Raw genomic sequence first — 57,671 nt, forward strand, 5'->3', positions numbered from 1 at the left:
CAAGGTAAAGATTTTAAGGATTTTTCTCTTTGTGTGTTTAATTCATCTTCACAATTGGATGTTAGCTTTTCTACTATAAACAAAATAGGAGATGTGATAGTAGATATCAATGAAAAAAAAGATAGGATGCGGGTTTATTTACCGCCTTTAGGAATAGGAATAGCTACTATAAAAGTATCCTCGGAAGCAAGAACTAAAAATTTAACATCCAAAGTAAACTTAATGAATAGAGAGGAAGGCTGGGCAAAATACTCTAAAACTATAAATGTGACGAATGGGTAATAGATAAAGAAATAAAAATTAAGTATGATTACTAAAAAAATATACCCTTTAGCAGGGCACTCAAACACTGATCCCGGAGCAATAGCTAACGGATACAGAGAAGCTGATTTAACGAAAGAGTTACGTAATATAATTGTTAATGAGCTTAAAAAAAGAAATTACTTAAAATTTCAAATTGATGATGATAAAGACGGACTTTCAACGGTTTTAAAAAAAATCAATCCAGGTAAAAAAGATATTTTACTGGATATTCATTTTAATTCTGCAAGTCCGACTGCAACAGGAACCGAAGTTTTTTTATCAAACTATGCCGGTGATACATCAAAAAACTTTGCTAAAGAACTGGTTGACGGTACATCAAAAATAATAGGAATTACTAACAGAGGCGTTAAGCCGGAGACTTTATCGGCACGTAAAAGATTAGCAGTTTTAAATAAAAATGGCGCTGCTGCACTTATAGAAGTTTGTTTTATAACCAATGCAAATGATATGGCTAAATATCAAGCTAATAAAATTAAACTAGCCGCTTTTATTGCTGAATTATTAATTAAATATGATACATTATGAGAAATATTTTATCATTATTTGTATGCTTTATATTCCTTTGTTGTGGTTCCAGGAAAGCAGATAATCAAAAAACAAAGGAAACTACTAAAATAGATACACAGGAAGTTAAAAAGGAAAATGTCCAAGAGGCTGAGTTTTCTGAAAAGGAAATTACAACTACTATGGTTGAACTTAATACTTCCAAATTAGCAGAGATAACCATTGATTATAAGGGTAAAGAAGGAGATCAAATAGAGATCACTAAAGAGCGTGGAAAGCTTATAATTAAAGGCTCCGGAGAAATAGGTATTAAGTCTAAGAAAGAAGATGCTCGCAAGGATAAAGTAAATACTAAAATTGAAGCTGAAAATGCTACTAAAAATAAAGAAACCACCCTGGATAGCAAAATAAATATCAAACAAAGCAATGAAAACAAAAACCAAACAAAACAAGTTAAACAAAGCAATTATAGTATCTTTTACTTTATTAGTGTTTTACTAGTTATTGCTGGCATAGTTTATCTATTGAAGCGTTTTAAGGTGTTTTAAAAACCATTTAAAGGGTATTTAAAAGCCCTCAGTATCCTTTTAAGTTTCTACGAAAAAATATAAAATTAAAATGAAAAAAACATCGAAAACATTATTAAAAATAGCCTTTAATATTTAGGCTTTTTTGTGTGTTTTTATGTACAATTCATTTTTAAAAATTGTACAATTCATTTTTCCGATTATATATAAAAAAATATATGATATTTTTATTTACATTAAATAAATTAAAGGGAATATATATACATATTATCTTTATAAGATAAACAAATTCGTATATAATGGTACACAATATGCTAAAAATGCAAAAATGTCAGCATATAGTAGACTTATTCCATGTCAAAATTATTTTTAGAAAATGTTAAAATTAAATTTTTAATTTTTTTTTTAAAATATGCTACAAGCCTTTATTTTAGCCTACCTTGTGCTAATATCACGTTTTTTATCTATTGTTAAAAAAATACTGAATATTTTTGTTTATAAAATAATGGCATGATTTTTTCCTAACTTATACCATATTAACACTAAATAGTATAACAATATGTTTGAAATTTTCAAAGACAAAGAAGGAGCTTTTTTCTTTAGATTAAAAGAAAAAAATGGTCAAATTATTCTTGAAAGTGATGGGTATACACAAAAAACAAATTGTCAAAAAGGAATCAGTTCTGTGAAAAGAAATTCCAAAAATGAAGATCGTTTTGAAGTGAAACAAGCATCTAATAAAAAATGGATGTTCAGTTTAAAATCTGGAAACGGACAATTAGTAGGTACAAGTTCTTATTTTGATTCTGAAACTGATGCTAAGAATGGAGTAAGAACAGTAATGAAAACTGCACCTGTATCCGAAACAGTTGACTTGTCAAAATAATAGATTCCATAAATTGTTATCAAAAAATAAAAACCATCCTAAGGGTGGTTTTTTATTTATAATTACAGGTTTATAATTTCATTTTAAGGATCTATTTATTTCCATACCTTTGTATTCTATACTATATTTTTAGAAAAATAGCATTACTTTTCAATTTAGCTAATTCAAATACATACTTTTGAAAACAAATAATAAAACAAAACCACATCAAGATAAAGAAGTGGTTTTTATCAAAAATGCACATCTTCATAATCTTAGAAATATAGATGTTTCTATTCCAAAAAATAAATTAACCATAATAACGGGAGTATCCGGAAGTGGAAAATCAACTTTGGCTTTTGATACTTTGTATGCAGAAGGACAAAGACGGTATATTGAGAGTCTGAGCTCCTATGCACGTCAATTCTTAGGAAAATTAGAGAAACCTCAAGTCGATGATATCAAAGGCCTTGCTCCCGCGATAGCAATTCAACAAAAAGTTATTTCAGGAAATCCTAGATCAACAGTAGGTACTTCTACTGAAATTTATGATTACTTAAGACTATTGTTTTCACGAGTAGGTAAAACTTATTCGCCCAAATCAGGACAAGAAGTAAAAAAAGATGAGGTATCAGATGTAATAGATTATGTACTGTCTTTACCGGAAGGCGGTAAATATATTTTATCAACTCCTATCACAATAGTGGATAAAGACTTTAAAACATTTTTAAATACCTTGAAAGGCCAAGGCTATGTAAGGCTTGAGGTTGGCGGAAATATTGCAACTATTGAGGATTTAGAAAGTTTCGGTTTTATTCCAGAGAGCCATACCAAGATAAATTTAATTATTGAACGATTTTCTGTTGAGCATAACGAAGAATTCCTACAAAGACTTGCTGATAGCGTACAAATTGCTTTTTATGAAGGCAAAGGTTCCTGCTTTATTAAAAATATAGATAATCAAGAAATTAAAACTTTTTCTAATGCTTTTGAGCTTGATGGGATTAAGTTTATGGAGCCTACCATTCATTTTTTTAGTTTTAATAATCCCTACGGAGCTTGCCCAACTTGTGAAGGATACGGAAAAATCTTAGGTATTGATGAAGATCTTGTTATTCCCAATAAAAATCTTTCTGTTTATGAAGATACCGTTGTTGCATGGAAAGGAGAAAAAATGAGTGAATGGAAAAACGAATTTATAAAAAAAGCATCTAAACTTAATTTTCCCATTCATAAGCCGTATTTTGAATTAACAGATAAACAAAAAGAAATTTTATGGCAGGGTACAGGAGAAAATCTGTTTCCGAGCCTTAATAATTTCTTTAAGATGGTAGAAGAAAACACGTATAAAATACAGTACAGGGTGATGCTTTCCAGATACAGAGGTAAAACCATTTGCCCAGAATGTAGAGGAAAACGGTTAAGACCTGAAACCAATTATGTAAAAATTAACGATTATTCTATTAACGATTGGATAGATTTACCCATAGATCAGTTACATAGTAAAATTAAAAATTTAAAGTTTAACGAATATCAGCAAAAAATTGCTAAAAGATTATTATTTGAAATAAATAGCAGAATCGAATTTCTTTTAGACGTCGGTTTGGGATATTTAACTTTAAACCGCGCCTCTAATACACTATCCGGCGGTGAATCTCAACGAATTAATTTAGCAACTTCTTTAGGCAGCAGCTTAGTGGGGTCAATTTATATTTTAGATGAGCCCAGTATTGGTTTACATGGAAGAGATACCGACCGCTTAATTACTGTATTAGAAAAATTAAGAGATTTAGGTAATACCGTAGTTGTCGTCGAACATGATGAAGATATAATGAAAGCAGCCGATTATTTGATTGATATAGGTCCTAAAGCCGGTAGTTTGGGAGGAGATGTAGTTTTTTCCGGTACCTATTCTGAAATGATGCAAACCCATACATTAACCGCCGAATATTTAAATGGAGAAAAAAAGATTGAAATACCTAAAACCAGAAGAAAAACAAAAGAATTTATTGAAATAACAGGTGCCAGGGAAAATAATTTAAAAAATATTACCGTAAAATTACCACTGCATTGCTTAACGGTGATAACCGGAGTAAGTGGTTCCGGGAAAAGTACTCTAATGAAAAACATATTAACACCGGCATTACAAAGAAAATTAGGAATAAAAGGAGATAAACCGGGTAATTTTTCAGAATTAAAGGGAAATTGGAATGAAATCAAACACCTTGAACTGATCGATCAAAATCCAATTGGAAAATCATCCAGATCCAATCCTGCCACCTATGTAAAAGCCTATGATGATATACGCGATTTGTTTTCTAAGCAAAATTTAAGTAAGCTTAACCATTTAAAACCGAAACATTTCTCATTCAATGTAGAAGGTGGTCGTTGTGAAACTTGTTTGGGAGAAGGTTTTATAACAGTGGAAATGCAATTTATGGCAGATATAGAGTTAGAGTGTGAAACATGTCATGGAAAGAGATTTAAACAAGATATTTTGGAAATAAAATATGAAGGTAAAAATATTGCTGATGTCTTAGAAATGACTATCGATGAGGCTATTAGTTTTTTCAAAGAACATAAGCAGGATAAAATAGCAAATAAATTGCAATCTTTACAAGATGTGGGCTTAGGTTATTTACAATTAGGACAATCATCCGATACATTATCAGGAGGAGAAGCCCAACGGATTAAATTAGCTTCCTTTTTGGTAAAAGGAAATTCTTCAGAGAATACTTTATTCATTTTTGATGAACCGAGTACCGGTTTACATTTTGATGACATTAATAAATTACTTAAATCATTTAATGCATTAATAGAGAAAGGCCACAGCGTGATGGTTATTGAACACCATCCTGATATTATTAAGTGCGCTGATTATTTAGTAGATATTGGTCCCGATGCTGGAATTAACGGAGGAAATGTAATTTTTCACGGAACTCCTGAAGAAATTATTAAATGTAAAGAATCTTTTACCGGTCAATTTTTAAAAGTTAAGTTTAATGAATAACAATAAATTAGCTTTGTTTATACGTTTAAATAACGATTCAAAAATGACAAAATTTTAGAAAAATAAATCTTTTTTAATAAAAAAACACCGATAAATACCGGTGTTTTTTTATTAATATTTTTAATTATTTAATCCTTATCCTCATTCATTTTAATTAAATTTAAAGCTGAACCCGCTTTAAACCACTCAATTTGTCCACTATTATAAGTATGATTTGCGATGATATTTTCTTTACTTGCATCTGCATGAACTAATTCTATAGTAATAGATTTACCGGGAGCAAATTGATCTAAGTCTAAAAAATTAAATATATCGCCTTCCTGAATCTTATTATAATCATCCGGGTTAGCAAAGGTTAACGCTAACATCCCTTGTTTTTTTAAATTCGTTTCATGTATTCTTGCAAAAGATTTAACCAAAACAGCTCTGACGCCTAAATGACGGGGCTGCATAGCTGCATGTTCTCTTGATGATCCTTCTCCATAATTATAATCTCCTATAACAATAGTGGGAACTCCGTCTGCTTTATATTTCCTTGCTGAATCAGGAACGGCCATATATTCGCCCGTATCTTCATTTTTCACCTTATTGGTTTCCATATTGAAAGCATTCACAGCGCCAATTAAAGTATTATTAGAAATATGATCTAAGTGACCTCTGAATTTTAACCAAGGCCCTGCCATTGAAATATGGTCTGTAGTACATTTTCCATATGCTTTAATCAGCAATCTCATTCCGGTAATATTTTTACCGTCCCATGCCGGAAAACTTTCTAATAATTGCAACCTTTCCGATGTGGGAGAAACTTTAATATTTATTTCGGAACCATCCTCGGCCGGCTTCTGATATCCCGGATCATCTACCTCGAAACCTCCAGGAGGAAGTTCATAACCTTGGGGCTCATCCAACATTATCTCTTCACCTTTATCATTCTTCAATTTATCTTTTCTAGGATCAAAACTAAGATCTCCTGCAATTGCCAATGCAGTAACTAATTCCGGCGAAGCTACAAAAGCATATGTGTTCGGGTTTCCATCGGCTCTTTTAGCGAAATTTCTATTGAAGGAATGGACAATAGTATTTTTCTGTTGCTTTTCTGCTCCTTCCCTCGCCCATTGTCCAATACATGGACCGCAAGCATTGGCAAAAACTTTACCTCCAATTTGTTCGAAAATAGTTAAAAATCCATCTCTTTCCACTGTGTAACGTACTAATTCAGAACCTGGAGTAATGGTATATTCTGCTTTGGGACTAATATTTTTATCAGCAGCTTGTTTAGCTATTGATGCTGCTCTTGAAATATCTTCGTAAGAAGAATTCGTACAAGAACCAATCAATCCAACATCTACCCTTAAAGGCCATCCATTTTTTTCAGCAACTTCTTTTATACTTGATATAGGAGTTGCAATATCAGGTGAAAACGGCCCATTTAAATGAGGCTCTAAAGTATTTAAATCAATTTCAATTAACTGATCGTAATAATTATTCGGGTTTTCATAAACCTCCGGGTCAGAACGAAGCTCCTCTTTAATTTTATCTGCCATAGTAGCAATTTCTTCACGGCCGGTAGCTTTCAGATATTTTGACATACTTTCGTCATATGCAAATATAGAAGTGGTAGCTCCTACTTCAGCTCCCATATTACAAATAGTTCCTTTTCCGGTAGCCGATAAAGATTCAGCTCCTTCACCGAAATATTCTATTATGTATCCGGTGCCGCCTTTCACGGTCAAAAGTCCTGTAACTTCCAATATAATGTCTTTAGGGGCTGCCCAACCATTTAACTTGCCTTTTAAATGTATTCCTATTAATTTGGGGAATTTTAATTCCCAAGACATGCCAGCCATAACATCTACCGCATCTGCACCGCCAACTCCAATAGCAATCATTCCTAAGCCACCTGCATTGGGTGTATGAGAGTCCGTTCCTATCATCATTCCTCCCGGAAATGCATAATTTTCAAGAATTACCTGATGTATAATTCCTGCTCCGGGTTTCCAAAATCCTATACCGTATTTATTGGAAACCGATGATAAAAAATTATATACTTCATTATTTTTATTGATCGCATCTTGTAAGTCTTTATCTGCTCCAACTCTAGCTTGTATTAAATGATCGGCATGAACGGTAGAAGGAACTGCTACCTTTTTCTTACCTGCTTGCATAAATTGTAATAAAGCCATTTGCGCAGTAGCATCTTGCATTGCCACTCTATCAGGTGCAAAATCCACATAAGATTCTCCCCTAATAAATGGTTCGGATAGATTATTATCAAACAAATGTGAATATAATATTTTTTCAGAATATGTTAGAGGCCTTCCCACTACTTTTCGCGCCATTCTAACCTTTAACTGATAACGGTCATATACCGCTTTTATCATATCTAAATCAAAAATCATATAGTAAATTTATTTTTTGCTTTATTGGTAACTTAACATTTAAATTTAACTTTTTCCCATGCTATTATATACAATTAAATATTAACGATACTAGCTATTTTATCTTAGGTATTTTTAAAAAAGAAAATTTATCTGCTTTGTTTTTAAATATACAATTTTAAAATTAATATGTACGACATTTTAATTTTTTGACAAATATTTATATAGATTCTAAATAATAGATAGTACATTTAAAATTTTATCTTAAAAAACTCTATGCTTTATATCAAATTATTTGATATAATAATTTATTTTTTTTATATAATAAAATTATATTTAATAATTATTAAATAAACATTTAGTACTGAACATTTATAATTAAAAAAAACTTATTATAATTGGCATTTATTCAAATTATTCTGAAATAATGAGCGAATATAGGCACATTTAGTTTAAAGCTTTAAACAGAAACGAAAATATATATTTAATCGATTAAATTTTATTCATAAAACAACAATCAAAAGCTCTCTTTTTAGAAAAAAAGAGAGCTTTAACTACACTAATTAGTTGTTTTACATATAACAATAGGTGCTTAATAATATTATAAAATTTGTACGCAGCAAAGATATTCTATTATTACAACATTAAATTGAGGAATCCCGTAATTATAATTTTTTTTGCAAATAAAATTTTTAGATTCAAAATCGATGTTTTTTATTAATTAGATAAAAAAATATTTTTTTATCCTAAAACACTTGATAATTTATGAAATAATTCATCAGAAATTTATTTTGTAATTATACATTTAAAAATAAAAAACACAAAATTATGAAATATATCATATCAAAAAACTTATTAAAAACACAAATAGTTATAAATTATAAGATCATCCACATTTCTATGAAAATATATGATTTTAATAAGTTTATTGTTAAAAATCAATTCTAAAATAATGATATTATAATTAGATCAATTTATTGTTTTAAAAAAAATAGGATTACTATAGAATTTACTTACAAGCACATACATTAATAAACCTATTGATTTTATTGAATATTCCAATAAATGCAACATTGGATCTATATTCCTATTTAAACGGTTAAACGGATATCATTTTTTTTCATTGTCAAATTTTCTGCTATACCTACATTTATTCCATATTAAGGTTTATTTCTTTTTTCGTTTATAAAGGTTTTTATATTTTATGACTTATAGTTTAGTTAATTATAAGCTAAATTTGATTTTACATTATTCTCAACCGTTCTATACAACTTTACAAAAAATAAAGTCTTAAATTTGTCATTTCTACCGTTTTCTACCAATACATCGTATGTTTGATTAATTTTTCATAACCATTTAAATATTGGTAAATAACTCTTCTCCTGCTAGTCTTTTATCTTTTCTTTGAATAAATTAAATTGCAGCAGTAAAACGTACAATCCTTAAATATTTCATTAAGTTTAAACCCTAGAAAGTCTTTCTATTATGCACTGGGGGGAAGGTATTCTTATTACACTAATTCCAAGTTTGACAGCAATGTGCACTAAAGTGTAGAATCTCTGCACTGTATATTTTTATATTTCTGATTTTTTAATATATTAAATAGTTGTAAATGAAGCCAAATATTCTTTAGCTCTTTCAGATTATTAACCTTTATTCGCCTGACGTTTTTTACCATGATCTCGCACATATCATCTTAAAATTGCATTATATAAAAATTACAATTTCTTAATTATTAGGAATTCGTATAAGAATCCTGATTCCTCTGTTATAGGTTTCTCTTATAAAACAATCCGACATTTTCATCTTTTAAGCTTTTTTAGATTCTATTTATCTAATAGAATTATCTTGTTCTTTCAGTATAAAATAATTTTTTTACTTATATCACAAGAAGCGGAGTATCTTTTGAAAGTTATAGAATATTTAGTCCTGCTTTGTTTTATTTATTACCTGATTCGAATTTGTGAAAATTTATGAAATAAAGTCTTTATAAGAAATCTTAGGTTTACTGTCTTTCTTCATGCCTCATGATTTTCTCTATGTCCTTTATCTACAACTTTGATACTACCTCCCTTTGCACAAGGACAAATTGAATTATCTAATAAAATTTTAAAGCCGTTTATTTCATCTTTTTTAGTCGTTTGGAGCCAGGAAAGAGGTGCCGGTGTGCAGGGACCATATCCTCCAAGTATAGGCTTTAATTTGCATAATCCAAATGGATTTATATTGACATTGGGTTGCTTATCTTGCTCTGTAGCAATGGCTTTATTTTCTATAAAGAAAAAATTTTGACTTGTTACTTTTAATGGGGTCTCTGACGTCCCTTGGCTGCATTGTAAGATAGACTTCTCTGTTATTTTTTGTGGCATTTTTTTTTAATTTTAGTCATTCGGTAAAAATCGTGAAGTAAATCCTTTGTTGTTTGTATGGTCATTTTTAGTTAAGGAAATGTTATGTTTTCCGGCATATTCTTCAAATAATTTTTGTTCAAATTCTTCCCACTCTTGTTGGGTATAGGATTTTCCTTTATAAGTTTTGTAAACTCCGGAAGTTTTTTTATCCTCTTCTCCCTCTATTGTTACTTCTCCGGTTTCTCCATCCATTACATAATGTAACGGTAAATAAGCCGGTGGTTCTCCGAATTCCGGAAAATTTCGAGGGTCCGTATTAGGAATTCCTTTTACTATGGTAATAATCCAATATTTCTCTTTATTCTGTTCTCCGAAACGTAGATTAAACACTGAATGTCCTTCTTTATCTATCAGTCCTTCTCCGGTTTTTAAATTAATATAACCTTTTTCTTGTAAAAATTCTAACACCTGTTGGGGTTTGATTTTTCCGAATTTTTGGTCTTCATCTGCTTCTTTTATAAGATTCCCTTGTTCATCATAATAGCGGGGAATTCCTACTTTCACATATCCCCCTATATAAGTTTCTTTCTTTTTCAAATAACCATTAGGATAAAATTCTTTGTATATGGTTAAAAAAGATGGGGCTGGAAGCCTTTCTCTTTGGAAACCTACTTTATCTTTAAAAAAAACCATAGAGAATATTGTATTACCATTAGGTAAAATATATTTATCAGATCCTTTATGGGTTTTTTCATAAATATCAAAATCAAATTTTTCTATCATGGTGGTGTCTTTTTTTGGGGTTACTGATTGGGTAAAAATCGTTTTCTTTTGTTCCTGTCCTTGGCAAGTGGTAAACATACCTAGAGCCAATAAAAATAATATTTTCTTCATTTTTTAGCGTATTTTAGGATTAAGGATTTTCCATTGCCATAAAAATAAACAATGTCTTTCAATACCTATGTGGTGACTGTAATCTAACAGATTGTTTGTTTTATAGACTTCATAAGTATAGAGGGCTGAAGAAGATTTACCATCAAAGGTATGTGGAAGGTTCATGGCATGCATAGTCTCATGGGCAACCGTGCCTTTATTATGCCCTTCAAAATAAACTCCGAATTTGGAATTAAAATACGAAAAACCGTTCCAGCTAGCTTCTTCACCTATAAAATACATACGATAGTAAGATGGATGATTCTTTTTTAATAGGTTATATCTTATGTGTTACTTAGATATATTCCTTAATTTTAATCCGTTACTTCTCTCTCTCCTAAGAAAAATCCCCCGCCTTTTTTATTTCTTTCTTTTTCTATATCTATAGCACTTCTCAAATTATTCTTTCCGGCATATTCTTCAAATAATTTTTGTTCAAATTCTTCCCACTCTTGTTGGGTATAGGATTTTCCTTTATAGGTTTTGTAAACTCCGGAAGTTTTTTTATCCTGCATCATTTCTTTTCCTTTATATAGATGACTTAATATATCTCCTGTTTGAGCATCTATATAATAAATATTTTCAAATGTAGGTGGAGAAATAAAATTCTTTATAATCCAAACATCTTTATTTTGTAGTTGTTTTATTTCTTGATTATTTTTTTCTTTTTTTATAAAAGTAGCAGACAACTCGCCTTTTATCTCTTTAGTGCTATCATTATATAAATTTTCTTTTATCAAAAATGAAATTATATCTCTATGTCTTATATTATTATACTTTTTATCTTCGTTTATTTCTCTAATCATTTTCCCATTTCTATCAAATTCTTGAGTAACACCTATAGAATTATTATCTAAAAAATATAGCGACTTTCTTTTTATTATACAATTTGGATAAAATTCTTTATATAATGAAAGTAAAGGATTCTCTCTTAAAATAGTTACTTGTATATATTCAGATTCATCTTCTCCAATTGATTTAAAATACTCCCCACTCGATTCTATTACTTTATTTCCCAAATTGTCTGTATAAATGTACTTTCCAAATTCTGCATCTTTATCAAACTGTTTTTTATTAAAAGTATCCGGTTTAAAATTTAATATCTTTATATATTCATAATATTGTGTAGTATCCATATATTGTATCTTATTTATAGAGGTCATTTTTACTGTTTTCTCGTTCCCCTGCCCTTGACATGAGTAGCATAAAAAATTAAAAAATAATAGTAAATAAATATAATTCATTTCAATGAGTATATTTTAAATTATAATTTAATTTAATCATTTGCCACCTAAATAGTGTTCTTCCTTCTACAGGAGTCCTAACGTTACCCTCAATATCTTGGCTCCAATGACAATAATCCATGAAGTTATCGGTTTGCTGCGCTTTATATGTAAATTCTCCTCTTAGTCCATCAAACGTATGTGGTAATCTCATTGCATGCATAGTCTCATGGGCAACCGTGCCTTTATTATGCCCTTCAAAATAAACTCCGAATTTGGAATTAAAATACGAAAAACCGTTCCAGCTAGCTTCTTCACCTATAAAATACATACGATAGTAAGATGGATGATTCTTTTTTAATAGGTTATATCTTATGTGTTACTTAGATATATTCCTTAATTTTAATCCGTTACTTCTCTCTCTCCTAAGAAAAATCCCCCGCCTTTTTTATATCTTTCTTTTTCTATATCTATAGCAGTTCTCAAATTATGCTTTCCGGCATATTCTTCAAATAATTTTTGTTCAAATTCTTCCCACTCTTGTTGGGTATAGGATTTTCCTTTATAGGTTTTGTAAACTTCGGAAGTTTCTTGATTATTTTTTTTTACTCTATCTGATTTATCTTTGTATTCTTCCGGTATATATTCTCCAAATGTATGGGTAGTTTCTTTAAGCACTTCTCCTGTTTTCCCATCTAATTCTACATCTTGAATAATCTGATTCCCATATTTATCATGTTCTTTTGTATCCCAACTCAGATACCAAATAGGACGATTATTAAAGTCATCTCTATCTATTTGAGTTAAAGGATCATGCAAATCAACCTTACGGGTTTCCAACCAAAATTTTACTTTCTCCCAGGGAAAATTCTTGTAGGGAGCATCATAATTCGTTTGTTTAATAATATTTCCTTTTTCATCGTAGTCTATCCATATACCTTTATTAAAACCATTTCCAGAAAAATATAATCCTTTTTTACTTATTTTACCACTTAAAAAATAATTATATCTTAAAATAAAAGGATTATCTTTTGTTGAAATTTCTAACCAATATTCATCTTTTACCTTTCTTAAAAAATATTCTTCATTATTTTTTTTATATATCCAACTACCATTTTTTTGGTGTTTATTAAATTCTTTTATATTAAATTTTTCCATGATGGTATCTTTAGATTCTGTAAATAATTGTTTATTTATTTTCTTTTCTTGTCTCTCTTGCTTCTTTTGTCCTTGGCAGGAAATAACAAGTAAGGAAATTGAAATTAATAATATTTTTTTCATGAGTTATTCTTTTTTCATTAATGAATTTTCTCTTATAATATCCCATTGCCATTTCCAAAGCGCGTAGCGGTTGGTAGTATAATCTTCTATATTTTCTGTAATTTTAGGAAATGTAAACATACTATTATTATCAAAAGTGTGGTATAATCCCATACCGTGTAAGAATTCATGTACCAAACAAGTAGGCTTTCTGGTATTATATCCAAAAACTAAAGCATTATTGGAAGGGATATTAAATGCCTCTCCTGCAATACCTGGACAGGCCAAATCAAAAATATAAATTACAAATGCTTCCGGGTATTTCCCATGTAAATTGTAATTGTTCATCATATATGTATGAAGTATTCCCTGATCTTTACTATCACGTCCGTAAATGATTTTTTTATTTTTTATAAAATTATTCATAAATATAGTATCTTTAGAAAGATCAATACTATTATCTATAATTATATTAGGCGTAATTAATGCTTGACTTAAGTATTTTTTTAATTTGTCTTCTTCACCTGTAATATTTCCTTCTTCCCCTTTTCCAGTTATATTAGTTTTAATTGGAGCCAGCACAATATCAACCTTCCTTCGGTAACCCTTTCCATTCTTATGTACCTTTAATCTTCCTGCAAGTTTATTATCTGCATATACATCAATAAACTGGTCATTATTAAAAGTTTTAATACATTTAATAGTTAAATAATCTGGCAAAGTATGTTTTCCTTTCATTGTAGTTGTTATTTCGGTTTTGTTTAGCTCAAATAAACTTTTATCATATTTAAATTCTAGCTTTTTGGGTGATTCTTCTATATGAAGTTTTAAACTCAATTTAGCTGTTTTATCTTTAAATAAAGAAAGCCAAGGAACAATATAAAAGTCTTTGGTAAATGGAACGGATAACACCTTATATTGCTTCAAAAGTTTAGTATATTCTTTTATATCTGGAACTATATTATTCCCATAATTTTCATTCGAAATATTTCCTAATGAATCTCTATTTTTCCCTATAATATCTTTATAGGCACGCGTGTCTCCAGGATCTCTTCCTGTATCTCCTGTTCTAACCCAGTCAAAACCAAATTCTCCGCTCCAGTTATTATGGGGACGGAATTGTACCATACATTTAGCTTCAATTTTGAATTGTTTCGGTTCATAAATGTCACTTTTATTACTCAATGAATTTTTGGTTTCTCCTTTCATTTCAGCGATTCCTTGTGAGTTTAAGGTTGCCAACTCATCGGAATGGAGCATTAATCGCTCTGCTCCTTGTACATAGGTTTTCGGGCTTTCTATTTTTATTTGATTTTCTGAATTTATGAGGGCTTTTCCTGCTTGGGTATGGAAATAGGTACTTATCAACTGTTGCATAAATGGTGCATTTATCAGCAATTTTTCCATAATATCCCAGGTTGCTTCATTTCCTACCGTAAAATTCAGGTTTTTTCCTACTTTTATATTCATATTTTCACCGGCGGTCATTTCCATATTTTTGGGGGCATGGGTTTTCATGTTCCCTTTTCCATCCATGAAGACTCTGTTTCCGCTGGGATCTTCTATTAACAGGGTGCCCTGTTCTTCTGCATCGTTAAATACGATTTTGATTCCGCTTCGCGTTTGCATTACTTTTATATCATTCCCTTCGGTGTAGTAGGCAGCAATTTCTCCTCCGTTATAGGCTGTGCCCAATACTATGGGCGCTTCGGCATTCCCTCCTTGAAAGGCACACAAAACGGTTTCGCCTATCTCCGGATTGAAATATGTTCCTTTGCCTGCTCCGCTATGCAGTTGTATGACCTGCACCCAAGGTGTTTGGCTGTTCGTAGCGCGTTGCCAGGTAAATTGTACTCGAACTCTTCCCATTTTCAATGGGTCTTTATTATCGGTTACCACGGCATGTTGTATGTGGGCCTTAGGCGATTCGGTTCTTTCATAGTAAGGCGGAACGGGTAAATCTTTAGGTAGACCAAGGAAGGTATTTCTATAGCCTTCTCCGTCTGCAAAGGTATGGACAATCTCTGTTATTTTATACGATTCTATGGGAACGCGTCCGTTTTTAAATATCTCATGTTTCGGCATCCACGCCATCATCTTGGCTACATCTCCTACTCGTAAGTGGGGATTGTTTCCGCTGGCTTTTATATATACTAAATTTTGCCGTTTTTTCTTTTCTTTTTCTATTGAGTGTTCTATTTCCAGGGGGCCTTGGTGCAGTAAACTTTGGTCGTAATGGGCTGTTGGAGATACGTTATATAAGTTTTCTGAAACATGGTGAGCATGTTGTTGAAAAGGGTTTTGAGAGGTCTGTACTTTCCGGATTTCTGAATCCAACAGATAGTCTGTTCCCTGCTTGGCATCATAGGCGGTATAGGAAAAAGCCTGTGGCTGCACTTCCATACTAAGCTCATACTCGTATATATCTTCTCCTTCCATTAATTCTATAATTTTGCCTCCCCAAGCTGAAAAGCAAAACTGTTCTCCGTTATAGTAAAAATATTCCCCAAAACGCCTGCTTATTTGCTGTAAAAACTGTAAATCGGAACTGTTATATTGTACAATATAGTCCAATCTTTCTTTATTATTGGGATTGACATGAAAATTTATCAGGTTGGGCGGGTAGTCTTTGCTTATTTCTTTAATAATCTCCTCAAAGGTTTTATTTTCAAAGCTGCGACATTGAGGCCCGTTTTCCATTAGAATGCTAGGAGAATTGCCTGTAAGAATGATTTGACGGATGCCACCTTTAGTGGAGGTAGAAATCCGGGTAATGATTCCGGTGAAGGTTGAAGTGATCTTTCCAAACTGTCGAAATTGAAAGGTAATTCTTTTGCCTAAATATTCTCCGGTGTTTTGAAGTAAATATGTTGTATTATTTTCTCCAAATTCTTCGGGTACACAAGTAAGGGTAAATTTGTGGAGGTCATTTATTTTTTGCCTGATTTCCAACTGTACGTTGGTCTGTGTAAAAAATTCGGCTCCGTCTATCTGTATTTTTACGGAAATTATATGTGTATTTCCGTATATTTTGTCTTTCGTTCCTCCGTATTTAGCATAATAATGAACTTCTTTTTGAGGCGGATTTAGCTGAAATGATGAATTATTACCTTCCTCATGATTTTCAAATGATTTCATATAAAAAAGTAATTTAATTATTTTTTTAAATAACGTTTAAAGATAATTATTATTTTATTTTTTCTTATTTTAACACAATAATGTTGTTATATTATTTTTTTTAATTTATTAACAGACAATATTTATAAGTTAAATTCTGTTATAGTCTATATGGAATTGATGGTGAATTGTAATTTTATGGTCTACTGATTACAATTTTGTATGTTGTGAATTGTCTTCAATTTTATTTAGTTTCGTGATGCGTCACAGCTTTGCGCAATTTTACTTAATTTCACTTACTTATTTAGCAGTTGTGATTTGCTTTCAGATATAGTAAAATCGGAATCATTTCTTTTATTCAAAACTTTTTTCAGTTGAGGTAATTAGCCTTTCGCTATGCCGGTTACCTTTTTTCCAATATAATTGATTTTATCCAATGGAGTAATTTTTATAAATATAGAGATACAGATAAATTTGTTTTCATAATATCATGGAAATCAACTTAAAAGAAATAGATTAAAATTATATTGGTTTTTTAGATAAATATATAAGTAAACAAAAATTTTATAAATGAGTAGGACAGAAAACAACTAATAGAAAATATTTTAACTTCTAAATAAGCAAAGATCTGACTATATTTTAAATTTTTATTATATACGGATAAGTCGAAATTAATTAAAAAAATAAAAGCACCGAATAGTTTTCGGTGCTGTATTCTAATCTAATTTCTTTAGATGTGGAGCTGATGGGGCTCGAACCCACGACCTTTAGACTGCCAGTCTAACACTCTAGCCAGCTGAGCTACAGCCCCATTTTTAGCTACAAAGATAACTTATTTTTCTTTTTTGCCAAACTTGCTAAGGTTGTTTTTCTATAAATTTCCAAAGTAGCATCTCTAACTTCTATAAATACATCGCGTATCGTACACGTTTCTTCGGCCTCACACGTATCACAAGGCTGGTGATACATAATTGACACACACGGCAACAAAGCTATGGGACCATCCATTAAACGAATCACTTCAATTAAAGTTACCTTTTCCGGATCTTTATTTAATCGATACCCTCCTTTAGCGCCTCTTCTACTGGTTAAAAATTGTGCATTTTTAAGGTCTCTCAAAATATTTTCCAAAAACTTTTTAGGTATATTTTCGTCCTTAGAGATTTCTGACGACAATATACTTTTATCCTTATCTTGTCTTGCTATATAGATTAAAGCTTTTAATGCGTACTTACACCGGTTCGATATCATAAATTTAAAAATAATTATTTTCCTTCAATTAGTACAACTATTTCCCCCTTCAAAGGCTTTTCTTTACCTATTTTTAATACCTCACCCACACTACCTCGCAACGTTTCTTCATGCATTTTAGTAAGTTCCCTGCTTATACTAATTCTTCGATCCTTTCCGAAAATTTCCGAAATTTGTTCTAAGGTGGTAATTATTTTATGAGGACTTTCATATAAAATAAGAGTTCTGCTCTCTTGTGACAACTCTTTGAGCTTAGTTTGTCTGCCTTTTTTGGATGGTAAAAAGCCGACAAAAACAAATTCATGTGAAGGAAGCCCTGAAATAGCCAATGCGGGAACAAAAGCAGTAGCCCCCGGAAGGCATTCTACCGAAATATTTTTTTCAATGCAAGATTTTACAAGCATATACCCCGGGTCTGATATTCCCGGAGTTCCGGCATCTGTGATTAGAGCAACAATACGCCCTTCAGAAATCTGATTTGTATATCCTTCGGTTTTTTGATGTTCATTAAACATGTGATACGATTGCATAGGCGTTTGTATATCATAATGCTTAAGAAGCTTTCCGGAAGTACGAGTATCTTCAGCCAAAATTAAATCTACTTCTTTTAAAAGGCGCAAAGCCCGTAAGGTAATATCCTCAAGATTTCCAATAGGAGTTGGAATTAAATATAGCTTTCCACTCATATTTTTATAAGCTGTTATGAATCAAACCTGTGTACTATTAAACCTGACAAACGCTCCACATATTCTTCTTTATTTTTCCAATTGTATTTTACAAACATTTCTTCCATCCATTTTTTTGCTTCCTCTATCGATTGAGTTTGGTTTAAATGAGTAAATTCAGCATCCATATCAGATTTACTTCCATTAAACAATTGGCTGATAAAAGCGATGGAATCATTAAAATCTAAATTAATGGGTCTTAAAATTCTATTCTTTTCATGAGGTTTTATTTCAGCAATCTGAATAGTTAAAGAATCCTTTTTTCTAAAATCTTCTTCTTCTGATTTTTCTATGTCTTCAGATGTTGCTTCTAATTCTTTTTTATGAGTATTCTCAACTGCTTTTTCTTCTCTGTTTACATTATTTTCAACATTTTCATTTTTAGTTGAGGCTATATTTTCAAATTCTTTACTTACCTGCTCTTTAGTCGTTTCATAAAAATCTCTAACCTCTACTTTTTTCTCCTGTACCCTCTCATTACTTTCTGCATTTTCAAGAATTTGCTGATATTTAGAGGTAGATAATTGTTTTAAAAAAATAAATTTTTCATATAAACTTTGAATTTTCTGCTGATGTGATAGAAGACCTGAAAAGCTCTGTACACGGCTAATTTCTCCGGCAATGGATTTTATTTCTTCCAAAACTTCTTTTTGAAATATTTCTTTGACATTCATAATTTGCTTTTTAATATGTTCGTTAATTTCTACTTTTGTAAAAATTTTTATTAAAGACCCGAAATTTACAAATGTTTCTTGAAAATACAACAAATAGCACTCAACAAACTGGCTGGATTGAAGTAATTTGCGGCTCCATGTTCTCTGGTAAAACGGAAGAACTTATCCGCAGACTTAAACGTGCAGAATTTGCAAAACAAAAGGTTGAAATTTTCAAACCTGCCATGGACGTAAGATATGATGAAACATTGGTGGTTTCCCATGATAAAACTTCTTATCTGAGCACTCCTATTGACAACCCTCTGGAAATCCCCCTTCTAGCAGTCGATTGCGACGTAATAGGAATCGATGAAGCCCAGTTTTTTAGCGATACTATAGTAGAAGTATGCAACCTACTTGCCAATCAGGGTAAAAGAGTAATTGTTGCAGGATTGGATATGGATTTTAAAGGCAGACCTTTTGGTCCGATGCCCTCTTTAATGGCTACTGCCGAATATGTAACTAAAGTACATGCTATTTGTGTAAAAACAGGAAATCTGGCTAATTATTCCCATCGTATTTCATCCGGTAAGAACCTGGTAGAATTAGGTGAAAAAGACAAATATGAGCCTTTAAGCAGACAAGCTTTTTGGGAAATTTTGAAAAAGGAAAAAGTACAGAAAAAAGATGAAATCTAACTATTGGCACTAAAATGATTTATTGTGTGACTCATCTGGCTCTGATTATAGATGCCCAGCTTATCGGAGATCCTGATAGAAAAATTCAACATATATTTTACGATAGTCGAAATATCGTGTCTCCGGCTGATGGGGCATTTATAGCATTTATTGGAATTCGCGATGGTCATAAATATATGGAAGATGCCTATAAAAAATCGGTGCGGATTTTTATCGGTTCTCATATTCCCGTTATACATTCTGATGCTACGTATCTAATTGTAGATGATCCGGTGTCAGCACTACAAAAATGGGCATGTTATCATATAAATTCTTATCCCAGCCTTACAACCATAGGTATTACCGGAAGTAATGGCAAAACCATTTTAAAAGAATGGCTTAATCAATGTTTGTGGGACGTATTTTCAATTATTAAAAGTCCAAAAAGCTTTAATTCTCAAATGGGACTTCCGTTATCCGTATTGCAGATTGAGTCTAAGCACGACTTAGGAATTTTTGAAGTAGGTATTTCTAAGCCCGGAGAAATGGATAAACAGGAAAGAGTTTTGCATCCTACTATAGGAGTTCTCACCAATGTACTGGGTGCACATTCAGAATATTTTAAAGATAAGGAAGAACAAATTGTTGAAAAAATAAAGCTTTTTAAAAACTCACAAGTTATTATTTATCCAACTGATCCGAATATATCAAAAATAATTCAATTAGAGTATCCCAACAAAAAATTAATTTCTTTCGGTAAAGAAAATTCAGATATTCAATTATTAGAAACTACTCTTAATGGTAATACAACAGTACTGAGTGTTTCCGTTTTTGGTGAACCTAGGGAATTTATTTTTCCTTTCACAGATGATGCTTCTATCCAAAATGTATTATGTTTACTAGCTGTATTGTCTGAATTAGGATATAATTACGATTTTATACAAGAAAAAATTCTTCATCTACAATTCGTATCTATGCGTTTAGAGTTAGTATCCGGAATTAATAATTGTACGATAATCAACGATACGTTCAACTCGGATTACCAATCATTGGAAATAGCCTTACATTTTCTTTTCCAACAAAACAAACCCAAAAAAGTTTTGGTGCTCTCAGATATCCTCCAATCTCGACTAGCTGAAGCTGAGTTGTATAAAAAAATAGCTGATTTGGTCAATTCTTTTCCCTTACATCACATCCTTTTAGTTGGAGAAAAAACATACAAATACAGACACTTATTTAACAATATACTTAAAAGTTTTTTATCTACCGTAGAGGTGATTAGGTTTTTAGAAAGTCGTTCCATAAAAGATGCTGCCCTATTAATAAAAGGAGCGCGTAAGTTTGAATTGGAAAAAGTTACCCAATTATTGGAAGTTCAATCTCATGACACTATATTGGAAGTTAATCTACATTCACTATTGATGAATGTAAATTATTTTAAAAGTCTATTAAAACCGGAAACTAAGATTATTGCCATGGTTAAAGCTTCATCGTACGGATTGGGGAATTTTGAGATAGCAGAAGTTTTACAATTTTATCATATAGATTACCTTGCCGTTGCTTATCCGGACGAAGGGTTTAAATTAAGAGATAAAGGCATTCACTTACCCATTATGGTTATGAATCCGGAAATCAGCAGTTATGATCGAGTCATCGAATATGAATTGGAGCCGGAAATATATAGTTTTAGAGAACTAAACTTATTTGTTCATAAATTAAAAGAAAAAAAACTAACTAAATATCCTATCCATATTAAAATTGATACCGGGATGCATCGTTTAGGTTTTCAACCTGAAGAAGCTCAAAAATTAGGCGATTTATTAAAAAATAATGTTTATGTAAAGGTTAAATCTATTTTCAGTCATTTTGCGGTATCCGATGTTTCGGAACAAGAGGAATTTACAAGATTACAAGCCAGCAAGCTAAAGTATTCATTTGATATTTTAGCAAAAATATTGGGTTACCAACCTCTTCTTCACATAGCGAATTCTGCCGGGATCATTAATTATCCGGAATATCATTTTGATGCCGTTCGTTTAGGAATAGGCATGTATGGATACATTGACAATGAAAAGACCTTAAAAAAGCTGAAAAATGTGATTACATTAAAGACTGTTATTTCTAATATTCATGATCTTGAACCCGGAGAAACAGTTGGGTATGGCAGACAATTTGTAGCTAAAAAAACTACCTCTGTTGCAACTTTGCCCATCGGCTATGCAGATGGCATTCGAAGAATAGTAGGAAATGGAAAAGGATATGTAACGATTCATGGAAAAAAAGCTCCTATCATTGGAAATATTTGTATGGATATGATGATGATTGATGTAACGAATATAGCTTGTAAGGAAGGAGATACCGTCATAATTATGGGTGAAAATCCAAGTTTGATTGAATATGCCGAATGGTATCAAACCATCCCGTATGAAGTTCTAACTTCAATTTCATCTAGGGTTAAACGCATATATTACAGGGAATAAAATGTATTGCACTCCGCTATATTTAAGAATTTGATTGATCCTTATAAAAATTACCTCGACATATAGGTTTATAATTACAGATGCATTACAAAACTAATTTTTTACGAGTAAATCTGCAATATCCCTCTATAAAAGGTAAATAAATTAAGATTATATGCTAAAGTTATACAATCGAACTTCACATATCTGTATGAAGCCCAATTCTATTAAAATTAATTATGTAATCGTATGCTTGCTCGTATTAAGGCAATAGCATTTATATGTTCCATTAACATATCCTTCGGTTGATGGTGTTGATTTTGGGAAACCAGCTTTATATATTCATCTCCTAAATCTGATTTTTGAACAAATTTAACCGTGATATATTCGCTCCAATCGTCAATTTTTATGGAAAGTAAATACATTTCACCCCAAAAAATTTTATCTAAATTAACTTTTTTATATAAAACAATATCTCCACTTTTCAGTAACGGATACATAGAATCACCTTTTACATACACTCCCCCATCACAATTTGCTATACCCGGTATACGGATACGATCTAAGACTGCTTCGCCGGAAGATCCTTTAAAAAGCTCAACTAAACCCGAAGTAGCTTCTAAATCATATAAAGGCACATCTTGTATATCTCTAATAGTATCTATTGTCTTGCGGTGCATACTTATTATAGGAGCAGGAAGTATTTCTTTACCTCCGGCAAACTCTGATACTCTTTTTAACATAGATTCTCTACCGGTAAGTAACCAATCCACATTTATATCATCAAACTTATTTGCAATGTCTTCTAATATATCATAAGAAGGTCTAGTTCCTTCTTTTTTTAATCGGTTTAATTTTTCAGAAGAACTATATCCTAACCCATTAATTGCAAAATCATGAACACTCCTAAATCTTTTATAATGAATAAGCTCTGTTATTCTTTCAAAGAAATTTGTGTTTTTTTTCATATATCAATTATTTATACAAATTTATTTGTATACTCGCTTTATATTTATAATCAATGTAAATATACATTAATTTTTTTATTCCACATAATCCTCAGAAAATTAATTTATTAGTTATCCAAGTTATTATTTCTATTTACAAACAAACAAGAAAATAGTTAATTAAAATTGGAAAATCCTGAATTATTGCATATGGATTAAAATAAAATATCCAATTATAAATTCATTAAACATAATTACAATTTTACTTGAAATAATTTTAGTGACTTTTTTATTATCGGATAAATAACAATCATTGATCAATTGATTTAATCAAATCATTTTTAAAATCAGAATGAAACCATACTAATACTAAAAACCTTACCATGATAAAACGAAAATTAAACGCCCACAACTTAAAATTTGCTTAAATGATAATTTTGAAGATAAAAAGTTCTTAAGCTTAAAGAAAAAGGCGCATTATTCATGAAAATCAAATAAAAATTCTGGAATAGACTTACCCATTATAAATCTCCCTGGAACTTATTGAGAAGATTGAAAACAAATAATATGTGAAATTCGAAGAAAAATATGGAACGGAATGAATTTCATTTTAATAAATAAAAATTACCTCTTAATACCTGTACCCATAAAAAGGAAAGTAAAAGCTCGTTAATTAACAGTTAGGATTTTGATTTTCACATTTTATATTCATTAAGAATTCTCATTGCATCGTCTTTTCAAATTTCTTTTACTTACTTATTTTATTTCTCTTCTTAACCCTATTTTTCTAATAAGACTTATTATAATAGAGGTCAAAAATTTAAAAATATAACAATACAAGGCTATAACTAAAAAGTATTTCACCCTCAAAACCTTAAATAATAACCTTAGAAAAACTAACATGGTAATTTATTTTAAAGAAATTAATGAGAAACTACTTGATTTTTTCAGTCAATTCGAGTGTTCGAGTGTATGATCTTCGCAACTGTGATAAGCACTATTGTTTGTTCTGTTTATAAAGGAATTTTTGTATGCAGGCTTTTTTATAAAAGCCCCCATTTCTACCGTAATAGGAATTTCAATAGGAATTCTTTCGCAAGAGTTTTCTGATACACCCAATAACACTATACAGGTTTTATGTATGTCAACCGGTGCTTACACTGGGGAAATCTTAGAAGATATCGAACAACTTTTAAAATGGATTCCATCGATTATAAAGAAAATGATAAGTAAAAAATTGGAAATTAATGATAAAAAAATTTAATGCAAAGATAATCAACAACTTAATTTAACACATAACCAATACAAATTATATAAATATATTTACAAAATTATACTCTTTTATGATAAAAATAACATATTTCACTTATAATTTATGGTTAAAAAAATTAATGATTTTTTTTTAATATACTATTAAAAAAATTGGAAATTAATTTTAAGTATCTGAAAAGTATTTATTTAAATAACGTTAATCAATTTTGAAATCAATAAAATTTATAACCTATTTTTTACAGCAGTTATAAAGGTAGTATATTTGTTTTTGAATAAGTTTAAGATAATATACGATAAAAATGCTATCAATAAAAAATTTGCACGCAAGAATTGGAAAAAAAGAAATACTTAAAGGAATAAATCTTGAAATTAGTAAGGGAGAAGTACATGCAATTATGGGGCCTAATGGTGGTGGAAAGAGTACGCTTTCTAATGTAATTACCGGAAAGGAGGATTATGAGGTCACTGAAGGCTCTATTCTATTAGATGGAAAAAATTTATTAGACCTTGCTCCTGAAGAAAGAGCCAATGCCGGAATATTTATGTCTTTTCAGTACCCAATAGAAATTCCCGGTGTAAGCGTCTCCAACTTTTTAAAAGCAGCCATTAATGCTAATCGTAAAGCTCGTGGGCAAGAAGATATTTCTGCACAAGAATTTTTACAAAAAGTTAAAGAAAAATCCGAGATGCTGGAAATAAAGAAAGATTTTCTTTCCCGATCTCTTAATGAAGGTTTTTCAGGTGGCGAAAAGAAAAAAAATGAAATTTTCCAAATGGCTATGTTAGAGCCAAAATTATCCATCTTGGACGAAACTGATTCTGGACTTGATATTGATGCACTGCGTATTGTTTCCAATGGTGTCAATAAATTAAAAAATAAAGATAATGCGGTTTTAGTTATTACTCACTATCAACGTTTACTGGATTATATTGTCCCGGATTTCGTACATGTATTAATGAACGGAAAAATTATAAAATCAGGAACTAAAGAATTGGCATTGGAATTAGAAGAAAAAGGATACGATTGGTTATAGTTTTCGATTACATCAATTAGTAATTCCTCCTAACTTAAATTAGCAAAATGAATATCCTACAACATACTGAATTAGAAAAAATTACCAAACAGGCACAATCAACATTAGAGAATAGTAGTTTTCCAACAAAAAAAAATGAAGATTGGAAATTTACTGAAATAGCTGATTTCAATCCAAAACTTTATCAAACTGCAAAAAACAATCCTATATCTAAAGAGATTATAGAAGATATTGTAGGTCATGAACCGGATTCTTTTAAAATTGTTATCATTGATGGTCTTATTTCATCAGAATATTCCAATTATCCACAAAATACATGGATTGTCCTGCCTTTCTCAGAAGCTTTAAAAAATGAAAAGTATCAAGCTATTATACTCTCTAAGCTGAATTCTATTTCCTGCCAAAAACATTACTTTAATGTATTAAATATGGCATCATACCACGAAGGAACTTTTATTTATGTACCTAAACATACTATAGAGCAACAGGTAATAGAATTAATTTATTTAAATTCAAAGCAAGACTATACGGCCCTTAAAAACCTACGTAATTTATTTGTTATAGAAGATCAATCAGAAATTCAAATTTCTGAAAGAATTCATACGCTATCAGAATTTAAATTCTTCAATAATATCGTAACTGAGATATTTGTGGGAAAAAACACTAATTTCAGCCTTTACAAAATTCAGGATGATGTGCACTCCTCTTGCCTAATGGATTCAACCTTTATAAGGCAAGAAAAAGACAGTAATGTCTTTATGCATACTTTTTCTTTTGGAGGCAAAACCATTCGTAATGAACTATCTTTTGATCATAATGGGGAAAATATTAATTCGACCTTAAAAGGAGTAACCATTATAGGAGAAGGACAAGAAGTTGGAAATCATACGCTTGTTAAACACAACCGGCCTAATTGTGAAAGTCATGAACTTTATAGAGGAATATACCAAAATTCTGCCCACGGAATATTTAATGGTAAAATAAAAGTAAATAAAATAGCTCAGAAAACTAATGCTTTTCAACAAAATAATAATATTTTGCTTTCTAAAAAATCGAGTATTGATACCAAGCCTCAATTAGAAATTTTTGCAGATGACGTAAAATGTTCGCATGGGTGTACAGTAGGACAGCTTGATAATGATGCCTTATTCTATTTGAAACAAAGGGGAATCCATGAAAAAAATGCTAAGGCTTTACTTATGTTTGCATTCTGCGCAGATGTAATGGAAACAGTTTCCATTACCCAATTGAAAAATAAAATAAACAAGATTATAGCAAAAAAATTAGATGTAAATTCTGATTTTGAAATATAAAGTATTCAACATATGATAACAAATGTTAAGATCAATTCCTAACATTTGTTATTTACTTTTATAAAAATTCATCTATTAAACTACATTGTTTTTTTTAATAACTTAGCTACACAGCTAATAAATTTTAAATGAAGATACTTCTATCGCCGGCAAAAATAATGAGCTTGGAAACCAATTCGAGCTGGAACGAACATAGTCAACCCATATTGATTGATTATAGTAAAAAATTACAATTCGTTTTAAAGAATTATTCCCCTTCTGAATTAGGAAATCTATTGAATATTTCATCAAAATTATCTGGAGAAAATTGGGAAAGAATTCAACAATGGAGCCCCAATCCTTCTAAAAAAGAATGCGTACAAGCAATTTTTGCATTTAAAGGTGAAGTTTACAGAGGACTAAACGCCGAATCCTTATCTAATTCCAGTTTAAATTATTTGCAAAAAAATCTTTTAATTATTTCCGGTCTTTATGGATTACTACATCCTTCAGATGATATTATGCTATACCGATTAGAAATGGGGAAAAAACTTAAAACAGAACAGGCTAATGATCTGTATGGATTTTGGAGAAATATATTAACTAATTATTTAAATAACCAACTTAAAAATGATGAACCCATACTTAATCTTGCCAGCAACGAATATTTTAAAGTATTTGACTCTAAAAAGTTAAAGGGTCAAATTATGAACATTGAATTCAAAGATTACAGAAATGGATCTTTAAAAAGCATTATGACATATTTTAAAAATGCCCGAGGAAAGATGACTCGTTGGTGCGCTGAAAATTCCATAACTCAATTGGATGATATTAAAACTTATAATGAGGACGGATACGAATTTTCTGATCAACTATCCACAAAAAGAAATTTAATATTTATACGATAGCAAGATTATTATTTATTTAAGATAAAAGTTTCCTAGCTCTCATCAAGCTTACTTTTACATTAGCTAAAGATAAGCCGGTTTCTTCAACTATATCTTTAAGCTTTTTTCCATCGATATATCGAGAATAAATTAGTTTTCGATAGTTTTCAGGAAGATTATTTAACCTTTTTTCAAAAGCTTCTAAATTTTGTTTGTCAATAAATAACTGCTCTGGCGATGGCTCACAATCCCTTAAATGATGATAGTCATCATCTAAAAATTTGTTCTTAACCTTATTTTTTTTTCTTAAAAAATCTATAGCTGAATTATGAGCAATAGAAGTAACCCAGGTTCTGAAATCAAAATCAGAATTATATAAATCCAACTTACTCAAAACTTTAGTAAAAGTTTCAATGGTTAACTCTTCAGAATAATTTTCATCTTTTACTAATGAAAAAATATAAGACTTTATATCACTCCAAAATAAATTTACAATTTTGCTTTGAGCTTGTTGCCTTGAATTTTTTGCTTCTTCGATTAGTTGTAATAGATCTAATTTATTTTTCAATTTGAAATTACCTTCTTTTTTATTTGACAATCTACAATAATAATACCTAATTAAAAAAATAAAAATTTATTATTTACACTTATTATATTAACACTTATTATTAGCTACCTCATTGATATAAAAACAATTTCATGGCATTATTTTTGAAAATACCTAATTCTAATAATTAGATAAATTTATATGAAATCATTTATAAAAAATTGGTGGATTATGCTCCTTTTAGGCATATTGTTCATTTTAGCAGGTATTATAGTTATAATGTCTCCCACTCCATCACTAATTTTCTTAACGACATTTTTTTCTGTCTCTTTTCTTGTTTTTGGTATTTTTGAAATTATTTTTTCGTTAAGCAATACTCATACCAGTAACTGGGGATGGTATTTAGCCGGTGGTATTTTAGATTTATTGGTAGGAGTCATATTAATTTCCTCCAATATCTTTACCCAAATGGGAATTTTATCTTTCTTTATAGGCTTTTGGTTATTATTTAAAGGAGTTAGTTTAATAGGCCACTCATTTGATATCAAGAATATGGGCATAAGTAATTGGGGGTGGTTATTAACATTAGGTATATTGGAAATTATCCTTTCCTTCATTATAGTAATGTTTCCACCGATCGGTTTGGCTGCTTTGCTAATATGGGTTAGTATATCTATGCTATTTTTAGGAATCTATTACATCAGTTTATCTTTTAGCGTTAAAAAAATAAAAAATAATATGGTTTAGTCATAAGTACCTGTATTTATATACTATAGACCTTTTGATATCTATACTGTTATCAAGGGTTTTTTATTTATATATGTTCATGTCTTTTTAATTGTATTTAAACTGCTATGATAAAATACTTATTAAAGAAACAATGATATTCAAAATGTGACGTATAAATCAACCATATGACACCTTGTCGCTTTTTACTTTCTTTTTGTCATAAAACCTTTATTTGGCATATTTTTAGAAAAAAGAAAAATAGTAATACCAATAAATTAAAAAAATAATATAAAAATTAAAAAATAATAAATATGTCAGAATTATCAATTAAACCATTAGCTGACCGCGTTGTAGTAGAGCCGGCAGCTGCTGAAACAAAGACTGCATCAGGAATCATTATACCTGATAGTGCTAAAGAAAAACCACAAGAAGGGGTTATAGTTGCAGTAGGAGCCGGAAAAAAAGACGAACCATTAACAGTTAAAGTTGGTGATAAAGTTTTATATGGTAAATATTCCGGAACTGAACTAAAACTTAATGGAAAAGATTATCTTATAATGAGAGAATCTGATATTTTAGCAATCGTTTAATTAAACAAAATATATAATTCATAAAAAATATAAAGATGGCAAAAGATATAAAATTTAATATTGAATCTAGAGATGCCCTAAAAAAAGGGGTAGATGCTTTAGCCGATGCTGTTAAAGTTACTTTAGGACCCAAAGGTAGAAACGTAGTAATACAAAAATCTTTTGGAGCCCCTCATGTAACTAAAGATGGTGTTACCGTTGCAAAAGAAATCGAATTGGAAGAACCTATTGAAAATTTAGGAGCCCAAATGGTTAAAGAAGTTGCCTCCAAAACCAACGATGTTGCCGGTGATGGGACAACTACTGCAACTGTATTAGCTCAAGCTATTGTAAGAGAAGGATTAAAAAATGTTGCTGCCGGTGCAAACCCTATGGATTTAAAAAGAGGAATTGATAAAGCTGTAGCTGCAGTCGTTGAAGAATTGAAAAAACAATCTCAGGAAGTAGGTTCAGATTCAGAAAAGATCAAACAAGTAGCTTCTATCTCTGCAAACAATGATGATACTATCGGTTCTCTAATTGCTGAAGCTTTTGGTAAAGTTGGAAAAGAAGGTGTTATTACTGTAGAAGAGGCTAAAGGTACTGATACCTATGTAGATGTTGTTGAAGGTATGCAATTTGACCGAGGATATCAATCCCCTTATTTTGTTACTAATACAGATAAAATGATTACTGAGCTGGAAAATCCATATATTTTATTATGTGATAAAAAAATATCCAGCATGAAAGATTTACTTCCTGTTTTAGAACCGGTTGCACAACATGGTAAATCTTTACTTATTATCTCTGAAGAAGTAGACGGCGAAGCATTGGCTACTCTTGTGGTAAATAAGTTAAGAGGATCTTTAAAAATTGCAGCTGTTAAAGCACCAGGTTTTGGAGACAGAAGAAAAGCAATGCTGGAGGATATTGCAATTTTAACCGGCGGTACTGTTATTTCTGAAGAAGCTGGATTAACTCTTGAAGGAGCTACATTAGAAATGCTAGGTACTGCGGAAAAAGTATCCATTGATAAAGATAACACCACTATTGTAAATGGTGCCGGAAGTGATGAAAATATTAAACAAAGAGTTGCTCAAATAAAAGCTCAAATTGAAAATACTACTTCTGACTACGATAAAGAAAAGCTACAAGAAAGACTTGCTAAATTAGCAGGGGGAGTAGCTGTTTTATATGTAGGTGCTGCTTCAGAAGTTGAAATGAAAGAGAAAAAAGACCGTGTAGATGATGCTTTACATGCAACTCGCGCTGCTGTTGAAGAAGGTTTTGTTGCCGGTGGAGGGGTCGCTTTAGTTCGTGCAATTAACGGAATAGAATCTTTGAAAGGCCTAAATCAAGATGAAGAAACCGGTATCAAGATTGTTAGAAGAGCTATTGAAGAACCTCTTCGTCAAATCGTTGCCAATGCTGGTGGTGAAGGTTCTGTAGTAGTTAACAAAGTAAAAGAAGGAAAAGATGACTTCGGTTACAACGCTAAATCTGAACAATACGAAAATATGTTTAGTGCCGGTATTATTGACCCTACTAAAGTAACTCGTGTTGCTTTAGAAAATGCAGCTTCTGTTGCTGGAATGTTATTAACAACAGAATGTGTAATTACTGATATTAAAAAAGATGAACCAGCAATGCCTCCAATGGGTGGAGGAATGCCAGGAATGATGTAAAAACATTATTCTCTTAACCTAAGATAAAAAAGCCCGGATAACCGGGCTTTTTATTTCATTATAATTTATACAATAAATATTTAGTTTGTCCCTTATTTTTAATTTTTGATTTTATTTATTAAAAACACTCTTTCATATATTCCGGAAATTAACCTTCTTTATTATTTTACCCCCATAGTACATAATAACTTATTAACCATGCGAATATGAATACTATAATTAACCATAGATAAATATTAATTCTTTTACTATATTCAAAATAATATATAGATGAGCTTTATATTTTCGGTAAATCAAACTCTTTCGTTTATTTCCCAACCAACTATAACATGTTAATTATAAATCAATTAATTATCTTTTTCATTAAAATTTGGAAATGTAAAAGATTCATCGAAATATTAGTTAAAATTTAATCATAAAATTAATAGAATATGTACCTTTGTAAGGTTTTTTGAGAAATATTAAAATATGAAGCATCCTTTATTTTATGCAAAAATTTTACTTTTCGGAGAATATGGAATTATTGAAAATTCAAGAGGATTAACCTTACCTTATAACGCCTATAAAGGGACTTTACAATTTTCATCAGAACTTAACGAGATTGAATTAAAATCAAATAAATCACTGCATAAATATGCAGGTTATTTGAAAACCTTATCATTACCTAAAAAATTTGCGATTAATATTTCTCAGCTTGAAAAGGACATTGAAAATGGAATGTTCTTTGATTCAAATATCCCCCAAGGCTATGGCGTTGGAAGCTCCGGAGCATTGGTAGCAGCTATATTCGATAAATATTCTGAAAAAAAAATTTCATCTGATAAGATTTTAAAAACTGATTTGAAAGACTTAAAAATCGTTTTTGGACAAATGGAATCTTTTTTTCATGGAAAAAGCTCCGGGATTGATCCTCTCATTTGTTATATGAATATTCCTTTATTAATTCAACCTAATGCCGATGTTGACAAGATTGGATTAGCAGAAAGCAAAGTCGGTAAAGGTGCAGTCTTTTTAATTAATTCTGGTATGCCCGGTGAAACGGAGCCTATGGTTCAGATTTTTTTTGAAAAACTTAAAAATGAAGGTTTTAGAAAAACTTTGAAAGAAGAATTCATAAAGTATAATAATAACTGTATAGATTCTTTTCTTAGCCGTGATATGGGGTCCTTCTTTCAAAATTTGAAACATCTGTCTCTTTGGGCCTTGAATCATTTTACCCCTATGATTCCTCGAAAGTTTTTAAAAATATGGAAAAAGGGAATTGAAACTAATACCTATTATTTAAAACTTTGCGGTTCTGGAGGTGGTGGATATATATTAGGTTTTACGCAAGATTATGAAGCTACTGAAAAATTGTTAAAAAACTACAAAAAGGAAGTCGTATATCGCTTTTAATTATAAAAACCCTTAATTTTTTTGTACTTTTACCTGATTAATATCCTCAACGGATGTACACTTCAGGAAAAAAAATATTTTTAATTAATCTATCCTTTTTGGTAAGAGTTAGAATTTTAAATGTCACTATGCTAATTCTTGCCATGTATATCTCCGCAATCTATTTATTTGATGATGAGAAAAATATCATTGAAAATTTAAAAAATATAAAGCTTCATGGAATTGTATTATCTTCTTCATTAAGTGCCATGGCAGGTTACATTATAAATTTTTTTTACGATCAGGAAAAAGATATGATTTATAGACCTATAACTTCCATATTGCAACGTTTTATTAGTAATGGAATAGCTTTAAGATTTTATATTTTTTTCAATCTTATATCTTTAACTATTGCCTCTTTGCTATCGTACCGTATTTTTATTTTCTTCCTAGTCTACCATTTTATTATTTGGTTCTACAGCCATAAGCTCAGTCGTATTGTTTTTATTAATAACTTAACTAATTCTGCCTTAATGCTTTTTCCTTTTTTGGCACTGTTTTTATTTTATGAAAATTTTTCATCTTACATTATATATCTTTCAGAATTTTTATATATCATCATACTTATTAAAGACATTTGTAAAGATCTCCTATCATATAAATATGATAATCTATTTAATTATCATACTTTACCTAATACTTTAGGTATTATACCTACTAAAATCATATTAAATATTCTTATCTGTTTATTATTATGCATTTCCATTCATTTAACTTATGAACCTCATCTTTATGAAATACATCTTTACTATTTATTAACTGCTCTATTATGCGCTTGTTCAATTATAGGAATTTGGTTTAGCAAACCTCAATATTTTCAGATATTAATATTTATGATTAAATATTGGATTTTTTTAGGTACTATTTCTCTAGTATTTATTAACGGGATCCCTTAACTTTGCACTGTTAAGAAAGTCTGTATTATAAAAACAGTTATCTATCTTACTTATTTTATATATTCACATATACCATAAAAAGTGTTTTTAACATAGATTTGCAATAAATGAAAAATAATAAATCATTTGACAGAAGGGGCTCTGGAAGAAATAAAAAAATTTATTTCAATGCTGATGACAAAAAGGAAAATAAATTTGGTAAAAAAAATAAATTCGATAATAAAAAAAGGTATGTATCCACGGCACCTTTTAGAAAAAAATCACCTAAAACTCCCAAAGAAAATGACGGCACTAGACTGAATAAATATATAGCAAATTCCGGCATTTGCAGCAGAAGAGAAGCTGATATATTTATACAAAATGGGGTTGTTGAAGTCAATGGGAAAATTATAACAGAATTTGGATATAAAGTACAACCGGGAGACGAAGTTTTTTTTGACGGAAGGTATATTCGCCCTGAAAAAAATGTATACGTGCTCTTGAATAAACCGAAAGGTTATATTTCAACTACTAAAGATGAAAAAGCCAGAAAGACCGTACTTGATTTAGTAGCAAATGCTTCTCCCTATCGTTTATATCCTGTTGGAAGGTTGGATAGACAAACTACCGGTGTACTTCTATTAACTAATGATGGAGATATTACTAAAAAATTAACACATCCTTCTCATGAAATTAAAAAGATTTATCATGTTACTTTAGACAAAAAAGTATCAGTTGAAGACTTCGGAAAATTATTAGAAGGATTACGTTTCGAAGAGGGAATTGCTAAAGTTGATAAGATATCATATATAGAAGGAGCTCCTAAAAACGAAGTTGGGGTAGAAATCCATATAGGATGGAATCGTATTATTCGAAGAATGTTTGAAAGATTAGGCTATAAGGTCGAAAAGCTCGATCGGGTAATGTTTGCGGGATTAACTAAAAAAGCATTAAAACGAGGTTACTGGAGAATTCTCACAGACCTCGAAGTTAATACTTTAAAAATGCTTTAATTTCTTATATTATAACTACTTTTTTATTGGAAAGTTTTCTTTTTAGTTATAGTTATTTTATTTATTATATTATCAACTAATTTTTGCCAAACGTAAGCTAAAATAAATGTTAATATAAATGCGCATACATTTTCAATGTTTGATGGTAAAATGATATGGCATAAAAAAAGTATTTTCTCGTGGAAAATAAATAAGGTAAGACTATGTATTCCCAAAAAAGTAAGTATAGGAAATTTGTAAGACTTAAATAATGAAAAGAAGTAACATAAAAAAATACATAAAGGCACGGTAATTAAAATAAAAGGACTTACATAATTTCCGTAAATTTCAAAATAAGGAGTATAAAAGTATAAATAGTAAAGAATGCTTACCCCTACTATCAGACTTATTGCAAACAAAATTATTGTAATTTTGTTAAACTCATATTCTTTATTCTTAATTAAGAAATCGGCTAACCAAAAACCTATAACATAATGCGGTATTCTAAAAGTTAGATTATAAAGATATTCGTAAGTTCCATAGGTTGAGTAGCTAAAGATATAAGCCGCAGAAATTGCGCACAGTGTAGTTGCTGTCTTATTAATTTTAAAAAATTTATAATATAAAGGGGTTAAAAGGTATAAGAACAAAAGTGCCGGAATGTACCAATCATATATTTTATCTAAACCCACATTTCTCCAATAGCCTAAAGTGGTTAAATTATAAAATAAAGAATCAGAATTCCAAATACCTAACTTAATAGCAATAATAGTAACAATAAGTACAATTGGATAATAATAGGGAAATATTCGTAAAACTCTTTTTTTGTAAAAATTTCTTATGCAATTATCTTTAGAGATAGAAAAATATACTCCAAATCCGGATACTAATATAAAAATATCTACTCCCCCATATCCAATTCTTTTAAAGAATTCTAAAAATTTTGAGGAACCAACATACACATGTGAATGATAAAACATAACCCATAAAATGGCAACTCCCATTAATAAGGTTCTGTATTTACTTAGTAAATTTAATTTCATAATATTTATTTTATTTTGTGCGAGTTTAACCAATCTATGTATGCTCTGGCATTTTTCATATGTTCAACCGGATTAGACGTGAAGGCATGTCTGCCGGTATTTTTTATAGCACACATATAAAGATAATCTGTTTTAGCCGGATTTAACACGGCATCAACAACAAAGTCATTAGGAATGCAAATGGGTAAGGGAGGCAATCCTTTATTCTTATAGGTATTATACGGAGAATCAATTGATACATTTTTTACCCTCTTTACCTGAATCTTAAACCCATATATTTTTCTTTCTGCATACTGTACTGTAGGATCAGATTGTAATTTCATATCTTTTTTTAAACGATTAAGGTATAAGCCAGCAATTATAGGCAGTTCGTCCTTAATAACATATTCTCTTTGAATTATGGAAGCTAATGTGTAAACTTCTAAAACAGATAAACCTAATTGATCAGCTTCTGCTCTTCTTTTTTCATTCCAAAAACGATTATGAATTCTTTCAAATCTGGAAAATAATTTTTCCGGAGAAGTATTCCAATCCATATAATAAGTTTCCGGGGTAAAATATATTTTTAATTCTTCAACGTCTTTATATCCTTTCAATGATGCTTGTTTTTTAAAATAATTTATAAATTTTAAAGAATCATCCTCCAAATTTTTACCTAAATCGGAAGCTAATTCATAGATATCATCATACGATTTAATTCTTAGATGAACTTCATCTTGTTTCCCCAACAATAAACGTCTAATTAAATCTCTATTATTTTCTCCTAAATTTAATTTATATCTTCCTGCTTTTATTTTTTCAGGGTATTTTTCGGAATAAGCTACTTTATCAAAAGATTGACTGTCTTTTAGATAGGGAGCTATCAGCTTTTTTACTTGGTAATAGTCAGCTTGTGTAGGAATACATATATGCGCTTCCTGTATAATGTTAGAACTGTAATTTTTTTTGTAATAAGGAACAACTAATAAAATTAATCCTAACGAAAATAGTAAAAACAAAATTATTATGACAATAATTATTTTTCTCATATTCGATTATTTAATTTGGATAATATATTTCATAAGGATTAAATGCTGCAAAAATACGTATCTTTAATTTAATTTAAATAATATAAGTCTTTGTTTTTATATATTTGTTAGTAACTTCAAGTTAATTAAATATGGTATTAGGTTTATTAGGAAAAAATATTTCTTACTCTTTTTCCAAAAATTATTTTAATGAAAAATTCGACTTATTAGGTTTAAAAGATTATTCCTATAAAATATTTGACATTACTTCTAAAAACGATATATCAGAGATTTTTAACATGCCCGATTTGCTAGGCTTTAACGTTACTATTCCTTTTAAAAAAGATATAATTGATTTTTTAGATGAATTAAGTCCGGAAGCTGAAAAAATAGGAGCTGTTAATACAGTTAAAATTGATGGTACAAAAAGAATTGGTTATAATACCGATGCCATCGGCTTCAAAAATTCCTTAGTTCCTTTGCTAAAGCCTCATCACCAATCTGCTTTGATACTTGGTAATGGTGGAGCATTTAGGGCTGTCGCCTATATTTTACAACAGCTTTCCATTCCTTATATGGTCATTTCCAGAAACGGAATGAATACATACAGCTCATTAAATCAAGAAATAATTTCATCCCATAATTTAATTATAAATACTACACCGGTTGGAACTTTTCCTAATATAAATGATTGTCCTCCTATACCTGTACATTTTTTCAAGCCTCAACATTTAATTTATGATTTAATTTATAATCCCGAAGAAACTAAATTGCTAAAGTTGGGAAAAAAAGCAGGGTCACAAACTAAAAATGGGTTAGAAATGCTCCATTTGCAAGCAGATTTTGCCTGGAATATTTGGTATGAAAATCAATAAGTAAATAACCTATTTTCTGTTAAATAATGTTCCCGAAGCTTGTGCTTTAGGGAATATGGTGATATCCGCAATTTGTACATGGTCCGGTCTTGAAACAGCGTAATAAATAGCATCAGCTATATCTTCTGCAACTAATGGCTCAAAACCCTGATACACAGAATCTGCTCTTTTCTTGTCTCCTTTAAATCTAACTAATGAAAATTCCGTTTCAACCGCACCCGGTGCAATATTAGTTACCTTGATCCCTTGAGTTAATAAATCCATTCTCATTCCTTTACTAATTGCTTCTACGGCATGTTTAGTAGCACAATAAACAGCGCCTTTAGGATAGGTTTCTTTCCCTGCAATAGAACTTACGTTTATAATATGCCCTCCTTTATTAGCAACTAAAATAGGAACAATGGCTTTGGATACATATAAAAGTCCTTTAACATTGGAATCAATCATCGAATCAAAATCATCTATAGAGGAATCGAAAAAAGTATCCAATCCATGGGCATTCCCTGCACAATTCACTAAGACATTTATATCTTTCTTTTTATTATCCGATAAACTTTCAATAGTAGAAAAAACCGCCTCTCTATTTCCTACATCAAAATGAAGGGTTGTTATGTCTACTTTATTTTCCAATTCTTTTTTAATATCATCCAATCTATTTTTTCTTCTTCCACAAAGTACAAGATTAATTCCATTTTCAGCGAAGATTTTCGCTGTGGCTTTACCTATACCTGATGTTGCTCCTGTAATTAAAGCTGTTTTTTGCATATGATTAATTTTAATTATTTCATTTATTAAATATACAAAATTCTAATTAAAAAATAGCATATTAAAGGATATGTTGTGCCTAGTTTATCTTTATTTATAACTTGGGAAATTTTCAACCAGTTCTATATCATCAATTCTAAATCCTCGATCATTATTTGCTGCTTCACTAATAAATTCTAAGGTGGAAATTTCTTTAACTATTTTATCAGGGATTCGAATCATTACTCCCCTGTATTTGTTTTTATTGTTGAAGGCATTTAATTCAATATCAGGCATGGAAAGCTCTATCTCATTAAATTTTATTTTTAGCTTGTTTATATTGGAAATATCATCCGAATTATAAATATTTGCATTGAAATTATATCTCAATACTATGTTTTTTCGATTTCCTAAATGAATATTACTTATGATTAACGACGACTTTTTGTTTGCAGGAAACCATATGAAAAGCTCTTTTTTAGCGATTTCACTGGAACCGTTTAGCTTTCTTATATCAGCCAGTTCATATGGATCTGAATAAAAAGCTCCTTCTGCTTCTCCATCAAAATTAGCAGCAGCAGATATTTTAGGCCATGGACTTGAAATAATCATTCCCCCCTTAATTTTACTTACTTTGTTAAAAGTTTCTTTAAAAAAACCGCTTGGTGGTACCGGTGGTATTGAATAATCATCATTATTTACGCAAGAAATAAGAGACAGTTCAACTACCACTATTGTAATTAGTTGGAAAAATATATATTTTAACTTCATCACTATATTCATTAATCTTCCAATTGTATGTTATCTATCCTAATTCCTTTTTTATTTTTACTTGCTGATCCAAAAAATTCAATTTTTTGGGTACCATCGGGAATTGCTATTCGCACGGTATAAAAAGTATTTTTATTATTACTTACATCTAAAGCAATATGAGGAAGCTCTATTTCGATATCATTGCATTTCAATATTAAATCATCCACATATCCAATATCGAATGAATTAAATATACCTACATTGAGTTTAAAAGATAAGGTCATTTGTTTATGTCCGGACGTATTTATATGATCTATAAGTAACGATGCATTAGTTTTTGCCGGAAGCCATACTAAAGGATTGGGAAATGATACTCCTGAAGTTCTTATATCGGCTTTTCCGTAACGATCATTATAAGTAACCGGTTGAGAATTATCAAAGCCTATTGCATTATTAATTTTAGGCTTGGATGGCACATCAGAAACTTTATTAAAGGTTTCAATAAAAAAAGGTTGGGTTGTTGGAAAATCTTTGACGTCATCTATTGTTCTTATTATTAATCTATAGGTCTTATACATTCCATCATATCGAGTCATTATACCTCTCAATTTACCTTCACCATAAGGAATTTTATATCCCGAAAAAGACGCATAATTACTTACAGGAACCGCAAAATAATTGAGGTTCATAGTATTTATCTGATTGTCTGTACTTGAATGGTTTCTTACAAATGTTTTACCCGGCTCGTTAAATTCTACTCCGCTAATTTCAACCAAAGTACACAAATATTTTTCATTATTATTGATCTCTTTCACGGTTAATAATTTGCCGGATGCATTTGTTTTAATAACCAATTCTTCTTCATTTTTTTTGTCTTTACCCAACACAATATTTGAATTCATAATAGAGGGTGTTATTGGATCGACCACATATTTTTTCGGTTGTGTGGGAAGCAGACCTATCTGCACCATGCCATTTTGCTTTCCATAACATAAATTGTCCAGTTTAATATATATTTTAGATCCTAAGGGATAATCCGTGTATAAACTGGATTTATTGATGCTTAACATGATACCTTGAGATCCATCTTCAGTAACTACAAATAAATTTTTATATACATTTCCTGCATGATCAGAAGAAATCACATATCCTTCTAAAACCTCCCCATTGGAAAAGGCACGTGCTTCTACTCCATTTTTTCCTGTAAAAACGGGAGCTGTTTTTAAAAGATAGGGTATATCAAGCGTCGCACCTATTACTTGTCCTTGATTTACCGGAGGATCTTTATAGTCATCATCATGTACACAGGACATGAGAAACCATGAGGTAATAATAAATAACATAGTATTTTTAATCATATTTATTTTTAAAATTTATCATTTATCCTATTAATAATTAAAATTTTAATGAAACATTGATGAAATATGATCTGCCCCTATCGTAAAACAACATATTATCAAAAAGTGGATATGCCAACGATTTGTCATTTTCTAATTGTTCATAATTAGAGTTTCTTCCTTGTTCAAATGAACCGGTAACATAACCTCTTTCATTTAAAATATTATTTATCGAAGCATTCAGACTCAGTATATACTTACCCACTTTTATCGATTTGCCTATATTTGCGTTTACCATAAAAACATCTTGAAACTGCTTTTGTTTTAATACTGATTTTACATTTTTAGGAGTAATATCCTCATAAGGAAAAGCATCATCTTTCATTATAAAGTTTTGGGTTCTTGACAGTGAAGATACATTTGAATAAATATCTTGTAGAAAATTGCTGCTGATACCTGCCCACCAATATTGGGGCGAATAATATCTTATTGCTACAGTATATGCTTTTTGAGGAGTTCCGGTTATCTTATAGTTCTTCATGTAAGAAGATCCATAATCATGTATTCCGGGTGAATTATCACTAAGTATATATAAATTGGGATTATTTTTATAAGAATATTGTCCCAGGGAAGCTATCCCGGATAAGGTTATAGAAGGTGTTAGCTTCCAATCTAAACCTAGTTCACCTCCTAAAAATTCCTTTTCAGTTCCTGTTAAAACTTCTGAAACAAACGCATCTTGGCTTTCTTCCAAACTTACACCTTTAGCATAATAACGACTGATTTCTACAGCATTTTTTATTTTTGTATAATATCCTGTTATTCTGGCTTTCATAACAGGGGATTTTACAACATAGGTTAAATCGTTTGTATTTATTCTTTGGTTAGATAAAGTAGGAATTATATCGTTGTTCAATCGAGAATTTACAAAAATTTCATCTAATGTGGGTGAAGATTCAAAATAGGCTGAATTAAGGATCATAAAGTTTCTTCCATTAATCTTATAGATAATCCCTGTTCGTAGTCCCAACTCAATAAAATTTGCCTTGTCGGACCTTCCATACGAATTATTCGGATATAATCCATGTTTAAATTTCCCATCTCTATAAGCCTCATTCCATCCGAATAAAAACGATACTGCCACCTCCCACCGGTTTACAGTTAATCTAGAAGTAGCATTTCCTGTGAATTCTTGTCTAAACAGTTGGTAATCATATTCCGTTTTGTCTCCTTTCCTAGCTACACTTCCTGGTTTTAGGTAATTATAATCATTGGCTGATGAAATTGACCCATCTCCCTTTATAAATGAACTTTTATTTACTGCAAAATCAGCACCCAATAAATCATTTACCTCTCTATAATTGTTTGAAACTAAATTTTGATAATTAATATTGAAAAATAATTTCCAATTATCGTTCAAAAAAGTTTGTAAATGAGTGGCAGCGTTAAAGGTTTTATCCTTAATAATATCATCAACCAAAAAGTATGAAGCTCTTCTACCTAATTGTCCGCTATATGGATCTTGGTAGGTAGGAGCATGATTGTTGGCTTTATATAATTGGTCCCAGTTGAGTTGAGTTATAGCAAGGTCATTATTTTCCCAAGCATGAAGACTATGTTCATATTCAGATAAATTTCCTTGACTAAGCCAATAACTTGGTAAATTTTTATAATAAGTAGGTGAAGGACTATCTGCTTCATATCTGTTTAAGCGAGAGCTTTTATTATATCCAAACTGATAAGAAGCAGTAGTGGTCACCTTGGATTGATCACTTAAATTCCAATAATGGGTAAACATAACTATCGGCTCAAAAATCCTTTTTACTCTTTCGTTTCTTTTCTCCCTATCTTGCCAACCCCAATATGAATTATAATTTTTTCCTCTCAAGTCGTATACTTCTTGTGTATTGGGGCTCATTCCGGTTCTTCTTGCAGGAGATCCGAATGTAGTTAAATTCAGTTTGTGCTTATCATTAATTTTTTTTTCTATTGATGTAAAATAGGCATATGAATCGTTATAGGTTCCATCAATTACTCCCTCTTCCATCCATCTTCTGGAACCCGAAAAAGTAAATGCCCAACCTGAAGGAAGCATTCCGGAGGAGTATGTGGTCATAACTCTGTGTTGGTACGTACGATTGGAAAAAGAATAGGTAAACTGGAACCCTTTCCTGTAAGAAGAAGAACGAGTATCATAATAAGTGGTTCCTCCCAGGTTGCTAAAAGAATAATTAGAAATGTTGTTATTTTCTGCTAATTCGTAAGGATAACGCACTACGTTGTTTAAGCCGCCCCAATTCCCAAAATCAGGTTTACCTGTACGATTTTTGGACATCGGGATTCCATTAAACATAATATTTGCATAACTGTTATCAATTCCCCTTACTTTGAACCAGTAAGAGCCTAATTCGAATGAAGCTGTTTTAGAAAACACATCTTGGGAAGATTGTAATAAACTAATTCCTGACTGTAGTAGAGAGCTCTCATCATCCGATGAAAAATCATCTTCTGTTAGAGTTATGATACCTTCGTCTTCTTGGGACGGATTGTATTCTAATTTAATGTTACCTAAATCTTTTTTCAACTCCCCAGGAGAGACTTTTATCGTAAGAGTCATCGGTACATAGCCTACTCTATTAATGATTATTAGATAGGTTCCGGCAGCCACATCTTTAAATTGAAAATATCCTACTCGATCGGATACAGACTGTATCGTGCCCTCTTCTCCTAAGCTTACGACAGTCTGGTCTAAGGGCTTATCCTGTTCTCCTTTGAGATAGCCGTAAATCATAGATTGCGCAAATAGTACCTGATTTACAAAAAGTGCCCAATATAATAACTTAAATTTCATCATCTTTCGGTAATTTCAAGAAGCTTTTTGAAACAAATGTAATTATTTCTTTTTAGTTTTGTTAATATAAAAAAACGAATATATGCGTATATTTTTAAAAAATAACTTGGTTTTTATTTTTTTATTGTTGATTATAACTCAAATTAAAGCACAAATACAATATAAATCAGCAACTATCATGTTTTATAATGTAGAAAACCTTTATGACACGATACAATCTGCAGATCTTATAAACGGCACCTTACTTCCTAATGACCCAAAGTATCAAATAAGTGTACCCGAAAATGAAGCTTTAAAATCTGGATATGAAGTATATCGGGGGGAATTATCCTTCACTAAACTAAAAGGAAAAAAGGTGATCAGAAAACATATCCTAACAGATGAATTCCATTATAAGGGAACGAAGCGTTGGGATTCAAAAAAATATACGGAAAAAATTAACCATATCAGTCGGGTTATATCAGAAACAGGAAAATCTGAAACCCAATCTATGCCGGTAATTATCGGTTTATGTGAAATAGAAAATGAGCAGGTATTGCTAGATCTGTGCGAAGCCATCAAAAAAAAAGGTGACAATTATGGATTTATTCATCTTAACTCATTTGATGCCAGAGGAATAGACGTAGGCTTATTATATAACAAGATGAGATTTATTCCCCTAAATCGACAGAGGCTTTTTATTGACTTGCCCAGAGAGGATGGTTATAAAAATTATACGCGCGATATACTATTGGTCGAAGGTCTGTTAGACGGTGAAAAAATGTTTTTTTTGGTTAATCATTGGCCTTCCCGACGAGGAGGTGAACAAAAGAGTCTTCCGAACAGATTGGCAGCGGCAAACGTATTAAAGCAAGCAATGGACAGCCTTATAAACATTAATCCTATGGCAAAAATAGTGGCTATGGGTGATTTTAATGATGACAGTAACAGTCCCAGCATTAAAAAGGGGTTAAATACTATATCTAAAAAAGAAAAGGTAACAGCAGGTACTTATTATAATCCCGCTGAAAATTTATTTAAGAAAGGGTTAGGAACTATTGCCTATCAAGATTCATTTAGCTTTTTTGATCAACAAATTATCTCTCCCGGACTAATTACTGACAAAGAAGGTTATCACTTTTATAAAATGAACGTGTTTGCTCCGCCTTATTTAGTTACTCAAGAGGGATTGTGGAAAGGCTACCCCTTTCGATCTTTTTCTAATGACAATTATACCGGCGGATATAGCGATCATTTTCCGGTTTATACTATACTTATTAAAAAAATTAATAAGTAATTATACTCTAATAATAAAATATCGTGATTAATTGCGCTTCATTAATATTGAAATACTACCAAATATATTAGTATAAAATTATTAAAATAAAAAAGCGAGAAAATTCCCGCCTTTAATGTTGTTCACAACGGAATAATCCTTATTGTGAATTGCCTTCAAATTTTATTTGTTACAAATTTAAAGAAAAGAAAACAATAATTCATCATAAATATTCATTTTTTTTATTTCTAATTAATTTATACATTTATTCTTTTATATAATTACTAAAACCAAATAGATCATATGTCTTTTAAGAAAATTCTAGGCCTGGACGTAGGAGTTGCTTCGATTGGCTGGGCTGTTGTCCGCGAAAATGAAGAAAACCCTAATTTCAATACTATTACCAAATTAGGCGTGAGAGTAGTTCCTATAACGAGCGATGAAAAATTAAATTTTGAAAAAGGAAAGTCTATAACCTCTAATGCAGAAAGAACCCTAGCAAGAAGTTCTAGAAGAAATCTTCAACGGTTTAGGTTGAGAAGAAAAAACTTGATCGCTATATTACTACAAAACCAAATTATTACTCCTACCACTCCTCTGACAGAAAAAGGCAAATTTACCACCTTCGAAACCTTAAAAATCCGAGCAAAAGCGACTAAAGAAAAAATAGAGCTAGAAGAATTGGCTAGGGTTTTACTTCATATTAATAAAAAGAGAGGATATAAAAGCAGCCGTAAAGTAAAAAATTCAGAAGATGGCAAGGCGATAGATGGAATGGAGGCCGCTAAGATATTATACGAAAACAAGTTAACTCCCGGGCAATATACTTACCAACTTTTAGAAAAGGGTAGTAATAAAATTCCTGATTTTTACTGTTCTGATTTGCAAATAGAATGGGAAGTAATATGGAATTTCCAAAAACAATTTTATCCCAATTTATTGACTGAAGATTTCAAGAAAGAACTGAAAGGAATAGGACAAAGGGCAACCGCAGCTTTATTTTTAAAAAAATATGGTATTTATACAGCCTTAAATAAAGGAAAAAGAGAAGAAAAAAAGCTCCAAGCCTATAAGTGGAGAAGTAAATCCGTTTCGGAAAAAATTCCCGTAGAAGAATTGGCCTATGTTATAGCTGAAATAAACAGCCATATTACTAACTCGAGCGGATATTTGGGAACAATCAGTGATCGTAGTAAAGAACTGTATTTTAACCAACAAACTATAGGTGAAAATCTTTATGCTCAAGTAGCTAAAAATACTCATGCGAAGTTAAAAAACCAGGTATTTCTACGTCAAGATTATTCCGCAGAATTTGAACAAATATGGGAAACTCAGGCGAAATTTCACCCTCAATTAACCCCTGAGCTAAAAAAAAAGATTCGTGATTCCATCATTTTCTACCAACGTAAACTTCGCTCTCAGAAAAGATTGATTAGTATTTGTGAATTTGAAAACCGGGAAATTGAAATTATTAAAAACGGAAAAAAGAAAAAGAAAAAAATTGGTTTAAAGGCTGCTCCTAAGTCTTCTCCCCTATTTCAAGAATTTAAGATATGGCAGGTACTTAACAATATTGTTATCAAACAAGAAGGAAAAGATCGACTGCTTACTTGGGAAGAAAAAGAATTGTTATTTACAGAACTGAATATAAAAGGCAATATATCCGGACAAAAAGCATTAGCCTTATTAAAATTATCCCCTAAAGATACCAAAATAAATGTTACCATATTGGAGGGAAATCACACCCAGGAACAGCTTTACCGAGTTTACTTGAGAATTTTGGGAATGGAAGGATATGATGTTTTTGATCTTTTAAAAATACCGGAAAATCAAGATGAAATAAAACCGGCAGATAGTAAAATCTCTGCTGCAGAAATAAAAGAAACGGTAAAATCTGTCTTTAAAACTTGCTCCATTTCCCCTTCTATTTTAGATTTTGACCCACTTCTTCCAAACCCGGAATTTGAAAATCAAAGCTCATATCAACTCTGGCATTTATTGTATTCCTACGAAGGAGACAGTTCGCCCTCCGGTAATGAAAAGCTCTTGGAACTGTTAAAAAATAAATTTGGATTTAAAAAGGAACACGCGTTACTATTAGCTTCAATCTCATATACTTATATATACGGAAACCTGAGCAGTAAGGCTATGCGAAAAATATATCCGTACAGTAAAGAAAATACCTATAGTGAGGCTTGTATGTTGGCAGGGTACAGACATTCTAAAAATGCCTTACCCCGTGAGGAATTGGTTAAGTACCAATTAAAAGATCGACTGGAAATCTTACCTAAAAATTCCTTGCGAAATCCTGTTGTGGAGAAAGTACTAAACCAACTGATTAATCTTGTAAATTCATTAATGGATGAATATGGAGCCTTTGATGAAATACGCCTTGAGATGGCAAGAGAACTCAAAAAAAATGCGAAAGAACGGGAAAAATGGTCAAAAAATATTGCAGACGCTACATCCCGGAACCAAAAACATGCAGAAATACTGAAAAAAGATTTTAAAATCTCTAATCCATCTAAGAACGATTTGATTCGCTACCGATTGTATTTAGAATTGAAAGCAAATGGCTATAATGATTTATATACCAATACATATATAGATATAAATTATCTCTTTACCCATAGATACGACATAGACCATATCATTCCGCAATCCAAAGTTTTGGATGACAGCTTTTCCAATAAAGTTTTAGTTCCCCGACAGGCAAACCTTGAAAAAAGTAATTTAACTGCCTTTGATTATATATCCCACCAAGGAAAAGAAAAAGAAGAACACTATCTGAATGTGATTACAGAATTATATAAGAGAGGTTCTATCTCCGAAACAAAATATAAAAATTTACAAAAAAAAGGAAATGAGATAGGAGAAGGATTTATAAACAGAGATTTAAAGAATACTCAATATATTGTCAGAAAAGCTCGGGAAATACTTTCTTTAATTACTCCCAATGTGGTTACCACTACCGGGGAAATTACCGCCAAATTGCGTAAAGATTGGAATTTAATCAATAGTATGAAAGAATTGAATATGGATAAGTTCCGTAACGCCAGACTCACGGAATTGGTTGAAAATTCCAGAGGAGAGAAAAAAGAGATTATTATCGACTGGAACAAACGGAATGATCAGCGTCATCATGCCATAGATGCCTTAGTCGTTGCTTTCACAACCCGTAATCATGTTCAATATTTAAACTATATGAACGCACGGGAAGATGAATCACATAAACAACATTCACATATTCTTTCCATTGAAAAGAAAATTAAATACGATAAATTCCATGAAAATGGTTCCCGACAATCCCGGTTTATCTATCCGACCTCTAATTTTCGAGAGGAAGCCAAAAAGAAATTAAAAGAAATTTTGGTTTCTTATAAAACTAAAAATAAGGTGGTAACTGTTAATATAAATAAACCTAAAAAGAAAGGAGGATATTCACCCAAGCATGAACTCACTCCAAGGGGACCCTTGCATAAAGAAACCATATATGGTATGATAAGAATTTTACACACCAAAGAAATAAAAGTTTCTTCTAAACTCAATTTTGAAACTGTTGTAAGGATACAAAACCCAAGGTACAGAAATGCTTTATTAGAGCGATTGAAGGATAATTTCAATGACCCTAAAAAAGCTTTTTCGGGTACAAATTCGTTAACCAAAAATCCTGTTTTTTTGACTGCTAATTCTACTGAGACAGTACCTGAAAAAGTAACCATACAATGGTTTGAAAAGGTTTATACGATAAGAAAACCTATAAATCCCACTAATTTTAAAAATGAAAAAAATATAGAAAAAGTGCTGGACCCCACCATCCGGACTCTTTTAAAAAAACGATTACAAGAATACAATGGAAATGCTAAAGAAGCCTTTTCAGATTTGGAGAAGAACCCAATCTGGTTAAATCAAGAAAAAGGCATTTGCATCAAAACGGTAACTATAACCGGGATTAGCAATGTAGAATCTCTTCATACTAAGAAAGACCATTTCGGAAAGGAGCTTTTAGATATAAACGGCAATCCTATTCCGGTAGATTTTGTAAGTACAGGAAATAATCATCATGTGGCTATATATGAGGATTCAGAAGGAAATTTACAGGAAAAGGTGGTCAGTTTTTACGAAGCTGTCGAAAGAGTTAATCAAGGACTTCCCGTAATTGACACGTTATATAATTTGGATTTAGGTTGGAAGTTTCTTTTTACCATGAAGCAAAACGAAATGTTTTTATTTCCTGCAGATGATTTTGACCCGAATGATATAGATATATATGATGAGAAAAATTTAATCTTGATTTCCAAACATCTATTTCGAGTCCAAAAATTATCTTCTAAAGATTACTGTTTTAGGCATCATTTGGAAACCAGTATTAATTTCAACGATCCTGCCTTGAAAGGGATAACCTGGAGAAGAGAAAGCCCTAACGGACTTAGAAATCTAGTTAAGGTTCGTCTAAACCATTTAGGGAAAATCGTTCATATAGGAGAATAGCAAAAATTATGATAACCCGCTCTGTTTACATTGGAACCCCGTCTTATCTCAAACTTAAGGACGAACAAGTATACATTACAGAACCTTCAACCGGTAAGACCAAAGGAAAAATCCCGATTGAAGATTTAGGCTTATTAATGCTGGACCATTTTCAAATTACCATTTTCCATCAACTCATACAAAAGATGATGGGAAATCATGTGGTAATAATCAGTTGCGATGCACTTCATCTTCCTCACGGAATCATGCTTCCTCTGTATGGTCATACAGAATACTCCGAACGCATTAAAAATCAGATAAACATCAGTGTACGACTAAAAATCAGCTTTGGAAGCAAACGGTGGAAAATAAAATAAAAAATCAAAAAGAAGTACTTAAAATGTTGGGAAAATATTTTGAACCCATGCAAGAATATCTTGAAAATGTTTAAAGTGGTGATCCATCTAATAGAGAAGGAATTGCTGCTCAACATTATTGGAAACACCTAATGGGTTCCGATTTTATGAGAAAACGTATGGGGAATTTTCCCAATCCATTTTTTAATTTTGGATATGCCGTTTTACGAAGCATTATTGCCCGTTCATTGGTGGAAACCGGTTTACTTCCAGTGTTGGGCATATTTCATAAAAACAAATATAATCCGTATTGTTTGGCAGATGATATCATGGAGCCCTATCGCCCTTTTGTCGATTTAATGGTGGTAAGATGGCTGGAAAAAAATCATAATGCTGATGAATTAACCAGAGAATTTAAAGCCTATATGCTTACTATTGCAACGATCGATTTAAATATTAATGAAAAAATAAGACCTTTACTTGTAGCAGTAAAAATAACTACAAGCTCACTTTATAAGTGTTTCACGGGAGAAAAACGTTTGATAAGCTATCCTAAATTAGTATGATATCCGAACGGTATAATGCTTATAGAGTTATGTGGATCTTGGTTTTATATGATTTACCGACTGAAACTAAAGAAAATATTCGAGAGGCAGCTATTTTTAGAAAACGTTTATTGGATAATGGGTTTTCATTACTTCAATTTTCAATGTATATAAGACAATGTCCTAGCCGAGAAAATGCAGATGTACATATAAAAAGAGTTAAATCTATCCTTCCTCAAGCAGGTAAAGTAGCTATTATGTGTATAACCGATAAACAATTTGGAGATATTGAAATATTTTTTTCCAGAAATAAAGAAAATCCTCCTTCTCCCTACCAACAACTTGAGTTATTCTAATTTATACATCTCTAAACAAACAAAAAACCCATTGATAATCAACGGGTTAAATATTGAGGCTGTGATGTATCACTACAACTAAAAAAATTTGAAAGCAATTCACAACGATATTACTTCTGTGTTAGCAGAAGGTAACGCTGTGATGTATCACAAAAATAAAAAAATTTGAAAGCAATTCACAACAATATGAACAAAGAAAGTATTATAATGTTCGCTGAAATATATTGCAAAAATAATAAAATTCGAAAATAATTCATAATGCATCAGGAAAAATTTTTAATAAAGCATGTTGTTATGTATCATTACAACTAATAAAACTTGAAAGCAATTCACAACACTAAGTATACTTCTTGGTAATAAATTAAAGTTGTGAATTATCACTAAAATAATATATTTAAAAAGCATTCAATCTTAATATTATACCGAATACTAAAGATAAAAATGATTTCAATTTTGCAAATATATAAAAATTATTTTTTTTATCTAATAACATAATAAGTACACTCTTTTTATACATCAAAACAAAAGAAAAAAAACAGAAAAACAACTAAAAATTAGCGCTTTATATATATAAGTGTTAAAATCATCTTATTTTGGAATAATATTTTAAATCAGTTTATATATTTGCATTTATGTTTTTTAGTAGTAACATTAAGGATAAAAATTCTAAAGCAAGGGCCGGTATTTTGCAAACTGATCATGGTAAAATAGAAACTCCTATTTTTATGCCGGTTGGAACGGTAGGGTCTGTAAAATCAGTTCATCAGAGAGAATTAAAAGAGGATATTAATGCTCAGATAATTTTAGGAAATACCTATCATCTATATCTTAGACCTGGAACAGATATTTTATATAAAGCTGGCGGATTACATAAATTTATCAATTGGAATCGTCCTGTTCTTACAGATAGTGGCGGTTATCAGGTTTTTTCTCTTTCACAAACTAGAAAAATTCAAGAAGAAGGGGTAAAGTTTAAATCTCACATTGACGGGTCATACCATTTTTTTACGCCAGAAAAATCTATGGAAATTCAACGTTTTATTGGGGGAGATATCTTTATGGCTTTTGATGAATGTACTCCTTATCCTTGTGATTATTCGTATGCTAAAAATTCGTTAACGATTACACATCAATGGCTGAAACGTTGTGTGAAATGGTGTGATGAAAATCCGGAGTTTTATAACTACAAACAGCACTTATTCCCTATTGTACAAGGAAGCACATTTGACGACTTACGTAAATTTTCTGCAGAATTTATTTCTTCTGTCCATGCTGATGGTAATGCGATCGGTGGACTAAGTGTTGGTGAACCGGAAGAAGAAATGTACCGAATTACCGATTTGGTAACCGATATTTTACCTCTTGATAAACCACGGTATTTAATGGGTGTAGGTACCCCCTGGAATATTCTGGAATCTATTTCTTTGGGTATTGATATGATGGATTGTGTAATGCCTACTCGGAATGCGAGAAACGGAATGCTATTTACTTGGGATGGCGTCATTAATATAAAAAATAAAAAATGGGCCGATGATTTTTCTGAATTGGATACTAAGGGAACTGCTTTTGTTGATCATGATTACTCCAAAGCGTATTTAAGGCATTTGTTTTCTGCTAATGAATTTTTAGGAAAACAAATTGCTTCTGTTCATAATCTTGCTTTTTATTTGGACTTGGTTAAAACTGCCCGAAAACATATTATAGAGGGTGATTTTACAAGTTGGAAAAAATCTGTAATTCCGCAGCTAAGAAATAGATTATGATCACTATTTTGGATCGATATATTATTCGAAACTTTCTGGGGACCCTGTTTTTCATGCTGCTGCTGTTAATTGCTGTATTTGTCATCATCGACATACAAAGTCATTATCAGGAATTCAGCGAAAACGGATTTTCCGTGTTGGATACGCTGAAATTGTACTATCCGTTTTATGTCATATGGGCGGTGAATGTCTTTGCTTCCATACTGGTTTTTATTTCAGTAATTTATTTTACTTCTCGAATGGCAAACAATACGGAAATTGTTGCCATTACCAGCGCAGGAACAAGCTTCTTCAGATTTTCACGACCTTATTTTATAGTCGGATTCATGATTGCTTTAGGTTCTTTTATGACCAATCATTTCCTACTTCCTTGGGCAAATATCAAAAAGAATGAATTTAATGTAAAAATTCTTACCGGAAACAAAAAAGATGCTTATATGGCCAATCAAAATATATCTGCACAAATTTCTCCTTCAGAATATATTTTTGTAAACAGCTATAACCGGCAAATGAAAAGAGGTACCGGATTTTTATATCAGAAATTTAATGAAAACAGGATATTACTTCATGAATTACGTTCTGCTGAAATATATTGGTCAGAAGAAGACAATACCTATGTCTTAGGCAATTATTATGAAAAGAAAATGTCTTCCAACGGGAACATATCATCATTAAATAACGGACGTATTTTAAAAAAACATTTTAACTTTACACCTGATGAATTATTACCTGAAGCCTTCGTAGCAGAAACTATGAATACTCCCGAATTAAAAAAATTTATAAATAAAGAAAAGTTAAGAGGAGCTAATAATGTAAACATTTACCTCAATGAGCTTCATCAAAGAACCAGTTCTTCAATAGCTGTAATCATCCTTACTTTTCTTGCCTTATCTCTTTCATCAATCAAAAAAAGAGGAGGATTAGGAATTAACTTAGCTATAGGAATATCCTGTGCTTTTTTATACATATTTTCTTTTCAAGCCTTACAAGTATTTTCTTCCAAAGGAATTTTACCTCCTTGGTTTGCCGTATGGCTTCCTAATATAATTTTCGGTATAATAACTTTAATTCTTTATGTAAAACGTGCGTATGCATAAAAATAATATTTAATTCTATTATGGAGAAAAAAAAAATTGTTAATTTTATAGCATGTATAATTGGTGTCTATTTAATAATCCGTTCATTTTTCTGGTATACCCGTTCTCAAGGTGATCCTTCTCAAAATAAATTTTTTGCTATAATTTATTTTTGTATTGGAATATTAGCAATAATCATTCAGTTAATCGTAAATTATATTAAGAAAAAGAAATAAATTGCAATGGCAATCAACATTCTTCATATAGAAACTTCTTCAAAAAACTGTTCGGTAGCGATTGGAACAGAGGGTAAAATAAATTCTTATTGTGAAGAAATATACCAAGATTATAAACATAGCGAAAATCTTCATTTATTTATACAATGGGCTCTTGAAGGTGCAAAGCTTACGCTTTCGGATATTCATGCCGTATCTGTAGGAAAGGGGCCTGGATCTTATACGGGTTTACGAATAGGAGTAGCTGCAGCCAAAGGATTTTGTTTTGGAAATGATATCCCGCTAATCTCCGTAAATTCTTTGTATATCTTAGCCTTTCCCTATTTCAATTCAGAATATGATTATATTATTCCGGTAATGGATGCAAGAAGGATGGAAATTTACACCTCAGTTTTAGATAAAAAAGGGGAATATCTTGTAGAAACTCACGCACATATTTTAAATGAAAAATCTTTTGAACAACTAAATAATAAAAAAATATTATTTGTAGGGGATGCCGTTGAAAAAACAGAAAATTTCTTGAAAGGAATTTCTTTTCATATGGAAAAAGCTACCTTTGTTAATGCTTATCCACAATCAAAAAATATGATTGACATCTCCTATAAAAAATTTCAAAACACTATTTTTGAAGATGTCGCTTATTTCGATCCTTTTTATTTAAAAAATTGGAAATAAATTTCTTAAGTTTAATATTTTTATCTTACACGTAACTTACCTTATAATTTTTACAAGTAAATATTATTGAAAAGATTTACATTATACTAAAACTGTTTAATATCTGTTGGTAAAAGACTTTAATTGGTTTTACTTATTTTTATAATACTATTAAAATTATTTTTTTTATAAAATTATTTCTATAAAATGCCAACTATTATTTTAATTCACACATATTCTACCAGAATCTAATAGTAATTATTTATATAATTATAATTAAATTAATGATTAAATAGATTATTTTATATGAAATTTTCAATTAACATCTTAATAATAATATAAAAATATTTGTATTTTTACAAAATTGTGAGTGTGTAATCAGCTTTAGTTTATGTCATTTAAATAGTTTTTTATTGTGCTCTATGATATTTGTTCATCCATTGCTATTTAAATATTCTTTATTAACTATAAACCTAATTATATTACCTCATTCACATGGATAATTTAATTGATTATATAATTTTTTGATCAATAGTTGATATATGAAACATTTATACTTTGTTCTTATTTTATTGCAAACTATAGGCATTGGATCCCTTTGCTCACAAGAGAAAAATCCAATACTTACAGAACCTTATGAAACACTTAATGACAGAACCTATCAGCACCTAATTATGTATGGACAAAGTTTGTCCACCGGTGCCCAGTCTTATCCCGCTTTATCCACTGAAAGCATAGAGGGTAATTATATGATAGGAGATCAGGTCTGGATTAAGCAGGGAAATACCAATTTCACAGAATTTAATCCGCTCAAAGCTTCTACTGCCATTATGTACCAAAATTACCCAAAAAACAGGGCGTCCATCACTTTGGCGGAAACTCCTTTGGTTGGGTTAGTGAATCATTTACAATTAAAACAGCCCAAAGCAAGGATTAAATACCTGGCTTCTTCCGACGGAGAAAATGGAAAAAGTATTGAAGCTTTATCTAAAGAAGGATATTTTAGCACCAACTACTATAAAGAACATTTTTTAAAATCTATTGAATCTGCTGCCGGAATTGCAAGATCAAACGGTTATAAAATGGTTACTCCGGCTATTTTCTGGCTGCAGGGAGAATATAATTACTTTACCATTCATGATGATAATACTAAGGGGGCAACACTTGACAAATTTGGATACAAAAAGCTGTTAGTTGATTTAAAAAATGATATGCAGAAAGATATCATGAATACTTACGGCCAAACTAAGAAACCTGTTTTTATTACCTACCAAGTAGGATCACTGCGTAAAGATGACAATCTCAACATTGGACTTGCACAATTAGAGTTATCTAATACCTATGATGATATTATTAATGCCGGTCCCATCTATCACTTGCCCCATAGAGGAATCCATATGGATGCCAATGGATACAGATGGTACGGTGAAATGTTGGCGAAAGTATATTATAAAACCCAAGTGTTAGGTGAAGACTTTAAACCCTTACAACCTAAACAAATTTATCGTATTTCATCTAAGTCTATAGGTGTCGTATTTCATGTACCCCAACCGCCTCTTGTATTTGATACAAATTTAGTACAAGCTCTTCCCAATTATGGGTTTAAATTAAAGAATAATGGAGTATTACAAAATATTTCTGATGTAAAAATCGATTCAAATAATAATACGGTTATAATAAGTTGCGATAACGATATTATCGGAAATGTAGAGGTAATATACGGACAGCAAGATATATATCTTAATGGTAAATTATTGATAAAAGCCGGAAATCTAAGGGATAGTGATAATTATCCTGCCTTTTTTACTTATGTTGATTTAGATGCTAAAAAGGATGGAGAATATATTTATCCAAGAGAAAAATCAGAAACTACCTTAAGACCCGACAATGAACCTAAAGATAAAGACGGAAGCTTTTTACATGGTAAGCCTTATCCATTATATAATTTTAGTGTAGCTTTCAGTTATACACTTGATGCAAATAGAACCTCTGTTTTTATGCCTAGTTTTAGTCCTAAACAAGATATTTTATACGTTAAAAAAGGCAGTAACGGAGACGGGAGTTCTTGGGCAAATGCATTAGGTGAATTAGCAGATGCATTAAAGATTGCCGGAGAACAAAATTTAGGAAATAATATATTTGTTAAGCAAATTTGGGTTTCCCAAGGAACTTATTCTCCTTTATATGTTGCGGGAGATGGAGGAAATCAGGTAAATGATCGTTCTTTTGTATTACCGAAAAATGTTGAAATTTATGGCGGTTTTTCAGGAACTGAAACTTCTGTAAATCAAAGAGATTGGAAAAATAATGTTACTACGTTGCTGGGGGATAATGTTTATCACGTTGTTATTTCATCCGGAGATGTTGGAAAAACTATTCTAGACGGCTTTACTATTAAAGGGGGGAACGCAAGTCTTCGTAGCGATAATTGCTTAAGAGCTTTTAAAGCTCCGTGTCACATAATTGTAAATAATAGTTGGATCTATACCGGATACGGTGGAGGAATATATCTTTCCAATTCATCGCCAAAATTAAAAAATTTGATTGTTTCGGAAAATAATGCCGTGGATGCCGGAGGGGGTATACTAATTGATGTATCCAACTCTTTTTTAAGCAATATTACTATTACCGATAATAAATTGATCAGTGATAAAGCCATAGGGGGGGGCGGTATTTATACCTATAAATCATCTCCTGTTTTACTTGATGTTTCTATAGTTAACAACAAAATAGAAACATTCAATAATAATGCTGTTGGTGCCGGAATATTTAATAAAGAATCAAAACAACCTACACTGACTAACGTGATCATTTCAGACAACAGTATCATTAATTTTAAATATAGATATTTGGTAGGCAAAGGTGGGGGTATTTACAATAAAAACTCGAGTCTGCTTTTAACTAATTCGTTAATCACTAGAAACAAGTCCGGCGAAGGAGGGGGGATTTATATTGATGAATCAGAAAAATCTGTATTTACTAACCTAACTATTTCCGATAACGAAGTTTCAAATAATAAAGGTAGTGGTCTTTATTGTAACAACGCTAACCCTACTATTAACAATAGTATTATTTGGGGCAATAAGCCCAATACATCCAATAATGATTTAAATAATGCTCCTATTTTTAACTACAGTTTAGTTGAGTATAATACTTCCACCAATAACAATAATATAAACGGCCAAACTGATCCTTTATTCGAGGAAGGTTATAAACTAAACCCCAATAGTCCTGTAATAAACAAAGGTAACAATGATTATATAACCAGAATCAATAAAGATTTAGCCAACAACCCTCGAGTAGTTAAAAATACCATTGATTTAGGTGCTTATGAATATCAAAATGAAGTCTCTTGCGTTAGTTTAAGTAATATATTAATCAATGATACGGAAGTAACGTATGATGGAACACCTAAAGAAATTATTTTAAACAATCTACCCGATCATATAACCAAAGAAATTAAATATAGAGGTATTGAAAATACCTCCTTTGAAGAGAGCTCTCAAGCTCCTACTGATGCAGGAACTTATTTGGCGATCGTTAATTTAAAAGATAATTCTATATCTTCTGATTGCGAAATAACTCTTACGGCAAATTTGATTATTAATAAAGCTAATACCGAAATAGTTTCAGACGACTTATTTATTTATACATATGATGGAAAAGGCAAAAAAGTAAGTGCTTCCATTAATCATACCGCTTCTTCAATTACATATGAACCTCAACAAGAATATGTAAATGCCGGGGGATACACCATTACAGCAAAATCTGCTGAAACACAAAATTATCTTTCTGCAAAAAAAGATATTATATTGGTTATAAACAAAACT

General features: G+C 30.9%; 44 protein-coding genes, 1 tRNA gene and 1 pseudogene (1 of these 46 running past the window's edge). 26 read left to right on the forward strand and 20 right to left on the reverse strand.

From position 1 onward, the window contains the following. The 5 genes from ASC36_RS10815 to uvrA form a co-directional block, all read left to right on the forward strand. Positions 1-282 (forward strand): hypothetical protein (locus tag ASC36_RS10815; RefSeq protein ID WP_055426164.1); only part of this gene is annotated, 282 nt, incomplete at its 5' end. 24 nt (positions 283-306) lie between these two features. Continuing rightward, a complete protein-coding gene (locus ASC36_RS08975) occupies positions 307-849 on the forward strand; it encodes an N-acetylmuramoyl-L-alanine amidase (RefSeq protein WP_055426165.1) in 543 nt (180 codons plus the stop codon). Next, positions 846-1,376, forward strand: coding sequence for a hypothetical protein (locus ASC36_RS08980; RefSeq protein WP_055426166.1), 531 nt, complete (start codon positions 846-848; stop codon positions 1,374-1,376). Before ASC36_RS08975 ends, ASC36_RS08980 begins: the two co-directional genes overlap by 4 nt. 538 nt (positions 1,377-1,914) lie before the next feature. After that, a complete protein-coding gene (locus ASC36_RS08985) occupies positions 1,915-2,241 on the forward strand; it encodes a YegP family protein (protein ID WP_055426167.1) in 327 nt (108 codons plus the stop codon). A gap of 178 nt (positions 2,242-2,419) precedes the next feature. After that, a complete protein-coding gene (gene uvrA / locus ASC36_RS08990; RefSeq protein WP_082435433.1) occupies positions 2,420-5,230 on the forward strand; it encodes an excinuclease ABC subunit UvrA in 2,811 nt (936 codons plus the stop codon). 128 nt (positions 5,231-5,358) lie between these two features. Here the strand turns inward: uvrA and ASC36_RS08995 are convergent, their stop codons facing one another. The 12 genes from ASC36_RS08995 to ASC36_RS09050 all read right to left on the reverse strand — a co-directional run bounded on the left by ASC36_RS08995 (position 5,359) and on the right by ASC36_RS09050 (position 19,142). Continuing rightward, entirely contained in the window at positions 5,359-7,629 is a 2,271-nt protein-coding gene (locus ASC36_RS08995) for an aconitate hydratase (protein WP_055426168.1), read from the reverse strand. Positions 7,630-9,626: 1,997 nt separating this feature from the next. Continuing rightward, on the reverse strand, positions 9,627-9,977 hold the full coding sequence (locus ASC36_RS09000) for a DUF4280 domain-containing protein (protein WP_055426169.1): 351 nt from the start codon (positions 9,975-9,977) through the stop codon (positions 9,627-9,629). 12 nt (positions 9,978-9,989) lie between these two features. Next, positions 9,990-10,853, reverse strand: a complete 864-nt coding sequence (locus tag ASC36_RS09005) for a toxin-antitoxin system YwqK family antitoxin (protein WP_141656249.1) — start codon at positions 10,851-10,853, stop codon at positions 9,990-9,992. Between the two features lie 3 nt (positions 10,854-10,856). After that, positions 10,857-11,135 carry a zinc metalloprotease gene (locus ASC36_RS09010; RefSeq protein ID WP_055426171.1) on the reverse strand — a complete coding sequence of 93 codons (279 nt, stop codon included), beginning with the start codon at positions 11,133-11,135 and terminating at the stop codon, positions 10,857-10,859. A gap of 71 nt (positions 11,136-11,206) precedes the next feature. Beyond that, positions 11,207-12,028 carry a hypothetical protein gene (locus ASC36_RS09015; RefSeq protein ID WP_141656250.1) on the reverse strand — a complete coding sequence of 274 codons (822 nt, stop codon included), beginning with the start codon at positions 12,026-12,028 and terminating at the stop codon, positions 11,207-11,209. Positions 12,029-12,137: 109 nt separating this feature from the next. Beyond that, positions 12,138-12,446, reverse strand: a complete 309-nt coding sequence (locus ASC36_RS09020) for a zinc metalloprotease (RefSeq protein ID WP_055426173.1) — start codon at positions 12,444-12,446, stop codon at positions 12,138-12,140. 71 nt (positions 12,447-12,517) lie between these two features. Continuing rightward, complete coding sequence (locus ASC36_RS09025; RefSeq protein ID WP_055426174.1) at positions 12,518-13,396, reverse strand: hypothetical protein; 879 nt, start codon at positions 13,394-13,396, stop codon at positions 12,518-12,520. Positions 13,397-13,399: 3 nt separating this feature from the next. After that, a complete protein-coding gene (locus ASC36_RS09030) occupies positions 13,400-16,513 on the reverse strand; it encodes a type VI secretion system Vgr family protein (protein ID WP_055426175.1) in 3,114 nt (1,037 codons plus the stop codon). A gap of 716 nt (positions 16,514-17,229) precedes the next feature. Next, positions 17,230-17,303: transfer RNA gene (locus tag ASC36_RS09035), tRNA-Ala, on the reverse strand. Positions 17,304-17,311: 8 nt separating this feature from the next. Then, positions 17,312-17,743: an RrF2 family transcriptional regulator gene (locus ASC36_RS09040; protein ID WP_055426176.1), complete on the reverse strand. Its 432-nt coding sequence runs from the start codon at positions 17,741-17,743 to the stop codon at positions 17,312-17,314. A gap of 14 nt (positions 17,744-17,757) precedes the next feature. Continuing rightward, positions 17,758-18,429, reverse strand: a complete 672-nt coding sequence (gene rsmI, locus ASC36_RS09045; RefSeq protein ID WP_055426177.1) for a 16S rRNA (cytidine(1402)-2'-O)-methyltransferase — start codon at positions 18,427-18,429, stop codon at positions 17,758-17,760. 14 nt (positions 18,430-18,443) lie between these two features. Further along, positions 18,444-19,142: a hypothetical protein gene (locus ASC36_RS09050; RefSeq protein WP_055426178.1), complete on the reverse strand. Its 699-nt coding sequence runs from the start codon at positions 19,140-19,142 to the stop codon at positions 18,444-18,446. A gap of 71 nt (positions 19,143-19,213) precedes the next feature. Here ASC36_RS09050 and ASC36_RS09055 point away from each other — a divergent pair, with 71 nt between their 5' ends. Further along, positions 19,214-19,819, forward strand: a complete 606-nt coding sequence (locus tag ASC36_RS09055) for a thymidine kinase (RefSeq protein ID WP_055426179.1) — start codon at positions 19,214-19,216, stop codon at positions 19,817-19,819. A gap of 14 nt (positions 19,820-19,833) precedes the next feature. Next, positions 19,834-22,278, forward strand: a complete 2,445-nt coding sequence (locus ASC36_RS09060; protein WP_073961263.1) for a bifunctional UDP-N-acetylmuramoyl-tripeptide:D-alanyl-D-alanine ligase/alanine racemase — start codon at positions 19,834-19,836, stop codon at positions 22,276-22,278. A 212-nt stretch (positions 22,279-22,490) separates the two neighbouring features. Here the strand turns inward: ASC36_RS09060 and ASC36_RS09065 are convergent, their stop codons facing one another. Further along, positions 22,491-23,225: a S24 family peptidase gene (locus ASC36_RS09065; RefSeq protein ID WP_055426181.1), complete on the reverse strand. Its 735-nt coding sequence runs from the start codon at positions 23,223-23,225 to the stop codon at positions 22,491-22,493. A 1,006-nt stretch (positions 23,226-24,231) separates the two neighbouring features. Between ASC36_RS09065 and ASC36_RS09070 the strand changes: the two genes are divergently transcribed. The 4 genes from ASC36_RS09070 to yaaA all read left to right on the forward strand — a co-directional run bounded on the left by ASC36_RS09070 (position 24,232) and on the right by yaaA (position 27,710). Then, complete coding sequence (locus tag ASC36_RS09070; RefSeq protein WP_055426182.1) at positions 24,232-24,468, forward strand: hypothetical protein; 237 nt, start codon at positions 24,232-24,234, stop codon at positions 24,466-24,468. 307 nt (positions 24,469-24,775) lie between these two features. After that, positions 24,776-25,510: a Fe-S cluster assembly ATPase SufC gene (gene sufC, locus ASC36_RS09075; RefSeq protein WP_055426183.1), complete on the forward strand. Its 735-nt coding sequence runs from the start codon at positions 24,776-24,778 to the stop codon at positions 25,508-25,510. A gap of 47 nt (positions 25,511-25,557) precedes the next feature. Continuing rightward, positions 25,558-26,823: a Fe-S cluster assembly protein SufD gene (gene sufD, locus ASC36_RS09080; RefSeq protein WP_055426184.1), complete on the forward strand. Its 1,266-nt coding sequence runs from the start codon at positions 25,558-25,560 to the stop codon at positions 26,821-26,823. A gap of 128 nt (positions 26,824-26,951) precedes the next feature. Further along, positions 26,952-27,710: a peroxide stress protein YaaA gene (gene yaaA, locus ASC36_RS09085; RefSeq protein ID WP_055426185.1), complete on the forward strand. Its 759-nt coding sequence runs from the start codon at positions 26,952-26,954 to the stop codon at positions 27,708-27,710. Positions 27,711-27,726: 16 nt separating this feature from the next. Here yaaA and ASC36_RS09090 read toward each other — a convergent pair whose 3' ends face one another. Next, positions 27,727-28,287: an RNA polymerase sigma factor gene (locus ASC36_RS09090; RefSeq protein WP_167336879.1), complete on the reverse strand. Its 561-nt coding sequence runs from the start codon at positions 28,285-28,287 to the stop codon at positions 27,727-27,729. A 150-nt stretch (positions 28,288-28,437) separates the two neighbouring features. Here ASC36_RS09090 and ASC36_RS09095 point away from each other — a divergent pair, with 150 nt between their 5' ends. From ASC36_RS09095 to ASC36_RS09120, 6 genes are all read left to right on the forward strand, one after another. Beyond that, the gene (locus ASC36_RS09095) at positions 28,438-28,983 is read left to right on the forward strand and encodes an HdeD family acid-resistance protein (RefSeq protein WP_055426186.1); all 546 of its coding nucleotides are present in this window, start codon (positions 28,438-28,440) and stop codon (positions 28,981-28,983) included. Positions 28,984-29,276: 293 nt separating this feature from the next. After that, positions 29,277-29,555, forward strand: coding sequence for a co-chaperone GroES (locus tag ASC36_RS09100; protein ID WP_055426187.1), 279 nt, complete (start codon positions 29,277-29,279; stop codon positions 29,553-29,555). A 35-nt stretch (positions 29,556-29,590) separates the two neighbouring features. Then, complete coding sequence (gene groL, locus ASC36_RS09105; protein WP_055426188.1) at positions 29,591-31,219, forward strand: chaperonin GroEL; 1,629 nt, start codon at positions 29,591-29,593, stop codon at positions 31,217-31,219. A 468-nt stretch (positions 31,220-31,687) separates the two neighbouring features. After that, a complete protein-coding gene (locus ASC36_RS09110) occupies positions 31,688-32,614 on the forward strand; it encodes a mevalonate kinase family protein (RefSeq protein ID WP_055426189.1) in 927 nt (308 codons plus the stop codon). 53 nt (positions 32,615-32,667) lie between these two features. Continuing rightward, positions 32,668-33,549, forward strand: a complete 882-nt coding sequence (locus ASC36_RS09115; RefSeq protein ID WP_055426190.1) for a UbiA family prenyltransferase — start codon at positions 32,668-32,670, stop codon at positions 33,547-33,549. 107 nt (positions 33,550-33,656) lie between these two features. Next, the gene (locus tag ASC36_RS09120; RefSeq protein ID WP_055426191.1) at positions 33,657-34,541 is read left to right on the forward strand and encodes a pseudouridine synthase; all 885 of its coding nucleotides are present in this window, start codon (positions 33,657-33,659) and stop codon (positions 34,539-34,541) included. Between the two features lie 23 nt (positions 34,542-34,564). Here the strand turns inward: ASC36_RS09120 and ASC36_RS09125 are convergent, their stop codons facing one another. Together ASC36_RS09125 and mltG are read right to left on the reverse strand one after the other, a co-directional pair. After that, a complete protein-coding gene (locus tag ASC36_RS09125) occupies positions 34,565-35,563 on the reverse strand; it encodes an acyltransferase family protein (protein ID WP_082435435.1) in 999 nt (332 codons plus the stop codon). Positions 35,564-35,568: 5 nt separating this feature from the next. Continuing rightward, on the reverse strand, positions 35,569-36,591 hold the full coding sequence (gene mltG, locus ASC36_RS09130) for an endolytic transglycosylase MltG (RefSeq protein WP_055426193.1): 1,023 nt from the start codon (positions 36,589-36,591) through the stop codon (positions 35,569-35,571). Positions 36,592-36,722: 131 nt separating this feature from the next. Between mltG and ASC36_RS09135 the strand changes: the two genes are divergently transcribed. Beyond that, positions 36,723-37,445 (forward strand): shikimate dehydrogenase family protein, encoded by a 723-nt coding sequence (locus ASC36_RS09135; protein WP_055426194.1) that lies wholly within the window; start codon positions 36,723-36,725, stop codon positions 37,443-37,445. Between the two features lie 9 nt (positions 37,446-37,454). Here ASC36_RS09135 and ASC36_RS09140 read toward each other — a convergent pair whose 3' ends face one another. The 4 genes from ASC36_RS09140 to ASC36_RS09155 form a co-directional block, all read right to left on the reverse strand. Beyond that, positions 37,455-38,210 (reverse strand): SDR family NAD(P)-dependent oxidoreductase, encoded by a 756-nt coding sequence (locus ASC36_RS09140; protein ID WP_055426195.1) that lies wholly within the window; start codon positions 38,208-38,210, stop codon positions 37,455-37,457. Positions 38,211-38,300: 90 nt separating this feature from the next. Next, positions 38,301-38,960 (reverse strand): hypothetical protein, encoded by a 660-nt coding sequence (locus ASC36_RS09145; protein ID WP_141656251.1) that lies wholly within the window; start codon positions 38,958-38,960, stop codon positions 38,301-38,303. Between the two features lie 11 nt (positions 38,961-38,971). Further along, entirely contained in the window at positions 38,972-40,300 is a 1,329-nt protein-coding gene (locus ASC36_RS09150; protein WP_141656252.1) for a DUF5689 domain-containing protein, read from the reverse strand. Between the two features lie 37 nt (positions 40,301-40,337). After that, positions 40,338-43,133 (reverse strand): peptidase associated/transthyretin-like domain-containing protein, encoded by a 2,796-nt coding sequence (locus ASC36_RS09155; RefSeq protein ID WP_055426198.1) that lies wholly within the window; start codon positions 43,131-43,133, stop codon positions 40,338-40,340. A 79-nt stretch (positions 43,134-43,212) separates the two neighbouring features. On the opposite strand from ASC36_RS09155, the gene ASC36_RS09160 reads away from it, so the two are divergent. The 8 genes and pseudogenes from ASC36_RS09160 to ASC36_RS10715 all read left to right on the forward strand — a co-directional run. Continuing rightward, positions 43,213-44,406 carry an endonuclease/exonuclease/phosphatase family protein gene (locus ASC36_RS09160; protein WP_055426199.1) on the forward strand — a complete coding sequence of 398 codons (1,194 nt, stop codon included), beginning with the start codon at positions 43,213-43,215 and terminating at the stop codon, positions 44,404-44,406. 282 nt (positions 44,407-44,688) lie between these two features. Continuing rightward, positions 44,689-48,876 carry a type II CRISPR RNA-guided endonuclease Cas9 gene (cas9, locus tag ASC36_RS09165; protein ID WP_055426200.1) on the forward strand — a complete coding sequence of 1,396 codons (4,188 nt, stop codon included), beginning with the start codon at positions 44,689-44,691 and terminating at the stop codon, positions 48,874-48,876. 8 nt (positions 48,877-48,884) lie between these two features. Continuing rightward, positions 48,885-49,777 (forward strand): annotated as a pseudogene (cas1, locus tag ASC36_RS09170) (type II CRISPR-associated endonuclease Cas1). After that, complete coding sequence (gene cas2 / locus ASC36_RS09175; RefSeq protein ID WP_055426201.1) at positions 49,774-50,112, forward strand: CRISPR-associated endonuclease Cas2; 339 nt, start codon at positions 49,774-49,776, stop codon at positions 50,110-50,112. The pseudogene cas1 and the gene cas2 overlap by 4 nt, the downstream one beginning before the upstream one ends. 632 nt (positions 50,113-50,744) lie before the next feature. Beyond that, positions 50,745-51,875 (forward strand): tRNA guanosine(34) transglycosylase Tgt, encoded by a 1,131-nt coding sequence (gene tgt, locus ASC36_RS09180; protein ID WP_055426202.1) that lies wholly within the window; start codon positions 50,745-50,747, stop codon positions 51,873-51,875. Continuing rightward, positions 51,872-52,972, forward strand: a complete 1,101-nt coding sequence (locus ASC36_RS09185; protein WP_055426203.1) for an LptF/LptG family permease — start codon at positions 51,872-51,874, stop codon at positions 52,970-52,972. Before tgt ends, ASC36_RS09185 begins: the two co-directional genes overlap by 4 nt. A gap of 227 nt (positions 52,973-53,199) precedes the next feature. Next, entirely contained in the window at positions 53,200-53,862 is a 663-nt protein-coding gene (gene tsaB, locus ASC36_RS09195) for a tRNA (adenosine(37)-N6)-threonylcarbamoyltransferase complex dimerization subunit type 1 TsaB (protein WP_055426208.1), read from the forward strand. Between the two features lie 521 nt (positions 53,863-54,383). Beyond that, positions 54,384-57,671: part of an MBG domain-containing protein coding region (locus ASC36_RS10715; RefSeq protein WP_055426205.1), annotated on the forward strand (this coding region is incomplete at its 3' end). 2,535 nt of the annotated region lie beyond the right edge of the window; the window shows 3,288 of its 5,823 annotated nt.

The organism is Apibacter mensalis (assembly GCF_001418685.1).
GTDB classification, from domain to species: domain Bacteria; phylum Bacteroidota; class Bacteroidia; order Flavobacteriales; family Weeksellaceae; genus Apibacter; species Apibacter mensalis.

Excerpts from the sequence above, each read along its gene's own strand:
- ASC36_RS08975 (WP_055426165.1), top strand. The coding sequence starts at position 307 with ATGATTACTAAAAAAATATACCCTTTAGCAGGGCACTCAAACACTGAT.
- ASC36_RS08980 (WP_055426166.1), top strand. The coding sequence starts at position 846 with ATGAGAAATATTTTATCATTATTTGTATGCTTTATATTCCTTTGTTGT.
- ASC36_RS08985 (WP_055426167.1), top strand. The coding sequence starts at position 1,915 with ATGTTTGAAATTTTCAAAGACAAAGAAGGAGCTTTTTTCTTTAGATTA.
- ASC36_RS08995 (WP_055426168.1), bottom strand. The coding sequence starts at position 7,629 with ATGATTTTTGATTTAGATATGATAAAAGCGGTATATGACCGTTATCAG.
- ASC36_RS09000 (WP_055426169.1), bottom strand. The coding sequence starts at position 9,977 with ATGCCACAAAAAATAACAGAGAAGTCTATCTTACAATGCAGCCAAGGG.
- ASC36_RS09005 (WP_141656249.1), bottom strand. The coding sequence starts at position 10,853 with ATGAAGAAAATATTATTTTTATTGGCTCTAGGTATGTTTACCACTTGC.
- ASC36_RS09010 (WP_055426171.1), bottom strand. The coding sequence starts at position 11,135 with ATGTATTTTATAGGTGAAGAAGCTAGCTGGAACGGTTTTTCGTATTTT.
- ASC36_RS09015 (WP_141656250.1), bottom strand. The coding sequence starts at position 12,028 with ATGGATACTACACAATATTATGAATATATAAAGATATTAAATTTTAAA.
- ASC36_RS09020 (WP_055426173.1), bottom strand. The coding sequence starts at position 12,446 with ATGTATTTTATAGGTGAAGAAGCTAGCTGGAACGGTTTTTCGTATTTT.
- ASC36_RS09025 (WP_055426174.1), bottom strand. The coding sequence starts at position 13,396 with ATGAAAAAAATATTATTAATTTCAATTTCCTTACTTGTTATTTCCTGC.
- ASC36_RS09030 (WP_055426175.1), bottom strand. The coding sequence starts at position 16,513 with ATGAAATCATTTGAAAATCATGAGGAAGGTAATAATTCATCATTTCAG.
- ASC36_RS09040 (WP_055426176.1), bottom strand. The coding sequence starts at position 17,743 with ATGATATCGAACCGGTGTAAGTACGCATTAAAAGCTTTAATCTATATA.
- rsmI (WP_055426177.1), bottom strand. The coding sequence starts at position 18,429 with ATGAGTGGAAAGCTATATTTAATTCCAACTCCTATTGGAAATCTTGAG.
- ASC36_RS09050 (WP_055426178.1), bottom strand. The coding sequence starts at position 19,142 with ATGAATGTCAAAGAAATATTTCAAAAAGAAGTTTTGGAAGAAATAAAA.
- ASC36_RS09055 (WP_055426179.1), top strand. The coding sequence starts at position 19,214 with ATGTTTCTTGAAAATACAACAAATAGCACTCAACAAACTGGCTGGATT.
- ASC36_RS09060 (WP_073961263.1), top strand. The coding sequence starts at position 19,834 with ATGATTTATTGTGTGACTCATCTGGCTCTGATTATAGATGCCCAGCTT.
- ASC36_RS09065 (WP_055426181.1), bottom strand. The coding sequence starts at position 23,225 with ATGAAAAAAAACACAAATTTCTTTGAAAGAATAACAGAGCTTATTCAT.
- sufC (WP_055426183.1), top strand. The coding sequence starts at position 24,776 with ATGCTATCAATAAAAAATTTGCACGCAAGAATTGGAAAAAAAGAAATA.
- sufD (WP_055426184.1), top strand. The coding sequence starts at position 25,558 with ATGAATATCCTACAACATACTGAATTAGAAAAAATTACCAAACAGGCA.
- yaaA (WP_055426185.1), top strand. The coding sequence starts at position 26,952 with ATGAAGATACTTCTATCGCCGGCAAAAATAATGAGCTTGGAAACCAAT.
- ASC36_RS09095 (WP_055426186.1), top strand. The coding sequence starts at position 28,438 with ATGAAATCATTTATAAAAAATTGGTGGATTATGCTCCTTTTAGGCATA.
- ASC36_RS09100 (WP_055426187.1), top strand. The coding sequence starts at position 29,277 with ATGTCAGAATTATCAATTAAACCATTAGCTGACCGCGTTGTAGTAGAG.
- groL (WP_055426188.1), top strand. The coding sequence starts at position 29,591 with ATGGCAAAAGATATAAAATTTAATATTGAATCTAGAGATGCCCTAAAA.
- ASC36_RS09110 (WP_055426189.1), top strand. The coding sequence starts at position 31,688 with ATGAAGCATCCTTTATTTTATGCAAAAATTTTACTTTTCGGAGAATAT.
- ASC36_RS09115 (WP_055426190.1), top strand. The coding sequence starts at position 32,668 with ATGTACACTTCAGGAAAAAAAATATTTTTAATTAATCTATCCTTTTTG.
- ASC36_RS09120 (WP_055426191.1), top strand. The coding sequence starts at position 33,657 with ATGAAAAATAATAAATCATTTGACAGAAGGGGCTCTGGAAGAAATAAA.
- ASC36_RS09125 (WP_082435435.1), bottom strand. The coding sequence starts at position 35,563 with ATGAAATTAAATTTACTAAGTAAATACAGAACCTTATTAATGGGAGTT.
- mltG (WP_055426193.1), bottom strand. The coding sequence starts at position 36,591 with ATGAGAAAAATAATTATTGTCATAATAATTTTGTTTTTACTATTTTCG.
- ASC36_RS09135 (WP_055426194.1), top strand. The coding sequence starts at position 36,723 with ATGGTATTAGGTTTATTAGGAAAAAATATTTCTTACTCTTTTTCCAAA.
- ASC36_RS09140 (WP_055426195.1), bottom strand. The coding sequence starts at position 38,210 with ATGCAAAAAACAGCTTTAATTACAGGAGCAACATCAGGTATAGGTAAA.
- ASC36_RS09145 (WP_141656251.1), bottom strand. The coding sequence starts at position 38,960 with ATGAAGTTAAAATATATATTTTTCCAACTAATTACAATAGTGGTAGTT.
- ASC36_RS09150 (WP_141656252.1), bottom strand. The coding sequence starts at position 40,300 with ATGATTAAAAATACTATGTTATTTATTATTACCTCATGGTTTCTCATG.
- ASC36_RS09155 (WP_055426198.1), bottom strand. The coding sequence starts at position 43,133 with ATGATGAAATTTAAGTTATTATATTGGGCACTTTTTGTAAATCAGGTA.
- ASC36_RS09160 (WP_055426199.1), top strand. The coding sequence starts at position 43,213 with ATGCGTATATTTTTAAAAAATAACTTGGTTTTTATTTTTTTATTGTTG.
- cas9 (WP_055426200.1), top strand. The coding sequence starts at position 44,689 with ATGTCTTTTAAGAAAATTCTAGGCCTGGACGTAGGAGTTGCTTCGATT.
- cas2 (WP_055426201.1), top strand. The coding sequence starts at position 49,774 with ATGATATCCGAACGGTATAATGCTTATAGAGTTATGTGGATCTTGGTT.
- tgt (WP_055426202.1), top strand. The coding sequence starts at position 50,745 with ATGTTTTTTAGTAGTAACATTAAGGATAAAAATTCTAAAGCAAGGGCC.
- ASC36_RS09185 (WP_055426203.1), top strand. The coding sequence starts at position 51,872 with ATGATCACTATTTTGGATCGATATATTATTCGAAACTTTCTGGGGACC.